The 45,924-nt window shown below is 45.3% G+C and carries 43 protein-coding genes and 1 tRNA gene; 22 read left to right on the top strand and 22 right to left on the bottom strand.

Annotated features, from left to right (window positions below):
- A partial coding sequence (locus tag ENN47_04740) for a PEGA domain-containing protein (GenBank protein ID HDP77490.1) occupies positions 1 to 838 on the top strand: 838 nt, incomplete at its 5' end.
- Positions 839 to 871: 33 nt separating this feature from the next.
- On the opposite strand, the gene ENN47_04735 is transcribed toward ENN47_04740, so the two are convergent.
- Positions 872 to 1,567, bottom strand: coding sequence for an rRNA pseudouridine synthase (locus tag ENN47_04735; GenBank protein ID HDP77489.1), 696 nt, complete (start codon positions 1,565 to 1,567; stop codon positions 872 to 874).
- A 108-nt stretch (positions 1,568 to 1,675) separates the two neighbouring features.
- Here ENN47_04735 and recJ point away from each other — a divergent pair, with 108 nt between their 5' ends.
- The 5 genes from recJ to ENN47_04710 all read left to right on the top strand — a co-directional run bounded on the left by recJ (position 1,676) and on the right by ENN47_04710 (position 6,864).
- Positions 1,676 to 4,819, top strand: a complete 3,144-nt coding sequence (recJ, locus tag ENN47_04730) for a single-stranded-DNA-specific exonuclease RecJ (GenBank protein ID HDP77488.1) — start codon at positions 1,676 to 1,678, stop codon at positions 4,817 to 4,819.
- A complete protein-coding gene (locus tag ENN47_04725; GenBank protein HDP77487.1) occupies positions 4,812 to 5,072 on the top strand; it encodes a DUF3343 domain-containing protein in 261 nt (86 codons plus the stop codon). Before recJ ends, ENN47_04725 begins: the two co-directional genes overlap by 8 nt.
- Complete coding sequence (ruvX, locus tag ENN47_04720) at positions 5,065 to 5,775, top strand: Holliday junction resolvase RuvX (protein HDP77486.1); 711 nt, start codon at positions 5,065 to 5,067, stop codon at positions 5,773 to 5,775. Before ENN47_04725 ends, ruvX begins: the two co-directional genes overlap by 8 nt.
- Positions 5,754 to 5,829: transfer RNA gene (locus ENN47_04715), tRNA-Arg, on the top strand. Before ruvX ends, ENN47_04715 begins: the two co-directional genes overlap by 22 nt.
- A 24-nt stretch (positions 5,830 to 5,853) precedes the next feature.
- A complete protein-coding gene (locus ENN47_04710; protein HDP77485.1) occupies positions 5,854 to 6,864 on the top strand; it encodes a rod shape-determining protein in 1,011 nt (336 codons plus the stop codon).
- On the opposite strand, the gene ENN47_04705 is transcribed toward ENN47_04710, so the two are convergent.
- Positions 6,865 to 7,683 (bottom strand): DUF368 domain-containing protein, encoded by an 819-nt coding sequence (locus tag ENN47_04705; protein ID HDP77484.1) that lies wholly within the window; start codon positions 7,681 to 7,683, stop codon positions 6,865 to 6,867.
- Positions 7,684 to 7,820: 137 nt separating this feature from the next.
- Here ENN47_04705 and sufC point away from each other — a divergent pair, with 137 nt between their 5' ends.
- Genes sufC through ENN47_04680 form a run of 5 tightly spaced genes read left to right on the top strand, consistent with a single transcriptional unit; the run spans position 7,821 to position 12,796 of the window.
- Complete coding sequence (gene sufC / locus ENN47_04700) at positions 7,821 to 8,573, top strand: Fe-S cluster assembly ATPase SufC (GenBank protein HDP77483.1); 753 nt, start codon at positions 7,821 to 7,823, stop codon at positions 8,571 to 8,573.
- Positions 8,574 to 8,575: 2 nt separating this feature from the next.
- The gene (sufB, locus tag ENN47_04695; GenBank protein ID HDP77482.1) at positions 8,576 to 9,970 is read left to right on the top strand and encodes a Fe-S cluster assembly protein SufB; all 1,395 of its coding nucleotides are present in this window, start codon (positions 8,576 to 8,578) and stop codon (positions 9,968 to 9,970) included.
- 10 nt (positions 9,971 to 9,980) lie between these two features.
- Entirely contained in the window at positions 9,981 to 11,150 is a 1,170-nt protein-coding gene (locus ENN47_04690; GenBank protein HDP77481.1) for a SufD family Fe-S cluster assembly protein, read from the top strand.
- Positions 11,151 to 11,153: 3 nt separating this feature from the next.
- Positions 11,154 to 12,380, top strand: a complete 1,227-nt coding sequence (locus tag ENN47_04685) for an aminotransferase class V-fold PLP-dependent enzyme (GenBank protein ID HDP77480.1) — start codon at positions 11,154 to 11,156, stop codon at positions 12,378 to 12,380.
- On the top strand, positions 12,377 to 12,796 hold the full coding sequence (locus ENN47_04680; GenBank protein HDP77479.1) for an SUF system NifU family Fe-S cluster assembly protein: 420 nt from the start codon (positions 12,377 to 12,379) through the stop codon (positions 12,794 to 12,796). The genes ENN47_04685 and ENN47_04680 overlap by 4 nt, the downstream gene beginning before the upstream one ends.
- Positions 12,797 to 12,869: 73 nt before the next feature.
- On the opposite strand, the gene ENN47_04675 is transcribed toward ENN47_04680, so the two are convergent.
- Together ENN47_04675 and ENN47_04670 are read right to left on the bottom strand one after the other, a co-directional pair.
- On the bottom strand, positions 12,870 to 13,139 hold the full coding sequence (locus tag ENN47_04675) for a chromosome segregation protein SMC (protein ID HDP77478.1): 270 nt from the start codon (positions 13,137 to 13,139) through the stop codon (positions 12,870 to 12,872).
- Positions 13,139 to 14,839: a hypothetical protein gene (locus ENN47_04670; protein ID HDP77477.1), complete on the bottom strand. Its 1,701-nt coding sequence runs from the start codon at positions 14,837 to 14,839 to the stop codon at positions 13,139 to 13,141. The genes ENN47_04675 and ENN47_04670 overlap by 1 nt, the downstream gene beginning before the upstream one ends.
- Positions 14,840 to 14,935: 96 nt before the next feature.
- On the opposite strand from ENN47_04670, the gene secG reads away from it, so the two are divergent.
- The 5 genes from secG to ENN47_04645 all read left to right on the top strand — a co-directional run bounded on the left by secG (position 14,936) and on the right by ENN47_04645 (position 20,018).
- A complete protein-coding gene (secG, locus tag ENN47_04665; GenBank protein HDP77476.1) occupies positions 14,936 to 15,187 on the top strand; it encodes a preprotein translocase subunit SecG in 252 nt (83 codons plus the stop codon).
- A gap of 13 nt (positions 15,188 to 15,200) precedes the next feature.
- The gene (locus ENN47_04660) at positions 15,201 to 16,394 is read left to right on the top strand and encodes a tyrosine--tRNA ligase (GenBank protein HDP77475.1); all 1,194 of its coding nucleotides are present in this window, start codon (positions 15,201 to 15,203) and stop codon (positions 16,392 to 16,394) included.
- 88 nt (positions 16,395 to 16,482) lie between these two features.
- Positions 16,483 to 18,171, top strand: coding sequence for an S-layer protein (locus ENN47_04655; GenBank protein ID HDP77474.1), 1,689 nt, complete (start codon positions 16,483 to 16,485; stop codon positions 18,169 to 18,171).
- Positions 18,172 to 18,287: 116 nt separating this feature from the next.
- The gene (locus ENN47_04650) at positions 18,288 to 19,535 is read left to right on the top strand and encodes a hypothetical protein (protein HDP77473.1); all 1,248 of its coding nucleotides are present in this window, start codon (positions 18,288 to 18,290) and stop codon (positions 19,533 to 19,535) included.
- 54 nt (positions 19,536 to 19,589) lie between these two features.
- Positions 19,590 to 20,018 carry a hypothetical protein gene (locus tag ENN47_04645; protein ID HDP77472.1) on the top strand — a complete coding sequence of 143 codons (429 nt, stop codon included), beginning with the start codon at positions 19,590 to 19,592 and terminating at the stop codon, positions 20,016 to 20,018.
- Positions 20,019 to 20,729: 711 nt separating this feature from the next.
- On the opposite strand, the gene ENN47_04640 is transcribed toward ENN47_04645, so the two are convergent.
- The 5 genes from ENN47_04640 to ENN47_04620 all read right to left on the bottom strand — a co-directional run bounded on the left by ENN47_04640 (position 20,730) and on the right by ENN47_04620 (position 27,382).
- Positions 20,730 to 22,391 carry an ABC transporter permease gene (locus ENN47_04640; protein HDP77471.1) on the bottom strand — a complete coding sequence of 554 codons (1,662 nt, stop codon included), beginning with the start codon at positions 22,389 to 22,391 and terminating at the stop codon, positions 20,730 to 20,732.
- A 10-nt stretch (positions 22,392 to 22,401) separates the two neighbouring features.
- On the bottom strand, positions 22,402 to 23,373 hold the full coding sequence (locus tag ENN47_04635; GenBank protein ID HDP77470.1) for an ABC transporter permease: 972 nt from the start codon (positions 23,371 to 23,373) through the stop codon (positions 22,402 to 22,404).
- A gap of 81 nt (positions 23,374 to 23,454) precedes the next feature.
- Positions 23,455 to 25,179 carry an ABC transporter substrate-binding protein gene (locus tag ENN47_04630; protein ID HDP77469.1) on the bottom strand — a complete coding sequence of 575 codons (1,725 nt, stop codon included), beginning with the start codon at positions 25,177 to 25,179 and terminating at the stop codon, positions 23,455 to 23,457.
- The gene (locus ENN47_04625) at positions 25,176 to 26,348 is read right to left on the bottom strand and encodes an ATP-binding cassette domain-containing protein (GenBank protein HDP77468.1); all 1,173 of its coding nucleotides are present in this window, start codon (positions 26,346 to 26,348) and stop codon (positions 25,176 to 25,178) included. Before ENN47_04625 ends, ENN47_04630 begins: the two co-directional genes overlap by 4 nt.
- Positions 26,345 to 27,382 (bottom strand): ABC transporter ATP-binding protein, encoded by a 1,038-nt coding sequence (locus ENN47_04620; GenBank protein HDP77467.1) that lies wholly within the window; start codon positions 27,380 to 27,382, stop codon positions 26,345 to 26,347. Before ENN47_04620 ends, ENN47_04625 begins: the two co-directional genes overlap by 4 nt.
- Positions 27,383 to 27,495: 113 nt before the next feature.
- Between ENN47_04620 and ENN47_04615 the strand changes: the two genes are divergently transcribed.
- The 5 genes from ENN47_04615 to ENN47_04595 all read left to right on the top strand — a co-directional run bounded on the left by ENN47_04615 (position 27,496) and on the right by ENN47_04595 (position 31,815).
- Positions 27,496 to 28,617 (top strand): alanyl-tRNA editing protein, encoded by a 1,122-nt coding sequence (locus ENN47_04615; GenBank protein ID HDP77466.1) that lies wholly within the window; start codon positions 27,496 to 27,498, stop codon positions 28,615 to 28,617.
- Positions 28,618 to 28,627: 10 nt separating this feature from the next.
- Entirely contained in the window at positions 28,628 to 29,980 is a 1,353-nt protein-coding gene (gene dnaB / locus ENN47_04610; protein ID HDP77465.1) for a replicative DNA helicase, read from the top strand.
- Positions 29,977 to 30,738 (top strand): ABC transporter ATP-binding protein, encoded by a 762-nt coding sequence (locus ENN47_04605; GenBank protein ID HDP77464.1) that lies wholly within the window; start codon positions 29,977 to 29,979, stop codon positions 30,736 to 30,738. The genes dnaB and ENN47_04605 overlap by 4 nt, the downstream gene beginning before the upstream one ends.
- Positions 30,735 to 31,298 (top strand): multidrug transporter, encoded by a 564-nt coding sequence (locus ENN47_04600; protein ID HDP77463.1) that lies wholly within the window; start codon positions 30,735 to 30,737, stop codon positions 31,296 to 31,298. The genes ENN47_04605 and ENN47_04600 overlap by 4 nt, the downstream gene beginning before the upstream one ends.
- 91 nt (positions 31,299 to 31,389) lie before the next feature.
- Positions 31,390 to 31,815 (top strand): hypothetical protein, encoded by a 426-nt coding sequence (locus tag ENN47_04595; protein ID HDP77462.1) that lies wholly within the window; start codon positions 31,390 to 31,392, stop codon positions 31,813 to 31,815.
- Between the two features lie 29 nt (positions 31,816 to 31,844).
- On the opposite strand, the gene ENN47_04590 is transcribed toward ENN47_04595, so the two are convergent.
- The 10 genes from ENN47_04590 to ENN47_04545 form a co-directional block, all read right to left on the bottom strand.
- The gene (locus ENN47_04590) at positions 31,845 to 32,873 is read right to left on the bottom strand and encodes a M42 family peptidase (protein HDP77461.1); all 1,029 of its coding nucleotides are present in this window, start codon (positions 32,871 to 32,873) and stop codon (positions 31,845 to 31,847) included.
- Positions 32,874 to 32,889: 16 nt separating this feature from the next.
- Positions 32,890 to 33,846 (bottom strand): SufD family Fe-S cluster assembly protein, encoded by a 957-nt coding sequence (locus tag ENN47_04585; protein ID HDP77460.1) that lies wholly within the window; start codon positions 33,844 to 33,846, stop codon positions 32,890 to 32,892.
- Positions 33,839 to 34,576 carry an ATP-binding cassette domain-containing protein gene (locus ENN47_04580; GenBank protein HDP77459.1) on the bottom strand — a complete coding sequence of 246 codons (738 nt, stop codon included), beginning with the start codon at positions 34,574 to 34,576 and terminating at the stop codon, positions 33,839 to 33,841. Before ENN47_04580 ends, ENN47_04585 begins: the two co-directional genes overlap by 8 nt.
- 100 nt (positions 34,577 to 34,676) lie before the next feature.
- Positions 34,677 to 37,427 carry an O-antigen ligase family protein gene (locus tag ENN47_04575; GenBank protein HDP77458.1) on the bottom strand — a complete coding sequence of 917 codons (2,751 nt, stop codon included), beginning with the start codon at positions 37,425 to 37,427 and terminating at the stop codon, positions 34,677 to 34,679.
- Between the two features lie 53 nt (positions 37,428 to 37,480).
- Positions 37,481 to 37,882 (bottom strand): YjbQ family protein, encoded by a 402-nt coding sequence (locus ENN47_04570; GenBank protein ID HDP77457.1) that lies wholly within the window; start codon positions 37,880 to 37,882, stop codon positions 37,481 to 37,483.
- A 6-nt stretch (positions 37,883 to 37,888) separates the two neighbouring features.
- Positions 37,889 to 38,164 (bottom strand): cell division topological specificity factor MinE, encoded by a 276-nt coding sequence (locus ENN47_04565; protein ID HDP77456.1) that lies wholly within the window; start codon positions 38,162 to 38,164, stop codon positions 37,889 to 37,891.
- 16 nt (positions 38,165 to 38,180) lie between these two features.
- Positions 38,181 to 38,993: a septum site-determining protein MinD gene (gene minD / locus ENN47_04560; GenBank protein HDP77455.1), complete on the bottom strand. Its 813-nt coding sequence runs from the start codon at positions 38,991 to 38,993 to the stop codon at positions 38,181 to 38,183.
- Between the two features lie 77 nt (positions 38,994 to 39,070).
- Entirely contained in the window at positions 39,071 to 40,249 is a 1,179-nt protein-coding gene (locus ENN47_04555) for a class I SAM-dependent rRNA methyltransferase (protein HDP77454.1), read from the bottom strand.
- Positions 40,246 to 41,346 carry an iron-containing alcohol dehydrogenase gene (locus ENN47_04550; protein ID HDP77453.1) on the bottom strand — a complete coding sequence of 367 codons (1,101 nt, stop codon included), beginning with the start codon at positions 41,344 to 41,346 and terminating at the stop codon, positions 40,246 to 40,248. Before ENN47_04550 ends, ENN47_04555 begins: the two co-directional genes overlap by 4 nt.
- A 4-nt stretch (positions 41,347 to 41,350) precedes the next feature.
- Positions 41,351 to 42,418 carry a polysaccharide pyruvyl transferase gene (locus tag ENN47_04545; GenBank protein ID HDP77452.1) on the bottom strand — a complete coding sequence of 356 codons (1,068 nt, stop codon included), beginning with the start codon at positions 42,416 to 42,418 and terminating at the stop codon, positions 41,351 to 41,353.
- Positions 42,419 to 42,516: 98 nt separating this feature from the next.
- Between ENN47_04545 and ENN47_04540 the strand changes: the two genes are divergently transcribed.
- Positions 42,517 to 43,878, top strand: a complete 1,362-nt coding sequence (locus tag ENN47_04540; protein ID HDP77451.1) for a ComEC/Rec2 family competence protein — start codon at positions 42,517 to 42,519, stop codon at positions 43,876 to 43,878.
- Here ENN47_04540 and ENN47_04535 read toward each other — a convergent pair.
- The 3 genes from ENN47_04535 to ENN47_04525 are packed head-to-tail and all read right to left on the bottom strand — an operon-like array spanning position 43,809 to position 45,828.
- Positions 43,809 to 44,276 (bottom strand): transcriptional repressor, encoded by a 468-nt coding sequence (locus ENN47_04535; GenBank protein ID HDP77450.1) that lies wholly within the window; start codon positions 44,274 to 44,276, stop codon positions 43,809 to 43,811. The two genes, ENN47_04540 and ENN47_04535, sit on opposite strands and share 70 nt — an antisense overlap.
- A gap of 28 nt (positions 44,277 to 44,304) precedes the next feature.
- Positions 44,305 to 45,333, bottom strand: a complete 1,029-nt coding sequence (nusA, locus tag ENN47_04530; protein ID HDP77449.1) for a transcription termination factor NusA — start codon at positions 45,331 to 45,333, stop codon at positions 44,305 to 44,307.
- A 21-nt stretch (positions 45,334 to 45,354) separates the two neighbouring features.
- Positions 45,355 to 45,828, bottom strand: coding sequence for a ribosome maturation factor RimP (locus tag ENN47_04525; GenBank protein ID HDP77448.1), 474 nt, complete (start codon positions 45,826 to 45,828; stop codon positions 45,355 to 45,357).
- Positions 45,829 to 45,924: the final 96 nt, after the last annotated feature.

Raw genomic sequence — 45,924 nt, 5'->3', positions numbered from 1 at the left:
TGTACAGAACTATCAGTTATCAGTAATCACAAGTCCTTCCGGGGCCGATGTATATGTTAATAATGCCTACGTGGGCAGAAGCCCATTGAACGTTACTCTGGAGGGTGGAACGAAGAATCTTAGGATAGAGAGATCGGGTTATGAAACCTACTCGGAGACTTTCGTGCTTGACCGCTCGATTTCGAAGTCGATTACGTTGAGTCCTCAGGTGAGAGACTACAAATTAAATGTCACGAGTTCCCCTTCAAACGCTCTTGTCTATATCAACGGGACCTATCAGGGGAGAACACCATTGAATCTCACGCTTAGAGAGGGATCCTATACCGTAAGAGTAACAGCAGATGGTTATGAGGACTTTTCTACAAGTGTCTCGCTCGACAGAGACAGACAGGTTAGCGCCACACTCTATGCCAAGAAGGCTAGACTGACGGTTGAAACGGAGCCGACAAATGCCTCGGTTTTTGTAGACAATGTCTATGTCGGGAGATCTCCGCTTTCTATAGATATCGATGCAGGAAGACACACGATCAGAGTTGAAAAATCCGGTTATATAACAGACAGTAAGGATGTCAACCTTGCGGCAGGAACAAGCTCTTCTACAAAAATAACTCTGATAGAAGAAAGGCCGATTGCAAGGATTACGATTTCTTCAGATCCGAAAAATGCGAGAATTTTCATCAACGGTAGAGATTACGGTAGATCCAACACAGTTGTCGAGCTTGATCCCGGATACTACGAAGTTGTGCTCGTACTGGACGGATATCGTGTATCGGTAACATACCGCTATTTTGGAAAGGGAGATCATAATCTCTCGTTCAATCTCTCCAAAATCGACTAATAACTGCTTCGTTTGAGAGTAAATAGCCGGGACTCAGGTCCCGGTTATTCTTTTCTTTTCGGCATCCGATAAGTAATCCCATTCTCCCGGCTCGAGTCTGCTGGAAAGAACGTAAGAGCCGATTCTAGTCCTGTGCAGGCGTCTCACATTGTTTCCGGCTGCTGAAACAAGTCTCTTCACTTCGTGATACCGGCCTTCCGTGAGAACGATTTTGAGGTGAGAAGAATCTATTACTTCAATAAAGACGGGCTTTGAGAATTCGTTTTTGCCGATAAAGACTCCGATGGAGAGAGTCGAGACCTGTTCTACGGTAATCTCATCGGTAGTCTCTACCAGGTACTCTTTTTCCACAAGATTACGAGGCGATATAACTTCGTGAATGAACTTGCCGTCGTTGGAGAGCAATACGAGACCAGTTGTGTCTTTATCAAGTCTTCCTGCGACCGAGAGTTCCGCCGAGACGTTGGTTTCAACAAGATCAAAGACGCTCTTTCCTTCGGCTTTCTCTCTTGAACAAACATAATCAGCAGGTTTGTTCAGAGCGATGTATATCATGCCGAAAGCCTCCACGGTCATTCCGTTGACAACCACCATGTCTCCTTCATCGACAGCCGCCGAAGAATCATTAGCTACTTCGCCATTTAAAGTTACTGCTCTGTCCTTGATCAATTTTCTGCTCTGACTTCTACTGAAGCCGGCGAATTTTGACAAAAAAGCATCGAGTCTCATGGAAAGATTGTACAATACCTTTTCTTGTGGTACTAGCGGGTGTCTCATCCAAGCTATTGTGCAGAATGGTATAATCTTTTCAAAAGAAAAAAGAGAGGGTGGATCTAAATGAGAAAGGAGTGGCTTCTCCTAAAGCCCGATGATGAGGCCGTCAATAGACTGGTCGAATTCATGGGTATTGATCAATTTCTAGCAAGGTTATTGGTAACACGTGGAGTCGATAATGAGGTTGAGGCAATGAAGTTTCTTAATCCTGACAAAACTATTCTTCACGATTCCTTCCTTCTAAAAGATATGCCGCTGGCTGTCCGGACAATCATTGAAACCAGAGAAAGAAACGAGAGTATTGTAATCTTTGGTGATTACGACGTTGATGGAGTTACAAGCACCGCGCTCCTTTATCTTGCAATGAAGAGAATGGGCTTCGATGTGAGCTACTACATCCCCTTAAGGTTGGAAGAAGGATACGGTCTGAGCAAGGACGCAATTAAGGATCTGAGAGACCAGGGACACAGCCTGCTAATAACCGTAGATTGCGGAGTTACCTCATTTGATGAGATTACATACGCAAAGGAGATAGGTTTCAATGTAGTTGTCACGGATCATCATGAAGTGAAAGATGTTCTCCCGCCCGCCGATGCCATAATCAATCCAAAGAGACCGGACGATGATTATCCCTTCAAGGGACTTGCCGGGGTAGGAGTGGCTTTCAAACTGCTGGTGGCATTGAATGAGACCCTTCACTGTCCTATTGATCCTGAGGATTATCTGGACATAGTCGCGCTAGGAACAATTGCCGATATAGTTCCGCTAAGGGATGAGAACCGCTACATTGTCAGGGAAGGTACTGCGAAGATCCAGAGCAGCCCACTGCTTGGTTTGAAGGCCCTTCTATCATATCTTAGAATTCCGGCTGAGAATCTTACAGCGCAAGATATCGCTTTCAAGATAGCTCCGAAGCTTAATGCTGCCGGAAGAATGGCTTCCGCAATAGTTGCGTTGGAGCTTCTCATTAGCGAGGATATGGATTCGGCAATGAATACCGCCAGCCGTCTTCTGAAACACAATCAGAACCGACAGACCATAGAGGCAAAGATTTTTGATCAAACTGAAAAGGATCTCGCAAACACTGCGAGTTTCGAGGATGATTTTGCTCTAGTAATCGATGGAGATAACTGGCACTTAGGAGTACTGGGAATAGTGGCTTCAAGACTTGTTTCAATTCATAATAAACCCGTTTTTCTAATTGCCACTAATGGTTCAGACGGTAAAGGTTCGGCCAGAAGTCCGGCAGGAGTAAGCATAATAAGTCTGCTGAATGAAGTTTCACACTTGCTGAGAGAGTTTGGCGGGCATGAAATGGCAGCTGGATTCAGCATTGACAAAGAAAACATATCAAAATTCAGAACCGCGATAAACGATGCTTATATAAGGCTGTACGGAAAGAAGCAACCGGTCTTCAAGATCGATGTGGACGATGTTCTGTCTCTTGATTCCATTACGTCGGGCATTCTTGATAAGCTCGAACTTCTGAGACCCTTTGGCCACTCGAATCCCGAGCCGAGATTTCTGATCAAAGGTCTTAACATAGAAAAGGCAAAGATGTTCGGCAGCAGTAGTGATCATGTGAAACTAATCCTTCGCTGCGGTGATAGAAAGACTCTTGCGATCGGGTATAACATGGGCACCATGTTCGATGACTTCAAGTACGTTAAGCCGAATCTTCTGAAGGTAGATGCGATAGCCTCGGTAAAGAGCGATAATCTTTACGGACTTCAGAGTGTCAAGCTTTCACTCTCTGACGCGAAATTATACATTGATCCGGTATTTGAAGAGGAAGTTAGAGACAAGAATTTCGTCTTTGAGTTTATTAGAGACTGGAAGAATCAGCAGCCTGGTTCACAGGGCAAGACAGATGTATCATCACTGATAGGCGAACTGGAGAAGAAACTATCTCATAAGTGTCCGGAATTCCTGGATATCAGCACCAGAAATCCGTGGGGAGTGTTCGGCAACATCAGAATAAAGAATCCCTTTTTGGCTCTCAAGATATTGAAGAACTATCAGCAGGGCAAGAAAACCTTTATAGTATCGGCTATCAACGGTACTTTGGCACACACTTATTATTCGCTGCAGCATTATTTGGATTCGATAAAGCCGGTCTTTGCGAACTCTCTTTACCGAGGCAGGCTGGATGAACCTGTTGTGTTTATAACTCTGCCGTTCTTCGTCGAGAGATTCAAGGAAATTTCCGAGATCGCCGGCGAGATAATCTTCGACGAACCGACTTATATTCTCTCTGGTATCTACAAGGATCACCCTGATCTTGAAGCGTTTCTCAAGAACGTCGACAAGGTACTCGGTATTTCCGGTTTCGCAGGAAGCGTCTTCTATGACGATCTGAAGGATTTTCTCTCGGACAGGAGGATATCCAATATATACAAACCCAGTCCCATAAAGAGAGTCGGGATAATCGACAACCGCGGCTCCAGAAAAAAGGTTGAGCAAGTTATGTCAATAGTTGGTCACGGTGAGAACGTGGCTGTGATCGTTGATTCTCCGCATAAAACGGTTAGCCTCGCGAAATCTATGGGTTCGAGGCTCTCACATGCTCTTCAGAACGGCGAGCTGATTTTTTACAATTATCTTCTTAAGGATTTTCAGAGATCTGTTATCTATTCTTTGGTTGAAAGACAGAAGATAAGAGTTTTGATAATGACTCCTTCAAGCGACGGCCTCGGTGTCACGTTGGGCAACTCGAATATCGTTTTCTACAGCGCACCGAGGAACTTTCTGGAGGTTATTGATTCCGTATCAACAAGACCCGGCGAGGATTCTGAGTTGTTTCTGAATTTGTCTTTCAATAAGGCAGATCTTATTTCCAATACGAATGAAATGGACAGGTTGTTTCCCACAGTCGAAGAACTGGAAGCTGTATACCAGGATTTGAAGGATGTTCTGCCGGCTTCAGAAAGAGATATAAGAAAGGCGCTCAGCTTTGAAGATGGGATTTCGAAAGTCTTTTTGTCAATGCTGGAGGAGATGAATCTGCTAAGCGTAGAAAGCGGCGTATGGCATAGCAGCTCAGGATCGGATCTTGATACTTCTCAGGTCAAGAAGACCCTGAGATACAGAGAGGGTGTTGCTGAGAAGAGAATGACGAGATGGTTTGCAACCAAACTCTCAACCATGACCACAAGAGGTTTGCTAAGGAGTCTTACGAATGCGGAAGAGGTGCTGAAAGTTGGTTGATACTCGGCAACTGGATGCTTTAGTCGTTGTTTCGCAAAAAGACATCCTTGAAGCCATCTCACTCCTTAGAAGTGCTGGCTTGCAGGCGAAGGTTTTTCCAACACCACCGAGTCTATTCACTGGATGCTCTCTTTCGATTGCAGTCGCCTCCAGAGACCTTGACGTAAGTTCGGAACTCCTGTTGCTGGCAAAAATTGAGGTCCTGCTCACAAGTTACTTCGTTGATAATCCGGTAAGATCCTTCTATGATTAAACTTGGAATTGACTTCGGTACATCGAAAATAGGACTCGCCTTACAGATAGAGGGAGTGGAGATCCCTCTATATTCGATAGATCACGCCGGCTACCGAAAGTCACTCCCGGAAATCTTGAAGGAGAAAGAAATAGAGACTGTGGTTATCGGTCTACCAATTTCAATGTCGGGCAGATACAGTGAATCTACTATGAGAGCAGTCTCATTTGCGGAGAAAGTGAAGAAAATGTTTCCTGGCAATGTAGTGCTTGTCGATGAGACCCTTACAACTGAAAGTGCGAGAAGAATGTCTGTTGAGATTGGGATAGAATTCGCGAAAGTAAGGGATGTTTTCAGCGCAATGAAAATTCTCAGGAATGAGTCCTCCGGAAAGTCTGTGATATGGGAAGTCCACAGCAATAGAAGTAAATGCCTGAATTTGCCCGAACTTCCGTCTGGCAGCAGAGTGTTGTTTTTCAAGCCGAAATCTGGGCTAATTAAGGGAATAGACTCACTGGAGAAAACGCCCGGGGTGTTTGTTGAAGACCCACAGGTCTTCCTTTCATTCTTCAGGAAAGGATTGAAGCCGGTAAACCTCGTTGACGACATAGACTTTTCAACTTACGATATAATAGTAATCGCTTGTGGTGAAGCGCTCGATGGGATGGCTCATCTGAATTCAAGAGGACTGCAGGTTATTGAGTGCTCGTGGCTCAACGGATAGAGCGCTGGACTCCGGATCCAGAGACTGTGGGTTCAAATCCCACCGAGCACGCCATTTATGTCACACGGGAGGTAATTTATGAAAAAGGGCGATCTTGGCATCGATTTGGGAACTGCTTCACTTTTGGTCTTCCAGAAAGGTAAAGATATTGTCATAGATGAACCTTCGGTCATTGCCGTTGAAGTGAAGACTGGGAAGATAATCGCAATTGGATCTGAAGCCAAGGAGATGATCGGGAAGACCCCAAAGGACATCAAGGCTGTCAGACCTATTCGAGACGGGGTTATAGCCGATTATCAGATAATCGAACAGGCTTTGAAAGAGCTGGTCAAGAGAACTCGCACAAAATTCTCACTCTCCCGACCTGCAGTTGTCGTAGGGGTTCCGGCTAAGGTTACCAGCGTCGAGAGGAGAGCAGTCATTGAGGCTACCACGGCTGCGGGAGCCAGTAGAGTATATCTGGTACTTGAACCAGTTGTGGCTGCTGTTGGAGCAGGACTTCATATTTTCGATTCCGTGGGAAATATGGTTGTAGATATCGGAGGAGGGACCTCCGATATAGCTGTAATAAGCCTTGGAGGGATTGTCGTTTCTCGTTCTCTAAGAATTGCGGGAGATGCGATGGACGAGGCAATAATCAAATTTGTGAAGCGCAAATACAAGTTCCTGATTGGAAGCTCCACCGCCGAAGATGTGAAAATCAAGATTGGAAAGGCTTTCCCGACACTGGAGAGCTATGAGCTTGAGGTTCGGGGGAGGGACGCACTGAACGGCCTTCCCGGAAATATTAGAATTACCTCTGACGATGTGCATGAGGCAATTTCTCAGATTCTTCAGGACATTGTACTCAATCTTCGTCAGATTTTAGAGGACACACCTCCGGAGATCGCTGCAGACATTATGGACACGGGCATTGTCCTTACCGGAGGAGGCTCGCTGATAAGAGGTCTGCCGGACCTAATTATTCAAGAGACCGGCATAAAAACGATAGTGTCTGAGGACCCAAGGACATGCGTTGTCAAAGGAATCGGCGAGTTGCTCGACAATGATAAACGTCTTCAGAGGGTTGCAATCAATCATAGTAAATAACTAGACTTGAGTCTTGTTTCTTTTTTCAAGTAAGGTGAGAAGATAAGAAACAACGACTCCCAAAATCACTCCTGTAACAATCAATACAAGATCAGTATTCTTTCCCGGTCTGGTGATTAGATCGGGTATCGAACCTATCATTAGGCCCAGAAGGAAGGCAAAAGTCTCACTGCGAAACTCCTTCATCAAGTATTTGAGAAGTCTGCTTACGAATAACACCCCCAGGATCACACCTGCCCCAATAAAAGCAATTATGACTAGATCGAAGCTTTTGATTGCGGAAATGGCTCTGGTGTATTCGCCCATAACCAGAAGAATAAATGCTCCGCTAAGCCCAGGAAGTACCATGGCTGAAGCTCCAAAGAAGCCTGCTACAATATCGTAGGCCAAAGTGATCGGACCGTGGTCGGTGAGCGCAACGCCTCCAGCCCCGGGACTCAGAAGGGATATGAGAATAACAATCGAGGCTCCTGCCGCCAGGGAAAGCAGTGCGCTGATGCCCAGTTTCTCAATTCGTTTGAAGACTACTGGAATACCCCCTATCACAAGCCCTGAGAATATCCCGTACATAAGTGAAGGGACGGTCGAAAGAGAAAGGTCAATAAGAGCAGAGAACCCAAAGATTCCTATAACGATGCCGACAACAAGTTCTATCAAGAAGAGTATCTCTTCTCTGCGAATCTTGAGAGCCGTCAGCATAGATATTGAACCCACAAACCGTTCATATAGTCCCCCCAGCAGAGCAATAGTGCCACCGCTTACGCCTGGAATGAGATTGGCAAGACCCATGAGGACACCTATAAAGACTACATAGAGCACGAAGCACCTCCATACCATAATTTCTCCAATTATATATCCTTGAAACGGAATCCTGCTTATTGGCGATGATTAGCGGTAATAATTGTCGGGATTATGTTATAATTCGGATAATAAGTACCGGGTTTGGAGGGATTTAAATGACTCTTCTCGAAGTAAAGAACTTGCGTGTAGTATTGGCGGAAGATAACGTAGAAATATTGAAAGGTTTGAACCTCACAATAGGAAACGGAGAGCTACACGTTATCATGGGACCTAACGGCAGTGGAAAATCCACGCTTGCTAACGTATTGATGGGAAACCCCAAATACAAAATCACTAGTGGTACTGTGAAATTCATGAATAAGAATTTATCTAGATTAACTGTAGATGAGAGAGCCAGAATGGGAATGTTTATGACCTTTCAGCATCCTCAGGAAATTCCGGGTATCAGATTCAGGAGCTTTCTTTTATCAGTCTCTCAAAGCACGGGCAGCCGAGAGCCACTGCTGAAGATGAGCAAGGAAATTGACAGACTATCTGTTGAACTTGGTCTAGAAAGTGAACTGATAGACAGATATCTGAACGTTGGCTTTTCCGGAGGAGAGAAGAAGAAGGCCGAGATTGTTCAGATGAATTTCATGAAACCAAAGTTTGCGATTCTTGACGAAATAGACTCCGGACTGGATGTTGACGCTATGAAAAGCATAGCGTTGTCAATAAACGGGTTCAGAAATTCAGAAAACTCGGTATTGCTGATCACACACTATCAGAGGCTTCTAGAGTATGTTGAGCCCGACCATGTGCACGTCTTGATCGATGGATCGATTCCAGTGAGCGGAGGGAAGGAGCTTGCCGGAGAAGTCGAAGAGAATGGTTATGAAGGGATCTTTGGCTCACTAAAGGGGGCCTGATCATGCGAGAAGAGGTTTTCCTTGACAGTTCAAAGTTTGACTTTCTTTCAGATACTAAGTACCGTTTCATGAGTGAAAGGGGATTCGGGGAGAGCCAGATAATCGAAATGTCGAAAAGGAAGAGTGAACCCGAATGGATGCTTCAGAAGCGGTTTGAGTCTTTCAAGGCTTTCAATCTCTCAAATAAACCTGGGTTCGGAGTAAGCACAGAGAGTCTCGATCTGAGCAGAATAATATCTTATCTGGATCCGGATTCTGAAAGGCAGAGGTCCTGGGACGATGTTCCACAGGAGATTAGAGAGACTTTTGATAGGCTTGGCATTCCCGAGGCGGAGAGGAAATCTCTTGCTGGAGTCGGCGCTCAATTTGATTCGGAAATTGTGTATCAAAACATAAGGAAAGAGCTCGAAGAGCTAGGTATTGTCTTCCTCGATATGGAGACGGCTGTCAAAAAATACCCTGAACTGGTAAAAAGATTCTTCATGAAGGCTGTTCCTCCGACCGATCATAGATTTGCGGCACTGCATGGAGCCGTCTGGAGTGGCGGTTCATTCGTTTATGTACCCAAAGGAGTCAAAGTCCCGCTTCCTCTTCAGGCATATTTTAGAATGAACGTGGAAAGCAGCGGTCAATTTGAGCACACGTTGATCATTGCAGATGAAGGTTCCGATCTTCAGTTCATAGAAGGCTGTTCTGCTCCGAGATTCAACGATCTCAATCTTCATGTCGGGATGGTAGAAATCTTTGTTCTGAAGGATGCCAAGGTCAGGTACTCTACGATTCAGAACTGGTCTAAGAACACATACAACTTGAATACCAAGAGGGCAGTTGTCGAGGAAGGTGGAACGATAGAATGGATATCTGGTTCTCTGGGAAGCATGAAGACCATGCTCTATCCCGCATCTGTTCTAAGAGGCAGAAGAGCCAGAGCTGAGCACCTCGGAATTACGTATGCCGGCCCCGGTCAGCATATGGATACAGGATCAAAGGTGCTTCACCTGGCCCCGGACACAAGTTCACTGGTGGATGTCAGAAGCATCAGCGCTGGTGGAGGCTGGGCCTTTTATCGAGGTCTTTTGGACATCTCTCCAAGAGCAATGAACTCAAGGTCATCGGTTCAGTGTACGGCTCTAATGATCGATAATGAGTCAAGGGCTGATACTGTTCCGATAATCCAAGTGATGAATGACGCAGCCGAAGTAGGGCATGAGGCTAGAATTGGAAGACTTGGAGAAGACGAGATCTTCTATCTCATGAGCCGCGGTTTAAGCGAAGCGGAAGCCAAAACGATGATAGTAAGAGGGTTCATGGAACCTGTTTCTCGTCTGCTGCCAGTTGAATATGCAGTTGAGCTGAATAGACTGATAGATATGGAAATGGAGAGCAGCATAGGATGAGGTGGAAATAATGGAAATGACAACGGACTTCGTTCACGAAAACTACGAGATGGTTAAACCACCTAGAAGAGAGGAACTGTCAATTAAGGACTACGACAACCGGGATTTTCTGATTTCGTCTGAGGCAGCTTCTCCTGCAATGTCGGCTTTCATGAGTAACAGGTATTCAGAGTATAGAACACTGGCCTTCCCCTCATGGAAGAGATTGAAGCTAGCCGGAATGAAATTGCCGGAAATCTCTCCCAGGCGTAGCTTGTCTTGCTCAGATCCTTATGTCAGGTCGCTGATTTCGATGAACAGCGATGATGTAGAGCTGCTCGATAGGCTGGATTTCGAAGGTCTTGACAGAAAGATTCTTCTTCAAGGAGATATATTCTTTAGCGAAGGATCAATGATTTCTATACCTCCGAACAAATCACTGGACAACCCTTACTCGGTCGCATTTAACCGTGATTCAAGAATTTTGAACAATATGTTTGTCTTGGGAGAGAATTCGAGTTTGAAAGTAGTAGTCGATAGCAAACGTCTGGGAAACTGGCTTCTTCAGAACAACAGGTTCCTAATAAAAGAAGGCGCGTCTTTGGAGCTTTTGATATTGAACAGGATGATTGAAAGAGGACATGGGTTCATCAACAACCTGTATCTTCTAGAGAAAAACGCTAGGCTCAGGGTATTTGAGATAAATTGCGGCAACACATCAACTGCGTCTTTTCACATGGCTCTTCTGGAAGGAGAGAAAGCTCTTGCGTCTCTCGAGCCTCTTTTCGTTGCGCGAGGCGATACGGTCCTTGATATGCAATATGTTGTCAGACACAGGGCAATTGAATCGGATGGAAGAATCTCGGGATCTGGTGTGCTCCTTGACAACGGCAGGAGCGTCTTCAGAGGGACGATCGACATTAAGAGAGGAGCGAAAGGAGCGAAGGGAAGCGAGCACAGCAACGTCCTGATGCTCTCCGAGTCAGCAAGGGCTGACACAATACCTTCACTTCTTGTTGGAGAGAATCAAGTCGACGCTTCCCATGCAGCAACCGTGGGATCCGTTGACGGGCAGAAGCTCTTCTATCTTATGTCTAGAGGACTTACTAGAGACCAGTCGATGAGCATTATCGTTCGAGGCGCTTTTGAGCCGACCTTAAGAGAAATCGATGAGATCTTCCGGACCACTCGGAGGTGGTGAGAGATGAGTTTGAAAGAGACATGCGATTTTAGCATTAAGGAAGTAAGAAAGGACTTCCCGGTCTTTAGACATCATCCCTCACTAGCCTATCTGGATAATGCAGCGACCTCTCAAAAGCCTCAAAGTGTTATTGATGCGGTCAATAGGTTTTATGAGCGTGAAAACGCGAATGTGCATAGAGCCGTTTATCCACTTGCGGAGAAGTCGACAGCTCTTTATGAATCAAGTCGATGCGAGGTTGCCAGGTTCATCGGAGCAGCAAGAGATGAATTAGTTTTCACAAAGGGCTCCACGGAGAGTCTGAACATTGTTGCAAATGCATTGGCTACTTCCGGTCTGTACAAGACTTTTGTGGTCCCAACGTTCGAACACCACAGTAACTTCCTTCCGTGGCAATATCACAGTCTGAAGAATGGAATCAAGTTCGTTGCTTTGCCAATAATGGGAGCGGAGTTGACCATGAGAGAAGTTGCAGAGAGCCTAACTGGGATAGAGTCGCCGTTTGTCTTTTCTTTGGGGGGACTGATCAATGCCACAGGCTACAGAACTCCTTTTGAAGCCTTGAATGAGCTTGTCCACTCTCTTGGCGGTTTGACAGTGATTGACGGAGCTCAACTGGTTCCGCATGAGAGCTTTGATTTCAAGAAGGTCAACGCGGATTTTCTGATCTTCTCCGGGCACAAAATGCTTGCAGAAACTGGAATTGGCTGCCTTGTTGGCAGGTCAGAGCTCCTCGATGATCTCACGCCACTTGCATTCGGAGGCGGTATGGTAGACAGGGTAAGTGTTGAGACTTCAAGCTACGCAAAGGAGGGAGTTTCGAGATTGGAAGGCGGAACACAGAACATTTCCGGAGCCGTTTCACTTGCAGCGGCCTGCAGATACCTCAACAAGATCGGTATGTCCGCGATACATGATTACGTTTCACATCTTACAGAAACCGCTAGAGAGATGTTAAAGAAGATCTCCGATGTTACTGTTTACAGTCCTACAGGTAGTCATGCGATCTTGCTGTTTTCTCACAAGAAAATACACTCTCATGATCTGGCCGAATTCCTGGGAAGAACTCAGGGAGTCGCGATCAGGAGCGGTCATCATTGTGCCCAACTTCAGATGGAGGCATTTGGCATTAATTCGGCTTGTCGAGCGTCGTTCTACTTTTATAATACGGTTGAAGATGTGGAAAGACTTATAGAAGGGATTAGAAAGGCAGAGAGTTGGTTCTTATGAACTTCGAGCAACTATATTCCGACTTCATAATGTATCACTTCAAGAACAATACCCATCGAGGACGTCTGGAGGGCTCCACTCACACTGTCGAGGGGTCGAACACTTCTTGTGGAGATTCGATTACTCTTTATCTTATTATTGTAAGAGGAGTTGTCACTGCTATGGCATTTGAGGGTGAAGGCTGCGCGATAAGTCAGGCATCTGCGTCAGTCATGACAGAGATTCTTGAAGGCAAGTCTCTTGAAGAAGCCGCAGCGACAATTGAGAACTTTGAGAAAATGATACGTGGTGAGGAGTATGATGGATCAAAAATTGGCGATGCTGCCTTTTTTGAGGGATTGAAGGAACATCCGATGAGAGCGAAGTGCGCAATCCTTCCGTGGAAAACAGTTGCGAAGGCTCTGGTTTCGAATTAGCAAAAAAAGACCGGTGCATAACACCGGCTATACTCTGCGCTGAAGTAACCCTACAGGTTGATTATACACCTATTTAGTCTGTAGAATCAACTTTTCTGTCCTTTTCCTCCAGATATTTGTCGAGTTTCTCTTGTTCATTACTGAAGAAGTAGTCTTTCGGATTCTCTGCCATTTTCGTAACCTCTCCGAATAAGGAATCAAGTACGGTAATCAGCGTTTCTCTCTCTGAACCGTCAAACTCTTTATGAAGTATTTGGGCGATCGCCTCTTCATCGATTCCATCGTCAGTATGCTGTTCAAGTGCACTGAAGAACCTCTTCAGCAATTCGTCAATATTGTCCATTATTTTCCTCCTATTCCAGAAAGTCTGATTATGTACTTGTCAAGCGATTCGTCTCGGGTCTTCAACTCACTGATCGTTCCCTTATCCAGCGCATTTATGATTGCCAGCGTGACGTCTTCGGGATCAGCACGAATCTCCTCTTGAAGTGTATCAATGTCGGTCCCACCGTACTCAATCAGTTTTGCGATTTTCAATGCGAAATCGAAATCAAGATCCTTCAGTTCCTCGAGATATTCGTCGACAAACAACTCTATCCTGAAAGGAAATCCTGAGAGGGACCATCTCAGAAGATAAATCAGTGTTCTGAATATTGCTGTGGCCCTTCCGTTACCTGAAACTATGAAAGCCATGAGGTAAGAAAGGTAATCTTGCTGAGAAGGGAAGAGAACTAGCTGAGAAACCATCTCGGCAAAGAGACCTACCTGGGACAACGTAATTTCCTTTGTTTCTCGTGGAATCATTCCTTCATAGAAGCCGGAGACTCTTCGGATAGTGTTTTCATCATGCGCATCCGAGAGAAGATCCATTAGATTCTCAACATCGATTACCCCCGATTCAAGGAAATCGGGTTCAAGTAACTGCAAATCCGGATATTTCTCCATCAGATAATTGTAGAAAGACTCATTGATCGCATCCTGAAAGCTGAGATTGCTTACAACCTTACCCTCTGTCAGAGACTTGTGCAGCAGAATCGTGTTTCTTAGCTCGAGCAATGTATCATCAAGAGTCTCTATAGCAGCGTCGTACTCGCCCAACATGTCAAGAATTCTGGCCCTCAATACGAGAGCCTTCTCGTCCTTTGTATCGCTGTAATAGCTTTCGCAGTGAGAAAGGGAATCTTCAAGCATTCCCATGTTCTTCTCTGCGATCGCCATTTCGTATAGAATTTCCGTATTCCTACTTAGGTCATAAGCAGTTCTCAAGTCTTCAAGTGCTGCGTACAACTTTCCCTGCCTTGCCCTCGAATAGGCGCGATTATAGAAGCTTTTCCAGTCATTCTCGAGCCCTATGCAATCGGTGAAGGCTTCTTCTGCAAGAGAGTACTTCTGGAGTTCATTGAGTATAACACCCTTTCTCAGGAGCACATCAGTGAGAAGAGGAAATCCCTTCTTCACTCTTTCAATGATCTCCAGAGCCGTTCCATACTCACCCTTGGAAATGAAGCAGTCAATCGCGGCGACTAGAGGAAGTGGAAACTGACCTCCAGACTTCTCAATAGACTTCATGTATGAGGAAACTGCATCGTCGTAATCCTCCTGAATCTGTAGAAGTCTTCCAAGTTCGTAGTACCCAATGTAGAACTCTTCGTTCATCTCAACCGATTTCTTAAGCTCAATCTCCGACAGCTCGACTTTCTCTTCCTCTCTCAATAACAGCCCCAGATAGAAGTGATATCTGTAATCCTTCCGAACTCTGGCTGCCTTCTCGAGAAACTGTCGCGCTTCTTCATGATTGCCTGAGTTTAATGCTCTCTTAAAGGCTTCGAAGTAATAGTAAAGAAGGTACGATTCGTAGTAGTCATTTCGCTCGATTCTGCTCTGGGCTTCGAGGCCCCTAATGATTACATCGAGATCTATCCTGTCCCTGTCTGTTATGTACTTCATGTCTTCAACCAGTACAGGCAGCTTCACTGGAAGATTATTAGCCTTCGCCATTTCCGGTTTCAATGGAAGATAAACCAGGACCGTCTTGTCTTTCAAAGAATCACCAACTACCTTCTGCTTCTCATTTGCTACAAACCCGCACATATTGTATAATACCAGAAGAGCGATAGAAGATACAGGAGGTATTTTTTGATGGTTGTTCTTGCTTACGTACTTATTTCTCTGCACATTGCAATAAGTGTAGGGCTTGGAATTGCTGTAATGCTCCAGATGTCGAAATCAGCCGAGCTTGGTGGAGCTTTTGGAGGCGGTGCTTCTCATACCATGTTTGGACGAAAGAAAGGGCTGGATACCATGGGAAAGATCACGTTAGGTCTTGCTATTGGATTCATGGTGAACAGCATTCTTATTGCATTTGTGATTTCCAGAGCATTTGGCGCTTAAGGTGGTAGATTTGGTGGGGCCTGAGGAACAGCTAAAGGAGCTTTCAAAGAATCATGTTTCGCTGATCTCAGAGGAAGAGCTTCTTGAGAAACTCAAGAAAAAACGCTCGTTAAGGGTTAAGCTTGGTGTGGATCCGTCCAGACCTGATCTTCATTTGGGTCATGCCGTTGTATTGAGGAAACTCCGACTCTTCCAAGAGTTTGGTCATCAAGTCGTACTGATTATCGGTGATTTCACTGCCAGAATTGGTGATCCGTCAGGGAGATCAAAGACTAGACCTATGCTTTCCAGGGAGGAGGCCAAAGCAAATGCCGAGTCCTATAGTAATCAGGCTTTCAAAATTTTAAACAGAGATCTCACTGAAATCCGTTTTAATTCCGAATGGCTGGATGCTATGAGTTTTGAAGATGTAATACGGCTCTCTTCAAAGTACACTGTCGCAAGAATGCTGGAGAGACATGACTTCGCAAGGAGATACTCAGAAAACGAGCCGATAGGGGTATCTGAGTTTCTTTACCCTCTCGCTCAGGCTTACGATTCCGTAGTGGTTAAGGCAGATGTGGAAATTGGCGGCGACGATCAGTTCTTCAATCTCGTCGTCGGTAGAAAGATTCAAGAGGAATACGGACTCGAGGCTCAGGCGATTCTCACCGTTCCTCTCATTGAAGGCACTGACGGTAGACTCAAAATGTCGAAGAGTTACGACAACTACATAGCTTTTGAGGACTCTCCGAGGGATATGTTTGGAAAGGTCATGTCCATTCCCGATTCTTTGATGATGAAGTATTTCAGACTGCTTACCGATAAGAGCGATGCCGAACTTGCGGAATATGACAAAGAACTTCTGAATAAGGCAGTGAATCCGCGAGATATAAAATTGGCACTTGGAATTGAGATCACATCGCAGTTCTATGGGAGAGAGACGGCGCTGAATGCTGAAAGAGAATTTGTAAACATATTCCGAAATAAAGAGCTTCCAGAAGAGATGCCGGAAATAAAACTTTCCGCAGAGAGTATTTCAATTGTCGATCTTCTCGTTTCTCATGCTAATATTTCATCAAGAAGTGAAGCAAGAAGATTGATAGATCAGGGCGGAGTGAGAGTAAACGACGAAGTTCTCGACGATATTCATTCCGTTGTAGATGTTTCCGATGGAGATGTTCTGAGAATCGGAAAAAAGCGTTTCTATCGCCTTGTTAAGTGCTGAATACTCTTGAATATAGACGTATTTTTACTGTATAATAAACTCGTAGTCTGCGAAGAAAATGACAACATTTTGAAAGGGGGTAGGATCCATGAAGAAGCTTTCTATACTGGCGCTAGTCGTTGTTACCTTCGCGAGCCTGACGTTGGGTGTCGAGTACAGCGATTTGTCAGAGTATCACTGGGCCTACGATAGCGTTATTAAGACGACAGCCGGTGGATTGTTCATTGGTTTCCCCGATGGCACATTCAGAGGTAGTGAAGATGTTACTCGTTACCAGCTGGCTATGACTCTTGCCAGGTTTATGGATTATTCTGATGCCGGGGATGCTAAGCTCCAAGAAGTAGTCTTTTCACTCACTAAGAAAGTCGCAGGACTTTCCTTGGAGATCTCTGACAACAAGAAGAATTTGGTTGATTTAACGGCGGAACTGAGGGCTCTTGAAGCAACGGTCGCATCTCTGAAGCAAAGTGGAATGACCGGGGACTATGTGTCGTTGAAAACCTTCGATGACGCAATCGCATTCCTTTACGATGAGATCGACAGACTCTCCGCGGAAGCGGTAAGCGCAAATGACGGAATTGTGCTCATTAACGAGAAGTTAAGCTCGCTGAGTGGAGTTCCCTCGGACATCGAATCTCTAAAGAACAGGGCAACCGATCTTGAAGTAACTGTGAAACTTCTTGGACAGGCCATTGCCAACCTCAAGAAAGATGAGAACGAACAGAATGATGTGGTTGCAGCGCTTGGTTCGAGACTCGATGTTACTGAGAATGTTATAAACAGCTTGACTGCTGATCTTTTCACACTTAGGAGAGGAATGGTCACTAAGGCTGATCTAGCCGATCTTGAGTCCAAACTGTCTGGTGAAATGCCTGATCTTGAGCCTTATGTGACCAATGAGGAGTTAAACGACAAGCTTTCTCTTATGTACACCAGGATCCTCATGATTCAGGACAGCATTGCCAAGATGCCCGAAGTCAAGTATTACGACACTGAAATTGAAGAGATTGAAGTAGCGCTGTTTGGTATCGACGAGACCATGGAAGTTCTCTTTGATCAAGTTGACCTGAATATTGCGAGACTTGATTCTCTGGACAACCAGCTTTCTGAATTGAAGACTGAGCTTTCAACAAAGGCTTCGACCGGTGACGTAGATACTCTGAAAGGCAGAGTCACTGATCTTGAAGTACTATCCAAGATGTTGAGCAACGCTTTAATTGCTGCTAATCAGAGAATCTCCGAGCTGAATTATGTGACTCCCGATCAGCTTGCTGCCAAAATGAATTTCCTTTACAAGAAGCTTGGGCTGACAGAAGAGAAGTTGAAAGCAGAGATCAATATTCTGGCTGACGAAGTTAGCCTGGTGAAGGATGAAGTAGCTGGCAATTACGAAATGCTGGAAGTTGCATTCGATCAGATCGATGCAAACATCGCAGTTCTTGATGATCATGCCGATCTGATTGCCTCCCTCGAAGGTAGAACGGGCACTCTTGAGGGTAAGGTTGGAGTTCTCGAGGAAGAAGTCGACAGCCTGAAGAGCATTACCAACACAATGGCCATTCAGATGTTCAAGCTCGACAGAAACAAGGCTGACAAAACTGCTCTTGCAGCTGCAGAAACGAGGATCTCTGCGCTTGAAGAGAACGACGTGGCCTTGGAAAGCAAGATATCGGCTCTGGAAGAGACACAGAAGCAAAACGTTATCAATACAAATGCAGCGATTATTCTTTCTTTTGTGGCACTTGCATTTGGAGCGGTAGGGTTAATCCTGAAATGATCTCTCTATGCAACTTAGCAACGCATGTGTTTGCTTTTGTTACATGAAATGTGGTATATTTACGTTATGCGCATCACCAAAAACCAAAAACACTCTTATAAAGGGGGTAAGTGTGCATGAAGAAGCTTGTTGGAATCTTAGTGGTACTTCTGGCCATCTCGGTTGCTTTCTCTGCTACAGTAACTCTGAATCCCTACTTGACAGGAACACTGTGGGGGCATGTAGAACTCGATAAGGACGGTCTGGACACAGATCTGGGCTTCACTCTTGAGGGAATCGGTTTCGGAGCGTCTGCAGATGTCGATGGTCTGACCTTTAGTTTAGACATCGACCTTGCTGGAGGAGCAGTAACTCTCAACTCTTTCACGGTCGAGAACGACAAGGCCGCCGCCAGCTGGTACGAGGCAAAGTCTTTTGCGGATGACCTCGGTTACGGTCTTAACTGGTTCTCTTATTATGGCATGACAAAGGGAACCACTTTCGTTCTGAATCTAAAGGAACTTGGTCTTCAGGTTGCCACTCAGGAACTTGACCTGTTGGGTGCAAGCGATAGGATAGCTCTTAGAGGAGCATGGGATATTTTCTCCTTCTCTGCGCAGACCGGCCTAAATGCACTTAAGTGGAGCGGCGATATAATCCTTGAGGCAGCTCTGGTACCTTTCAGTGGCCTAACGATTAAGGGCGGCGTCAGTGCAAGCGACCTTACGGGAACTCCAGTCTTCAATTACGTAGTCGATGTCGATTACGTTCTTGATGTCGGTCTTCTGACTCTGAACCCATATGCTAGATACTCCGATACTCTTGGTCAGTGGGTCGGTCTAAACGTTGGATATGCAATAGGTGTTCTAGCTATTGATGCAAACGTGGAATACGACATCGCTGCAAATGCTCTTGGTGCATGGATACAGCCCGTCATTTCCAAAGATGGAATCGGCTATGCGGGAGTCAAGTTTGTGTATAACTACGACTTCGCAACGCCGGCACAGACAATGGAGCTGGGCTTCCTGGTTAAGTCTCTCGGTTGGGCAGCAGGTCCTGTCAGTCTCGACGTCTTCGTCGGTTCAGGCGATTTCAGAACAAAGGATGATGTATACCAGTCAGGTTTTGGATATGAAATTCTCACTGATGTTCTTGCCGACTGGACAAACATATCTGCTTATGCAGAAGCTGGTTTGTCACTCGAGATGGGCGGATTCAAGCCGACAATCGGCGCCAGTGGCGGATACTACATCAAGGACTCAGCATCTGCGCTCAACGTGAACCTGAGCTTCCCAGTTCTTGATCTCATTACTTTCACGGCAAACGTTGATATTCTCCCCGCAGTTGACTGGTCAGTTGGACTTTACTTCTCCAAGACATTCTGATTCAGTTAGTATATGAGCCGGCCCACTTGGGCCGGTTTTTTTTGAGGTGAGAGAATGAGGGGAATATATATATTTCTGGGTAATCTCTTAATGATCATTGCGGTGGTAATAGCACTTCTGTTTGGCGGGGGAGAGGTTGTAAACTCCTTGCTTGAAGGAAAGAGTATCGATATGGAGATTATGGACTTTCTATTCCCCATTGCGTTGTTCATAACCGGATTCTTCCTTCAATATTGTGCACTGGCAAAGAGGATTGCTCTTCCAATATTTGAAGAACTATTGCTTGCCGGTACTCTAGTTCTCTATATTCGAGAAAGTCTTGCAGGCGGTTTCACCTGGTGGCTAATTCCTTTGAGAGACTATATACCATCTTCGATGATGTTTACGATCATCGGGTATTTGCTGCCGGGGATAATTGTCTTCGTCATGGCCGCTCTGATTGTGCTTATGATAATGGTGTCAGGAGACAAAGAAAAAGATTAGACCGGGCACTCCCTGTAACTTGATTTACTATTCAATAGGGCTCACCATGACAGAGCGTATGCACATAGGCCATTGCTGAAGCCTCTCCTGTAATCTATATTAAAGAATGTTGCTGCGGCCCTGTCTTGCAGGGAGGTATTGGAAGTTCTCGGACCGTTGTTCGTGATAATCGCATTTGAGAAACATCTGAGAGTAGCCTTAGTCGTGATGAACCAGTAGATCCGGCATCGTTCATTGAAGAGAGATGGCCCCTTAAGCGGGGGAAGTATAGCTGCATACTAGTATGAGTTGTTCGACAGCAGCATTTGGAGTGTTTTGTCACTTGCAGTTTCGATCCTGTCAATTGCTCTGCCTACTCCCTTTGCCTTTAATGCTGCCCCGCAAGTCATCTTTTTTTCTTGACAATACAGGAGGACTTGAGACGGTAGTGAATATGTTCGGCTACAAGCCTGCAAGTTAGTGAAGGTTCCTTCACCCCGGACTTCTCTGCAGTCTTTCCGGCGTTCAGCTGCAAGGTTGCAAGATGGTGTAGGGACAACCAAAAACCAGAAGTCAGAACAGATACGATAACTCTTGAACTTATCTTTCGGCGCCAGGATCTTCCTGTCATTTTCTCTTCTGGGTAGAAAATACTAGCAAGATAATGCTCACTTAATATAGAAGCGGGTCAGATGACCCGCTCAATAGGTTCAATCTACTAGCTTCTTAGGTTTAGTAGCCTAGAGATCTGGGATCGAGAGCATCTCTCAGTGCGTCGCCAAGAAGGTTAAATCCCATTACTACAATGAATATGAAGATACCCGGTATAAGAAGCCATGGGGCTTCAGTCATTGCCTTAATACTCTGTGCCTGCGACAGCATAAGCCCCCAACTTGCCGAGGGCTCAGTTATCCCGAGACCCAGAAAACTCAACCCTGCTTCGCCGAGAATGTATCCGGGGATTGAAAGCGTTGCTGCAACGATAATATACGTTGCAGTGTTCGGAATTATATGCCTTAGAATCACACGGGTGGACGGATAACCCATTGCCACTGCTGCCTGCACAAACTCTGTCTCTTTGAGACCCAGGACCATTCCACGGATAACCCTCGACATTCCCGGCCATCCTATAAAACTTAGAATGACAACTATCAAGAGATAAGTCATATGCGAGGGAATACTCGTCGGCAGAACGGCTCTAAGCGAGATTAACAGGTAAAAACTCGGTATTGACATCAGAACCTCGGTTACCCTCATAAGAATTTCATCAGTTATACCTCCAAAGTATCCTGCAGCACCTCCAATTGAAAGACCTAGAGAGAAGGTGATCATGATAGCAAGTAGTCCGATACTCATGGAGATTCTAGAGCCGGCCAGAATTCTCGAAAAGACGTCTCTTCCATATCTGTCGGCGCCGAACAAAAGAAGCTTGGATGGCTGATCCGTACCAAATAGATGTATGTTAGTAGGGAACAACCACAAAAGCTTGTACTCCCAGGACTTCGCAAAGAACTTCACTGGATACTTGACAGTTTCATATTCTCTTATTTCCGGCTCTATAATGACACCAAGCAAATTTGGTGAGATTTCGAGTTCTCCAAGGAACTCAGTTGCAAGTTCAACATCCCCGCCATCGGCGTCGATCACTTCATTATATATGCTGATCGCTTCCAGAACAATATCCTTGATTTCATCTTCCTTCTGCGCAAAAACCCTGTGGAGGGATCGCTCAGTTACAACTTTGACCGGTGGCCCGATCTTCTGAAGTTCCCTGAACCTGCTCGGACTCAGGGAGTCTATTGTGGTTCTATTTGTAGTCTCACTAACTAATTGCCTCTCGAAAAGCTCAAGTTCATTCAATTTGATATTCTGGATGATCGAGTAATCTGGTTGACCGAGATTGGCCCTGTTGCCTTCCGCGTCAAGAGCGTATCTGACGGTTTTTATCGTCAGAAATATTTCGATAACTCCATCTTCGCCCTTTCTGAAAAGCATTTCCTCTCCTGTCGATCTGTCTAGGGCGGAAATTGAGCCTATAGAGACGCCTTCAACAAATGTCGTTCTGTATGTCTCTGGATCTCTCTCCATAACCCAGGCGTAAATGTAGGGTGCTGTAAGCTTCCCCTCTTCGTCAGTCCAATGTACTCTCGAAGGTGGAGCGTAAGAAAGCCCCTGTGTCTGTTCATAAGGACTGTTGGGTGAAAGAAAATCCGCCAGCAGCGCGATTATGTACATGATTATCAGAATCCAGAGAGAAACCATTCCGAGCTTATGCTTTCTAAGTGCCCTCCAGACAAGCTGCCATCGGCTCATGTACTTGACTTCGAAGAGATCTTCTTTGTTGACTTCTGCACTCTGCAATGTATTTTTATCTATAATTGTTTTCTTCTTCATGTCACACCCCTCAGCTCAGTCTATACCGAATTCTGGGATCGACCCAGGCGAGCAGAAGATCAGCCAGAAGATTGCCTATTACCAGGAGGACAGCAGAGAGGAGCAATGTGGCCATGACAAGGAAGAGGTCCTGAGCATTCAAGGCTTCAATGACAAGTCTTCCCATTCCAGGCCAGCCAAAAACCGTCTCTGTAAGAACAGCGCCTCCGAGCAAGCCGGAAAGGGCATATCCAAACATCGTTACAATAGGATTGATCGCATTTCGAACGGCGTGTTTATAAATCACATTTTTCTCTGGCATCCCCTTTGCCCTGGCGAAGAGAACATAGTCCTGTCTCAACTGGTCAAGCAGTTGGCCTCTCATCTGTCTCATAAGCCCAGCCAGTCCAGAAGTTCCCAGTGTGACCATAGGTCCGACCACATGCCAGAGATAATCACCGATCTTTCCTATGACGTTCATATCGTTGAAGTTTTGAGAGATTATCCCCCCAATTGGGAACCACCCCGTTTTCGCGGCCATGAAGAGCCAGAGCAGAGCAAAAAAGAAATTAGGAATAGAAATTCCAATGAACGCAAGGAAGGAAAAAGCCTGATCACTTGGCGAGTATTGATGAAGGGCCGAGTAAATTCCGAGAGGAATGCCGATTCCCCAGGTGAAAATCAATGTGCTTATACTTAGTAACAATGTTGCTCCAAGTCTTCTCCAAACGAGTTCAAAAACCGGAATCCTGTAACTAAAAGAGTATCCGAAGTTGCCTGTAAGAACATTGCCCAACCACTTGAAATACTGCACGAAGACATTTCGATCAAGCCCAAATTGACTTTCAAGAACCGTTATCTGATCCTTTGAAATTGAAGGGTTCAATCTATAAGCATCCAAAAAATCGCCAGGGGCAGCGGATATAATCATGAAGGCCAGTATGGAGACTCCGAGCAGAACTGGAATTGCCAGAATCAGCCTCCTAACTATATATTTCAGCACCTTATTCCCTCCTCAAAACTCTCTAAGACTCTTATTATACAAAAGCGGGAGGGAAGCCCTCCCGCGTCGAAAATCAAGATGTTACTCTTTCCACCAGCCTTCCAGCTGGAAGAGCAGGCCAGTTGCAGGTGTTAGTTTTTCGACTGGCATTTTGATGTTGTTCTTGTAGACATAAAGGAAGTTCTGTGCCATTGTGAAGACTACCGGCTGATACTCGGCAAACAGCATCTGGAATTCCGCAAACAAGTCATATCTGTCCTGATCAACAACGGCAGACGTCTGGAGTCTGTAGATCTCGTCTACTCTCTTTTCCCAATCGGGAAGAATGTAGATGTCTTCCGTTATGTGGTCATCAGGATTGTAGTCCGGAGGATAGTTCCAGAAATGCAGACCGCCGTCAAGCCTGTACACGTTCCAGCCAGTTCCGGGGTCAACACTGCCTGTAAGGCCAATAACAACAGCTTCGTAAGTAGCGTCTAGAAGCTTTCCTACTACAGTATTGAAATCGATAGGTCTGAAATTTACCTTTATTCCAAGTTTGGCAGCCCCATCGACGATTATGTTGCTTATAGCCTCTCTGACTACGTTTCCGGCATTGGTTATGAGTTCGAACTCAACCGGGTTTCCACTTGCATCGACACAGGTTCCATCAGGAAGCCAATCGAAGCCGCCTCTCCTGAGCTCAAGTCTTGCTCTGGTAATTGAGTACTTGTAGGCAAACTGCTCGATTTCAGGGTTGTAGAAACCGCTCGATGGAGATACCGGCCCATACAGAGGAGAACCAAGTCCATTGTAGAGGGACTCTATGATGGCGTCTCTATCCATAGCATAGACAAAAGCCCTTCTGAATCCATCGTTTCTGAACCATTCATTTTTGATCGGATCTGTCGTGTTGAAGTTGAACGTCACGAACTGAGAACCGAGAGCCGGTCCACCTACCCCAGTTATCCAGCCCTTCTCCGCTGCCATTTCTGCAAGTCTTGGGAACTGCTCTGCGGTAGGTCCGTAAAGATCGATTTCGCCAGCCTCAAATCTGAGAAGAGATGTGTTCTGGTCTGCGAGGAGTTCATAGTTCAGCTTATCAAAATAGGGCAGCTGCACGCCGTTTCCATCGACCTTCCAGTAATATGGATTTCTCTCGAAAACGATTCTGACGCCTTCGACGTAATCGGTAATAACAAAAGGTCCCATTCCGACTAGCTTATCGAAGTCTGCGATTGTCCAAAACTCCGGATAAGTGCCGTTGGCAACGACTTCTTCTAGAATGTGCTTCGGCATTATCGGACGGAAGCCAATCTGTCTTAGAGCAGTGACCTGAGGCACTGTCCAGGTGAAGGAGATCGTTGTGTCATCGACGATCTCGACCACTGGAAGCTGATCGTTTGAATCGAGATAGGATCCGTTTCCGTTCGCCGTGTTCTCGGGAATGAATGACACATCGACAAACGTCCAGTAGACGTCATCGATAGTGAATGGAGCTCCGTCTGACCATTGAATACCTTCTCTTATTTGCACGAAGAAGGTCAGTCCATCGTCAGAGAACCACCAGTCTTTTGCCAGACCAGGGAGCGTTGGCATACCGCCCTCGTCGGCTTCGATGAGAGTTGCAAGCGTGAATCCGAGAGGATCGGTTGAACTGGTTTCCTGTGCCCAGTCATAGTTAAATGTCTTTGGATCTCCCAAGCCCCAGTAATAGAAAGTACCTCCGGGCTCGCCGTTCCATGTCTCTTCTACGTGATACTCTGGGGCTGCAAAGAGTAATCCTGCAGCTATGAGTACTACGAGAAGCACTAAGAGTTTCTTCATTTACTTTCCCCTCCTTGTTCATGAGATGTGGAATAAAGATGGCACGCAACATAATGATTCTCATCCGCCTTGAACATGGGCGGATATTCCTTGGTACAAATATCCATCCTGTACTTGCATCTTGGATTGAAGAAACAGCCCGCCGGTCTGTTTATCGGACTTGGTACCTGGCCGCCGACAAGATCTTTGCGATTCCGCTTCTTCTTCGGATCGGGTATTGGAGCCGCAGCAAGAAGCGCTTTAGTGTAAGGGTGCAATGGATCTTTGAAAATCGACTCGCTGTTGCCCTGTTCTACGATCCTGCCAAGGTACATTACAGAGACGTCTTGCGATATAAATCTTACTAGAGAAAGGTTATGAGAGATGAAAACATAACCTGCATTGAGCTGCTCCTGCAGTTTTTCAAAGAGATTGACTATCTGAGCTTGAACGGAAACGTCTAAGGCAGAAGTCGGCTCATCGAGAACGATGAGATCGGGGTTTACACTGATAGCCCTTGCAACGGCTATTCTCTGCCTCTGACCACCGCTGAACTGGTGCGGATATCTATCCACGTGATATGGCTTAAGACCGACTTGTACAAGCAGTTCCTTCACCATTTCAACTGCTTCGTCAAGGTCTTTGGCAAGTTTGTGAAAAAGAAGCGGTTCAGTTAACATCTGCCCAACTGTCATCCTTGGATTCAGAGAGGACATTGGGTCCTGAAATACTATCTGTGCCTTTTTCCTGAGAAGCTTCTTCTTGTGATCTGACTTATCAAATAGAACATCGATTGCCTTGGAAGAGTCCTTATTGACCCTATTGTAGATCTCGTACATCTTCTTTTCGAAAGGTTCAAAATCAACTCCGCCACCGTTATTAAATTTATCCGTATCGAAATACTTCTCTTTCAAATACTGTTTTGCCCTTCGCTTCTTCATGAAGTAGAAAGTGGTATCTTCTTCATCAATGAGCATCTCTCCATCAGTCACTTCATGTAGACGAATAATCGATTTGCCGATTGTTGTCTTTCCACATCCCGACTCTCCGACGATTCCTATGGTCTTGCCCCTGTCAACTGAGAAGGATACATCGTCAACGGCTTTGACAAAACCCACGACTCTCTCTATAAGGAAGCCTTGCTTGATCGGGAAGTACTTCTTCAGATTTCTAATTTCAAGAAGCTTCATTCTTGAGCCTCCTTGACCAGCAGTACTTTGTTAGTGATTGGATTCCAGCATCTGACGAAATGATTATCCTTCATTTGCTCAAGCTGTGGCATCTCTTTGTAGCATTTGTCTGTTGCTCTTGAGCACCTTGGAAGGAATGGGCATAGCACGGGTGGATTCAACATTACTGGCGGCTGGCCAGGAATAGGAAGGAGTTGATCTTGTTTTATATCGAGTCTTGGTATGCATTCGAGTAGCGCAAATGTGTATGGATTCATCGGACTGTCAAAGATTTCGAGAGAGTCGGCCATCTCCATTTGATAACTTCCATACATAACACTGATTTTCGTAGCTATTTCGGCAATAACAGCCAGATCGTGCGTGATGAAAATCATGCTGCTGTTGAATTGTTCCTGAAGATCCTTCATCAGTTCTAAAATCTGAGCTTGAACTGTCACGTCTAGAGCTGTTGAAGGCTCATCGGCAACCAGGATTTCAGGATCGCACGACAGCGCTATCGCTATTACTACCCTCTGGCGCTGTCCCCCGGACAGTTGAAAGGGATAATCATCGATACGTTCGGAAGGCTTAGGAATTCCCACCTGTTCGAGAAGCTTTATTGATCGTTCTCTTGCTTCCTCTTCGGTAACTTTCTTGTGATGGACAATGGTCTCTATCATCTGATTACCAACCGTGTACATCGGGTCAAGCGAAGTCATTGGGTCCTGAAAGATCATTCCTATGTGTTTTCCCCTGACTCTGGAGAAACTATCTTTCGGAAGTTTTGCCAAGTCAATATAATCCTTTTCACCGCCCTTACTGAATTCGTCGGTTAAAAAGAGAATCTCGCCACCAGCAATGAAGCCTGGGTTATCAACCATCCCGGCAACTGTTTTCACAGTTACACTCTTACCAGAACCGGTCTCTCCAACTATTCCCAAGACCTCATCTCGATAAAGATCGAAAGAGACATCTTGAACGGCCTTAACAACTCCCTCGGCCATATTGAAGTGAGTAGAGAGGTTTTTTACCGAAAGGATTGGCCTTTCCTGCAACCAAATCACCTCATATTCATTTTTTCGAATTATCACCCACGGAGTTAAGTAAACGCTTACTGTATAATTATTACATATATTTGCACATAATATCAAGTGGCCGGGGGCGATGTATGTTAGAAGCAGTAAGGGAAATATGGTTTGGAGAAGGTACTACCTACATCAAGATATGTTACGGTAATGTGTATGTTGATGGAGAAGCAGGACAAATTGGAGATCGTGGAAAAGTTGACGGACTGGATATCTTGTCAGTAAGTGAGTCGAATAATGAGATTCTTATCAAAGTAGATGGAATAATAGATAAGGATAGAGGTGAATCGGTGGAAATCAAGATCGATGAGACGAGGAGACGGGACATCTCGCAGCAGCACACTGCGCAGCACCTGTTATCGGCAGTATTTCTTCGAGAACTGGATGCCGAAACCGTTGGGTTTCAGATGGGGGAAGAACACACTACAATCGATCTTTCTCTTGGAATCCTCAAGGATGATATGATCGATAATGTCGAGAGGACCTGCAATGAACTTATCAGTGATAATCTTCAGGTAAGAAGATTCATCGCGAAGAAACCTGAGCTTGAGAGATTGGACCTTAGAAAAGAAGTCAAACGCGAGATCGCGGAGAGTGGGAGAGAGATAACACTTGTCGAAATAGATGGAGTAGATTTGAATGCTTGTTCAGGTCTTCATGTTGAAAGCACCGGGCGAATAAGGCTGCTGAAGATCTTGAAACGTGAGAAGGTAAAGGGGGAGTTGACCAGAATCTATTTCGTGGCAGGTGATAGAGCCGTAAGAGACTATATTGCGAAGCATGATCTAATCACTGAGTCGGCCCTCTCCTTGACATGTAGCTACTCGGATTTGCCGAATCGAGTGGAATCGCTTCTCTATGAAGCTAAAAAGGGCAATTCGGCAGTCAAGAATCTTTCCGAAAGATTAGCAATTTATATTGCCAAAGAGATAGATGAATCTAAGTCTAAAGTGACGTTTCTTGAGGATGAAGAGAGCGTCCTGGCAGCTGTTCCAAGATTTGTTGCGTTAGAAAGGTATCTCATTGTTGGTAAGGCAAGAGACAAAATCCTTCTATATGGTAAAGGAACGGACTGCAAAGAAGTTCTAAACAGAGTAAAAGAAGAGTTTGATGTAAAAGGCGGCTCTGGAAGAGAAAGGGGACAGTTTGTTTTCGAAGGTGATTATTCGGTAATAAAGGAACTGATTCTGAAGAGCTTTGGATAATTCAGAGAAGTTGGTGAGCATTTTGAAGGCAAGAGTACCTCCCAATAGTATTGAATCGGAAGAAGCAGTAATAGGGAGCATCCTTATAGATCCAGATGTTGTTCCCGACGTAATGGAGCTTCTCACTAGTAGAGACTTCTACTCCCGAAAGAACCAGCTTGTGTTTTCCGTTATGGAGAAGCTTTTTGATGAAGGAAGTCCAGTAGACATAGTTTCGATTACTGAAAGGCTGAGAACCGGTGGAGCCCTTGAAGAAGTCGGAGGCGAGGTAGAACTTGCAAAACTTGCCGATGTCGTTCCCACTTCAGCCAACTTCTTCTACTATGGTAAGACTGTGAAGGAAAAGTCACTTCTGCGCTCCCTCATTTCGGCAGCTAGCTCTATTGTCGAAAACGCTTACGAAGGTGAAGAGACCGACGACATTTTAGATAGTGCTGAGAAAGCGATATTCCAGATCACGGAGGCGCAGATTTCGAAGACTTACCAGCATATTGGAAAAATAATGCACGAGCTTTTCCATAATCTGGAAAGACTGAAGGAAAACGCCGTTACTGGAAGGATTACCGGTATTGCCAGTGGTTACAGACGGCTTGACGAAGTTACTACTGGGTTTCGACCCTCCGATCTTGTCATTGTTGCCGCTCGACCGTCTATGGGAAAGACTGCTTTTGCGTTAAGTATGGCAAGCAACATGGCTTTGAAATTCCAGTTGCCTGTGGCAGTCTTCTGTCTGGAAATGTCTAAAGAACAGCTTGCTCAACGACTTTTGTGCAATGTGACAAACTTCGAGCTATCGCGGCTCAGGGCGGGAGATATCGGTAATGAAGAGTGGAAACGCTTGACAAATGGAGCCAGCACCCTGCAAACGGCCCCTATCATAATCGACGATGAACCTTCGCTGGACCCTAGATCACTTAGAGCCAAGGCAAGAAGGATAAAGATGGAGCACAATGTTCAGGTTCTCTTTGTAGATTATTTACAGCTGATGCATACAAAGGGCAGATCTGATAATCGGCAGCAGGAGATTTCGGAGATTTCTAGATCTATGAAACTGCTTGCTAGAGAGTTGAATATTACTGTAGTAGCTCTTTCTCAGCTTTCGAGGGCTGTGGAGCAAAGAGAGGACAAGATGCCCCGCTTGAGCGATCTCAGAGAATCCGGCGCCATAGAACAGGATGCTGACACCGTGATGTTTCTTTATAGAGAAGACTACTACAAAGATAAAAGCGAGGTAAGTGATTCGCCGCAAGTTACGAAGGTAATAATTGGAAAACAGAGAAATGGTCCCGTCGGGACTATCGAGCTGATGTTTCACCCGAAGACGGCCACATTCTATGATAAAGCGTTCGAGGCAAATCGATGATCGAAGCTCTGAATTTGACCAGGAGTTTCGGAAACCTCCGCGCTGTTGACCGGCTTAATCTAAACATTCCCTCCGGTGAGATCTACGGTTTTCTAGGACCTAATGGAGCTGGAAAGACAACGACCATTAAGATGCTCACCGGGGTAATTGCTCCGAGTTCAGGAAAGATCAAAATAGCCGGATTGGATATTGAGAGAAACAAAATGGAAATAAAGAGGTTGATCTCTGTTGTTCCTGATGAACCTAAGATGTATGACAACTTGAAAGGCGTCGAGTTTGTCAAATTCATAATTGACATTTACCGTCTTCCTCCAAAAGAGACTATGTCGAAGCTTATGGACATTGCCGATGCCTTCAAGATCGACTACCTCGGAAAATACATAGGCGATTATTCGCACGGAATGAAACAGAAGCTGATGGTTGCCATTGCCCTTATGAGAGAGCCAGCCGTTATCTTTCTCGATGAACCCACTGTGGGTCTTGATGCGTCAAGTGCGGGCAAATTAAAGGCCTGGTTGAGAAACATGGCCGATAGGGGAACGACCGTTTTCGTGACAACTCACGTGCTTGAGGTTGCCGAGAAGATGTGTGACAGGATAGGAATCATTGATAGAGGAAGGCTCATTGCCGAGGGGACACTTTCAGCCCTGAGAGAGGATTTTGGAAGTGTTGAATCCACTCTTGAAGAGCTTTTTCTTGATATTACGGGCGACAGCAGCATAGAGGCTTTGGTTAAGAGCTTACAGGAGGGAACGTGAAGAGAGTGATGATCCTCCTTCAGGAGGTTCTCATTGGCTTTCTGGCGGTTTCCGTCTTGTTTTTCTGGGGTCCCTCTCTATCAAAGGGCTTGCTGCTCTTCACAATCTTGCTGGGAGTCATAGTATATAGACCGCAGTTCGAAAGAAAGATCGAATCTACGTACGCTTTGTCCAGAATCGTTAGAGGAATTTTGAAGAAGCCGTGTACTCTGATTTTGGCAACTGTGATTCTGGCCGATCAGAACAGGAACTTGCAGTCAGCGCTTGGAATTATCTCCTCCTATGCTCTTATTGCTTCAATTGCTTCGATTTCTTTCCTGGTATTTAGGAAAATAAGAGAGCTCCGGGAGAGACTAATTGCTGTCTCACTTGCTGGCGCTATGCTTCTTTCGGGCTGGCTGTTCCCGACGGCCTTCACTCTTCCATTTTTTGCAAACATTTACCTTCCTTCTTTCTGGCTGTTCGAAATTGCATCGGGCGATTTGTTTGCCTTTCTGCTTGTCGGTGTTCTTTCTTTGTGGCTGTTTAGACTCAGGCATCGATTCGACAGAAAGGATTAGTATTACGATCAAAAACATAGCCTTAACTATAGTTGATCTTTTCGGTAGTAAAATCATTATGAGAGAAAATGTTGAAGGGAGCTGAAAAGAGATGCAGATTTCACTTGATCAATTCTTAGGAGCGATAATGTCGAGAGTAGATAATCTAGAGGCGACTATAGATGATCTAAGGCTTAGAACTAACATAGCTATGCGTTTGGTGAAGGCAACGTTGCCAGAGCTTACAAGGGAAGATGTCGAGAAGGCAGTGAGTGAAGAGCTCGAGGTCACGAAGAACGCTGGAATGATGGAAGAAAGCGATGAGATTGAGGAGATTTCCTCGAAGCTAACCGAAAGCATTTTTGGTTGGTTAGAAGGAGATGTAACCGAGCTCAAGGAAAAAATGGATGCCTACAAGAAGAGGCTTCAAGAGGCTATGGAAGCTGAGAAAAGCAAAGTCATCGATGTTGCGCCCGCAGGCTTTGTAAACCAGCTTGGTCAGGAAAAGGGACAGAAGAAAGGCAAGATAGTATTCTAGTTTTTAGATGGCTGGGGCACTGCGGCGCCTCAGCTTTCAATATATCCCATCAGAAGCTTCAAGGTATTTTCCAAAGCTCTGCAATGAGTCCTTTCATAACCATGGGATGCTTCAACTCCCGGGCCAACAAGTCCAAATTTGACGTCGTACCCAGCTCTAAGAGATGCTTCCACATCAGATCCGTAGAAAGGATATATATCGACTGAATAATCGGCGCCGACTCTTTTTGCTGTTTCGATCAAATTCCTTACAACGGAACTATCGTAAGGACCGCCTGAATCCTTAGCGCATATAGAAACTACGAATTCGTCAGTCTTCAAAGTATCACCTATCGCGCCCATATCGACCGAAATGATCTCTTCACAGTCCTCAGGCATTGCTGCGGAGGCTCCGTGACCTACCTCTTCATAGTTTGAGAAGAAGAGATATGTCTTTCTTACAAGAGTCAGCTCGCCGGAGGAGGCCCTTCTTGCCAGATCAAGTAAAACGGCCACGCTCGCTTTGTCATCCAGATGCCTTGATTTCACAAAACCATTTTCGGTCACAGTCACTCTGGGATCGAATGAGATAAAATCGCCTGCTTCTATTCCCAGTTTTCGAAGTGCTTTGTCGTCTTTAACTTCTTCATCGACACGAATCTCCATATTAGAGATCTTCCGCTCAAGTGTTCGAGCATTTTCGAAGACGTGAACTGAAGGTGAAATCGACTGAATGGTACCTGTAAAGGATTTGCCGAATTTTGTGTGAACGATGCAGTTCTCGTTTTCTATGCTGTTCATAGTGAAACCACCGATATTCGTGATCTCAAGCCGCCCGTTTGGCTTCAAAGACTTCACCATTGCTCCAAGAGTGTCTACGTGAGCTGCCAACACTATCGGTCTTTTCTGCCCGCCTATCTCGACGACAAGAGCACCTTTTCTTGTTCTTCGTGGATTGAGTCCCATTCCTCGCAGTTCAGAATCCAGATAAGTAATTATCGCATCGGTGAAACCGGAAGGACTAGGTATCTTGGCTAGATGCACTAGTTTTTCTACAAGAAACTGCTCCGAGTAATTCAAAGAACTCCCCCCATTTCTATCTGAGCATTCCTCTGACAATCATGTCAGTTGCCTCTTCTTCACTCAAACCCTTGGACATCAATGTCTCCATCTGCTTTACGTTTACTCTTCCGATCGAAGCTTCGTGAGTAAGCTCGGCCTTCTCATTTGTGACGTACAACTCGGGAACCGTTCCGACTTCTACGGAGTCACCTTTGATGATCTCGTTGCATTCTATGTGTCCTCTTGAGAAAGGTGCATTTCCATAGGCTTTGTTGATAATCTTGGCCCTGCTTCTGTCGGTAGCAAATACAGTGGTCTTTGCTATTCCAGAAGAGCCCTCGCCATTCAGATAGAGTTCTTCATCTATTTCGAGATAGTCATCTTCACGCTCATAAACCTTGGATTCTATATGAGCCGATGCATATTTCTCAAGAGAAACATTCATCTTCACGAAAAGCTTTCCGACCCTGGTCTTTGTCAGATAAAAAAGGTTCTGAAAGGTACCACCCTCTCTGACGACTGTATTATATGTCGCCTTGACGGTTACACCGCCATCCTTGCTGTGCATGTGCGTGTCTTCGTACAACATTTCGGAGTGTTTTCCAACATCTGTATCGGCGACCATGGAGTGAGTAAAGTTCACGCCGCTTGGAAAGACGCAGTGAGAAATGAATTTCGCCTTAGCTCTGTCTCCCAAATGATTATGAATGAGAATCTCCTGAGTTCCTTCTGGCTTCAAGTAACCAGTGCAGAGATGTATTGGATTATCTATAACTGTGCCATCATCGATGTCAATCCAAATCTCTACTCCGTTGTCCAGTTCTTCTGCCCTCACATGCACACCATCCACCGTGTTTCTGCCAATCACTTTATTACCGCTAACAATGATTGATACAATATCCTTCCTCAAGAAATCAGAGACATTACCGCCTGATTTCTCATACTCATTGGCAATTGCTTTGAATTCTCTTTCGTAGTTCGATTCAATCATTTGGAAGACCGCCTTCCTTAACCGGCTCATTAATGTGCTGACAGCTGTCACAGAGTTTTCTGTAAAAACTCACTATTTCTTCCGGTTCACCGGAAGCAAGTATTCTGCCTCCACAAAGTAGGTAGGCTTCGTCCGCCATCCTGGCGATTTCCTCCCGGTGGGTGATGATTATGACTATGGAGCCTTTATCGCTAAGTCTTTCGAGCACATGCTCAATCATTTCCATTGACATTATGTCTATTCCGGAATCAGGTTCATCGAGAATAGTGACTCGGGGATTCACCAGTATTATTGAAGCCAGTTCAACTCTCTTCCTCTCACCGCCGCTCAGCGATTCATCAACAAGCCTATCAAGGTACTCTCTGTTGAGACCCACTGTGGAAAGCGTCTCATTCAGCTCTTCAGCGGAAAGCTTCAGTTTGCCGCCAAGAGTTAGATACTCCCTAACGGTGAGTCCCTCAAATCTTACCGGTTCCTGCCAACCAAGAGAGATGCCTTTCTTTGCTCTCTCCGATACTGACAAGAGATCTATCTCTTCCCCATCAAAGTATATATTTCCCTCGTAGTCTTTATGCGACTCAAGACCCATAAGAACATATGATAATGTTGATTTTCCAACGCCGTTGTTTCCGAGAATCGCGTAAACTCGACCCTTTTCAAAGGAAGCCGTGAGATTGTTCAGAATCTTGCGTTCTTCCCGGACTAACTTGATTTCCTTGACCTCCAGCATAAACATACCTCCATTTACATCAACACAATCATAAGTCCGATTAATAACGTCCACATTACCCGGCATATTACCTGTGTAACGCCCCGGTGACTTTTGATTCTTACCACAACAAATGAAGCTGCAGGAACTTCTCGCTATTGTCGAGGGCCGTCTTCGCTTTACTCAAAGCTTCTTCAGAGAGCTCTCCTTCCTCAATCTCCATTGAGATCTCTATTGAAGTGTCTTTGCACCAGGAATGCACTTCTCCATACAGATCGTCAAACCAAGTCTTTGAAACATGCTCTTTGAGAGGAGTCAGTTCTCCTATCGAGCCTGAAGGAACAACTCTATCGGTGGCTTTCATCACACTCCATGCGAACACTTCTTTTTCTGCTATTTCAAGCACTTTATCCAATGCCTCCAAACCGTAAAGCAGCAGCAGGTTTCTCGAATATTCGCCGTAAATGTTATCGTTCCCTTTTAGCCATCCTCCGGGATTGTAATCAATCGCGATATCATAGAGAGTCGTAAGGTCTTCTCTTTCTGATTCTGGAATTCTTTTGATCGTTTCTACAAGACTATTCAAGTCGTTACTGCTAATTACGTAAGGGTCGAAATTCTCAAGTTCGTTGGCAATCATTTCGGAAGAAGCGATTACTCGAAAGAGAAGGTTGGCCGCATTCCTCACCACCTGAAGATCAGGAGATATTTTTAGGGATCGCAGTAGGGCATCTATTGCATCGAGAGTCACCTGATAATCTATCAGCAGGTTTACATCTATATTCTCAAGGAGTTCTGATACGGCCGTCGCTTCAAGGTCTGGCTTAAGAAGATCTGCCAAGCCGCTCAAATAGGCGTGATCAATTTGGAGTTCACGCAGCATTGCTCCGGGTGAAGTATCTTCGCTAAGCCAGTCTGAGAAAATATCAGCTCTTGAGAAAATCTCTCTGAAAGCGTTTCCGATATCCCTTCCTGCCATGTTTAATTTCAGACGAAAGTCTTCCTTTCTTTGTGCCGTCAAATACATATACCCAAGGTAAGCCTCCGACAGATATTGACCTCCCGAAATTTCCCGTGAAGTTGATAGATTTCGCATTGCGGAGTAGAAACTCTCAGTCGAATCCTGTCTTGCATTTAGAAGGGCCGAAGAAGCAGCTCTGAGCTTAGAGTTCAGTCCCGTCAAAGTCGATTCAAAGGCCTTTTCACGTTCTTCAGAAGCCATTGATTGAAGTAGTTCGACTGGCGCGTTCGGATATCTCTCAGCCAGTGCGTCGAACCGTTCGGATACATAGATTTCGCTTTGCAGATATGAGTACTTTCCCTCCAGACTTTCTGCGGCCTCGACTTCCTTTCTGATGTTGCCGATTGAATTCACAAGCTCTGGAATCTGAGGATTTATGCTTTCAAGTCTTCTATACTCTATGTAGCCTCTGGTAAAGAGACCTTCAGCGACAAAAGTTCGGCTCATCAAAACGGATGTGGTTAGAGCAAACACAACCATCAATAGAGGAAGAGCTTTGCTCACGTGAAAACCGGCTCTCCTCTCACCACTTAGATCAGGGCTCATAATGAAGCCAAAGAGGAAGGCGGCGAACAAAGCGTTGGGCATCAAGTGTCCGGGAAAAGAAAGAATCGAGTGAACAAAAATTACCAGCAATCCTGCGGTTAGAAAAAGATACTGTATGATTCTATCTACCGAGGAAGATTTTCTCACCACTTTGATCGTGTTTAGCAGCATGGAAATTACGAAGCCTGCAATCAACAGGACTCCGACTACTCCCGTTTCTCCCATTTGCTGAAGATACTCGTTATGAGTGCGTATGCTGTTAAGTCCGGCGACATACATGTATTTCGGTTGTTCAACGATCACTTCTCCCATGTTTTCTGTCGAGAGGTACTTGTATGATCCAAATCCAGTACCAAGCACAGCTGATTTTTCCCACTGCTTGACCGCTGCTTTCCACTGAAGAATCCTGACGTCAACAGAGATACTGTCTTCTGTAGTATAAGAGATCCTTTCTGAAAAGCTGAACCTTCCACTGGTGAGCACATTGTCGCCCGAGTAGATGATCATTATTCCCGCGGCCGAAACAATTAGCAGAACTATGAACAGCTTATCCAACGCTGAAGCGAAGGATCTCAATTTGAATCTCAAAAGAGGGAAGATCGAGAAAGCCGCGATAAAGATTATGGACCCTATTACAGAATAATATACAGCTCTGGTCTGACCAATCATAATCACAATCAGGAACAGCGAAAAAAGTGCCAGATAAAAAGCTCGTCGGATCTTATCGAATTTCCAGATCTTCCTGTTTGAAACTGTTAGAAAAGCAGCCGGGAAGAGTAACATGGCCATCAAATCGGTGGTGAAATTGACATTGCCGATTACTGAAGATAGATTCCCCCTTGAAAAGGGATTGTTGTCTGTTCCCCACAACAAACCGTGACCAGAATAAAATGAAAAAACCGCATCGAAGGCAATTACGAGACCAGCGAACATAAAGAGCTGAAGAATTGTCAATAGAACATCGGACCTCTCTGCAGATAGCAGAACTGAGAAAAGCACAAAGAGAAGCAGATTCATCGCAAAGCCAAGCGAAGTAAGAAAGACCTGAGGCAGGGCGCCAAGCAGTTGAAGGGTTGTGAGGCACGCGTAAGCGCCAAACAACAGAGCGAAGATCTGCGGGACAGAAACGCCCAAGCGATACGGCTTTCTCACTGCTTTCAGAGAACTGAAGACAACAAAAACTGCAATCGAAACCGAAGAGAAGTAGAACTTAGGGATTCCCATGTCCCACGTGAAACCCCTGATTGCAAAAAGCGAAGATCCAAAAACCAGAAGAGCAAAAAATGCTAATCTTCCTTTGTGCATATCGCCCCCTATGTCTTCTCTCGATCCTCAACAAGTATGCAAGGTGAGACCCATCAGAGAATTGCTTTTTCTATTATCGTAACGATAACTTCCCTGCTTCTGGGACCATCAAACTCACAGAAATAGACGCACTGCCAGGTTCCCAAAAGGAGTGAATCATCTCTGAATGGAATGGAAATCGAAGATCCCACAAGAGTTGCCTTTATGTGAGCGTCTGAGTTTCCTTCCAGGTGTTTGAATTCATTGCTCTTCGGAATCGCATCACCCATCCAATGCAAGATATCGTGAACAACATCGGGATCGGAGTTTTCATTAATTGTAATTGCGGCCGTGGTATGTGGTACAAAGACATTGACAAGACCACAAGAAGCTTCCGACTTTCTGACACACTGGATTACGAGATCTGTAATGTCTATTAGCTGGTTTCTAAATTTCGTGTTTACGGAGTATCTCATGACAAATCAGTGGAAAACTACGTTTGTGATGATAACCACATATCCGTTATGTTCTTCAAGCTGAACCTTGACATTCTCTTCCTTAACCTTGTATTTATCAGCGACATAGGTCTTTATCTGATGTACCATATCCTTGCCGCTGTTTTGAAGAATGTCTTGTGGTATTACCTCTCTCACCGGTACCGAGTATCTCCGGCCACCTGTTATGGAATCAAGTCTATCCTTTGCTTCTTTTCTGCTTCCCTCAGTTTTTTTCTTCTTCCTGAAAAGTCCAAAGAACATACACTTCAACTCCCTCTTAATTTCTTCTGAAAATGCGCTTCAGGAATTCAAGGAATCCTTTCGATCCATGCTCAAGGATATCCTGCTCGACCGGGATAGGTTCCCCGTTCATCCTCAAAGCAATGTTCTCGAAGACCTTTCCGATTCCTTCGCCGTTTCCGTTCAGGATAACCGGTACGCCTTTGTTTGTCGCCACGATTACTTCATCGCTGTCGGGGATGATTCCAATCAGATCTATTGCGAGGTTCCCCTGAATATCCTCTCTAGTAAGCATATCACCGCGTTTGACCATCTGAACTTTGAATCGGTTTATGACTAGCCTGATATTTGATTCCTGCATACCAGAGTTTTCGAGAAGTCCGATGACGCGATCCGCGTCAGTAATTGCGGGCAGTTCAGGAGTGGTTATTATCAAGGCCTTTTCGGCCGCGGCTATTGCATTTCTAAATCCTCTCTCAATTCCTGCGGGAGAATCTACAATGATGTAATCAAATTTCGGATAAAGTTCTGCGATCATCTTCTTCATGTCTTCTGGGGAAAGCATCTCTTTCGTTGCTATTTGAGAGGCTGCAAGTAGATATAGCCCTTTGATCTGCTTGTGCCTCACTAGCGCTTCGGAAGCCGTCACCTTACCGTTTGCAACATCTAGAATTGTATGAACAACTCTGTTTTCAAGGCCCAGAGCGATATCTAGATTCTTAAGACCTATGTCTGCATCGATAAGACAGACCTTAGCCCCCTTGTTGGCAAGAGCACAACCAATATTGGCCGTGATTGTCGTCTTGCCGACTCCCCCTTTTCCGGAAGTCACAACGTATACTTTGGCCATATATATCTACCTCCAGCCGTTAGACTTTTCTGAATTATAGCATTACATTGATACTTCGACAGTATTTGATCCGCCGATCAGTAATCTGCCAGTTCGAAAATTCGATACAGACAGAATTTCAAATATCTAGTTTCGAAGATCGAGCTAACCTCGGGATGATCTACGGGCTGACCTCCTCTGAATACAATCACACCAACTTTCTTGCTGTCGTGAAAAGCGTCATTAATAGTCCGAGACCAATCTTCTTCCGAAACGATCTGAGTGCACGAAGAGGATGCAAGAAGTGCTTCATTCTTCAGAATCTTCGTTGCCCGCAAGTTGAGTTCCTTATACCCTCTCAGAGCGCTCCTCTTCGAAGAAGGGGTCTTTGCCATTGCCGGAGGATCAATTATGACAAGATCGGTCCTTGGGAGATCACTCGCTCTCAGATAATCGAAGGCGTTTGCTCTCACAAATTGACAACTGTCCGTAAATCGATTCGCTTCCGCCGTTTCTCTGGCTACTGAAAGAGCCCTCTCCGAAGCGTCTACCAGAGTTGCGCTTCGCGCTCCCTTCTTTATGCAGTGGAAAGAAAAATTGCCCGTGTAAGAAAAAACATCCAGGATTTCTCGGTCAGTCGCATACTGGGACAATCTTATTGCATTTTCTCTTTGATCGAGGAAGAACCCGGTCTTCTGTCCCTTAGTATCTGCGAAAAAAATGATTCCATCTGAAGAAAAAGGGAGAAGTTCCGGTCCGCTTCCGTAAATCCAATCCTCTCTCGCTTCCAAACCTTCTTTGATGAGGGAGATCCCCTCGCTCTTTTCGAATATCCCCTTCGGTTTAAAGACTGATATCAAGGCCTCAACGATCACATCTTTCAAACGCGCTATGCCGAGTGTGTTGAATTGAACAACGAGCCACTCTGAAAACCTGTCTACTATAAGTCCAGGAAGTCCGTCCGCTTCACCGAAAACGATTCTCATGGCATCACTGGTTCTGAGCAGCGAAGACTTCAAGAGGGCAGACCTTTCTATCTTCTTTGAGAAGAAACCGACGTCAAATCTGCAATTTCTCCTTGTTAAAAGTCTCACTCTGATTGTGGAACCCGAATTATAATAACCCCTGCCCAAAAACTGACCGGAATGCGTTAGGACATCGACTATGGAGCCGTCTTCAAGATCGTCGCTCCTGTCTATTTCGTTGTCATAAACCCACGGATGGCCGAATGCAATCCGTCTCTTTATTGATCTTTTGAGAATCACTCTGGAGCTCAATGGTTCTTTATCTCCCTGTACAACTGGGCAAAGAACTGTTTGTCGAAATCGCCGGGTGTCTTTTTCAAGTGGGGTGCTTTTGCCGTCTTTTCTGACCAATTCTCAATTTCCTCATCTGAGATTCTTAGGTCGATCCTTTCCACGCCAAATTTCTTCAAGAAAGCCTTAAGCTCATCAAGATTTTCAAAGGGTTCGATTGCACTGGCTATTCTCTCTGGATCGGCATTAGCAATCCTCCTGAATATTTTGATCAACATAAGTGCATTGGCCATACCGTGTTTCACCCCTTTGAAGGATGAAAGGGGATAACCGGCTGCATGAACAGCCGTCGTTCCTGTATGAGCAATCACTATTCCCGCAATTGTGGCAGCGTACTGTATCTCCCCCCTCAAAGAGACGTTGTCTTCGTTCATCAAGACCTTTCCAAGCAATTCCTTGATTATTCCAGTTGCCTTTCTGGAAAGCATCTTAACGAGTGGATTCCTCCCATTGTTAACTGCCTCTCCCTCTACTGAATGAGATAGGGCATCTAGTGCAGTCGCAACAGTCACGTCAGTGGGCATAGTGACAGTGTACCTTGGATCGAGATAGGAAATGTAGGGAAAGGTAGAGGGCATTCCGAAGCCTTTCTTGGTTCCTTCACCGTCAGTTAGAATGGAGTACGGTGTAACTTCACTGCCTGTGCCGGATGTCGTAGGAACTGTAATTATTGGAAAGGCAGGAAGATGTTGTCCTTTGTACAGATCTCTGCAATTGGATCCGCTGTTCCTTCCAATTACCGAGATCGCTTTAGCGGCGTCAAGGGGACTCCCCCCACCGATTGCGATCACAAAATCACATCCGCTGGCCGAAAGCCTTCTTCCACCCTTTTCGATCGTTGCAAACGAGGGATTTTCTTCAACTTCATCAAATACTTCGTTCTGGATATCTAGACCTTTTAGCACGCTCTGCACTTCATCCAGCGCACCGCATTTCTTGGCGGACGATTTTCCGGTAACTAAGAACGCGCTTGTTCCAACCTCCCCCAATAACCCGGCGTTCTGAACTATTATCTCGACTCCGGCGAAAATCTTTGTCGGCAGGAAATACTTCCACATCTAATCACCTTCTTAACGACAGTTTCTTAAGCAGCTCTTTGGACTCGCTGATCGTTGTATTCATTTGTGACCAGTAATACTCTTTAAGATTCCTCGGATTCTTCAATGAACTGTTAATAGCCAGGCTCAAGCTCTCACAACTTCCTTCAAAAGAGAGATTACAGTCCCTGTCAAGAGATTTAACGAATCTATCGAGTTTGCTGTTCTTCTTCCAAACAAAAGGGACTCCAAGGGAGATAGCCAGAATTGCTCCGTGAAGACGCTCAGTAATTATTAGTTCCGCATTGTTGAAGATCTCTATCATTCCTTCAAGGTCTTCTGGAGGTTTCCTGACTTTGAATCCATTTGATCTGGCCTTTGATTCAAGTTCACTTCTCTTTTCTTCATCGTGGTGGTTATGGAAGCCCACGGCACAGACTTCGGTGAGATTGTTGAGTCTCAAAGAACTTAGAACATCGTCAACGTTGGTCCCATTCTTCAATACTATAACCGCAAGGCCATCCTCCATCGTTCGATTCTCAGGAATTATCCCCTCTTTCTGCAGGTAATAGGGACCATAGTCCGTCCCCAAGACCGCGCGCCTGGAAATAGATGCGAAATGTTTATAACTTACTTCATCTCTCATCACGCCGTAAGTCAAGGGATTCTTCAACAAACGGTTTAGAGCATTTCTGTTCACTGATTTGCCCACTGGGCCGAACCCCTGTGAGAGAAATAGAAGGGGTTTGCGGTTTCTAAGCGTATGTTTTGCAATCTCATAATAGTATAAGAAACTTCTCCAGCTTGTTTGATCCTGAAGAAGGTTACCTCCTCCAAATACGGTTGCTGTCGAGTGCTTAATTGAATTTGTGAGATCGCTTACGCCGAATCTCTTGATCAGTCTGATATCGAGTCTTGAAGGGAATCTCTGAGCTATGTTGTCTATGTGAGAGGCAGCCGGCAAATAGACCGGCCCTTCAAAACCTATCTCTTGGATGAGAGATAGTGATGAAAGCAATAGAAGATCGTCGCCAAGGTTATTGTATCCATAGTAACCCACCAGCGTCAGCCCGCCAAAAGAAAATTGTCTCACCTCAAAACCTCCAGGAACATTCGACGATAATATTCTATCACATGTGAATCATCGAACACGTTGTTCACAAAGCGTTGCGAGGGATGTAGAATAAATATATGCTAGACGGACTTCTCAAAAGAAAGACGGCTTTCCCATTTCTTTACTGTCTCATGGCAGTGTTGCTGGGAGAAGTGTTTGTTTTTGCACTGATTTGGAAAGAGAATGGCTGGTTGCCTCTAGTCTTGCTGGCGACTGCTGTACTCCTAATTACCTCGAAGCAGATCGGTCCACTGACATGGATGGTCTTTTTCGGAATTGGTTGCCTTGCCCAAACCACAACGCTTAGACTTCCTGACACTGGCAAGGTTGAATACGTTGGTTGCGTTAGCAAAGGAGGATCTGGAAATATCGAGGCAAGCATGGGCAAGATACTCATTGATGGTGAGTGGATGAATCTTCCCCCGGCCGTGAATATTAGGCTTTCGGATAGAGATACGATTGCCTTTCCAGGCCAGATAATCTGGACTGCCGGCACGTTGGAGAGACAGGAGTCTTATCCGCTATTCAGAATTGACTCAAGCGTCGAAGGATGCATCGATAGAATTGAATTTGTCTCTTTTCCAGGAAAATTCGTTGATGGACTGCTTTCAAAGTACAAACTTAGGGATACAATTGCCGCGGCGATCTTCGCAGGTAACAGAAGGCATATCGATTATGAAACAAGAGAGAGAATCTCCGATCTCGGAGTGGCCCATCTCTTTGCCGTTTCAGGTCTGCACATTGGCTTGATGTACCTGCTGGTTCATTCTATGCTCTCGTTTCTTATGCTGGGCAGAAACACAAGAATCTTGATCTCAATTGCGATACTCTTCTTATACACCCTGTCTACCGGCCCGGCAATCTCAGCACTCAGAACTTTCCTAATGCTGTTCTGTTATTCTGTATTCAAACTAATTGATTACCGCCAGCACCCGCTCAATATTCTTGGAATCTCGGGAATGATTCTCGTTATTGCACAACCTTCAATCGTCGTATCCGTCTCTTTTCAACTAAGTTTTTTTGCCACGGCTGCCCTGCTCATCTTCTTGCCAGAAATCGAGAGTAGGAATCTGATTGGCCAGGCTTTTCTAGTTGGTGTGATAGCCCAGGCAGCAGTTATTCCACTATCTCTAAGCACATTTGGAACGTTATCGGTTGTCGGAATACCGCTTACTATAATCCTGGTTCCTATATTTGTTGTTCCTGCGTACGTGGGAATGATAGTCATCCTGTTGACAGATATCCTGGGACTGAGTTTTATAAGCGATTTTGTTTCGGGAAGTCTGAGAGCCATGTCGATCTTACTCGAAGAGACTACGAACAGGATTGGGGAAGCTATTCCAGCTATACGCCTTGAACCGTTTCCGGCTTATCTGACGTCATTGCTGTTGCTGCTTGCTTTTCTCATTGCATTCTGGCACTTTGGACACAAACCGTAGAACTTCAGTTGATGATCATCTATTGTGTAGCCAGTCCTTGATTTTACGAGCTCTTCAAGATCTTCAAGGTTGTCCAGGTGAAACTCGACAACTGCCCCGCAATTAGTGCAGATTATGTGATGATGGTGATGCTCTCCCTTCTTCACCGGTTCATATCTGATTATTCCGTCTCTGAAGGTAATTTTCCTTAGGAGTCCAATCTCCACAAGCAACTCGATCGTCCTGTAGACTGTTGCCTTACTTATCCTGAATTTTCTTCCCTGAACCTTCTGATATACTTCGTCAGCACTCAGGTGATCCGTTTCGGCCTCTAGAAAGAACCTAAGCACGTATTCTCGCTGAGCAGTCATCCTCTGATTTCTCTTCTTCAGTTCTGCCCTAAGCAGGTCTTTCTTCATAATCAGCCTCCGTTCAAGTCAGACTGAGCTACATTATGGGTTTTATGTCTATCTTCCAGCCAGTTAGTTTTGCTGCAAGTCTCGCGTTTTGGCCTCCCTTTCCGATTGCAAGAGACAGCTGGGTTGGCGAGACATATACTACTGCCTCATGGTTTTCAGGATTCGCGATTTTCACTTCAAGCGCCGAGGCGGGCGCAATCGAATTTCCAACGAATTCTGCGGGATCGTCACTCCACCTCAAAATGTCGACTTTCTCGGGTTTGATTTCTCTCAAGACTTCGGCGATTCTAGTACCGCTTTCACCAATGCAAGCTCCGACCGGATCAACCTTAGTATTCTGGCTGAACACAGCAACTTTCGACCTGATACCTTCCTCCCTGGCAATTGCTTTGACTGTGACATCTCCTCCGGCAATTTCCGGAACCTGAAGTTTCAGCAGTTCAACTACAAACTCAGGTGTCCGCCTCGTGACAAGCAAACGAGGCCCTCGTGCAGACCTCGTCACGTCCACAACAAAGACCTTCATAAGAGAATTCAGTCTGGGCTGTTCTCCAGGAATGAGTTCCTTAGTGGGAATTCTGGTTTCCAGTTTGCCGATTCGAAGATCAATCCATTCGGCGGTGACTCTCAATATCTCGGAAGTCGTTGCGGTTCCCTTCATGTCGACGTACTTGTCGAACAGGTTTTCCTTTTCTCTTTCGCGGATTTTCTGAATTAGAACCTGTCTGGCAGTCTGAGCGGCAATTCTTTTGAATTTCTTTATGTTGAGTTTCTTCTCGATTATTGAACCAACTTCAACTGAAGAATCTATTTTAAGAGCTTCCTCCAGCGTCACTTCAACCGAAGGGTTTTCTACCGATTGGACTACAGCAAGCCTTTCGAAGACCTCTATGTCTCCTGTAAGCCTGTCTATTCTAACGTCAACATCACTTTCGGAAGTAAAGTTCTTCTTATAGGCACTCTGCAATGCTTTCTCAAGTATATCTAAGACTTCTTCTTTTTCAATGTTCTTTTCGTCCTGCAACTGATCCAGGGCTTCCAAGAGATTGAGATTCATATGAACACCTCACCGTTAAAATCATAATTTTAGATTGGCTCGTCTTACGTCTGAAAAGTTGAATGCTATCTCTTTTCCGTTTTCTGAATTCTCAACAGTGATAACGTCGCCTTCGCACGAGATAATCTTCCCAATCACGACTGAAACCCCATCAACGGGTTCCTGGAGAATTACTTTCGCCTTCTCGCCTACGAATCTAGCATAATCTTTGAGGCTTCTAAGAGCGCGTTCCAGCCCGGGTGACTCTACAACCAGATCATATGAAAATGGCACGAGGTCCGCTGAATCAAGCGCCTTACCAAACTCGGCTGAAAACAGTTCGCAGTCGCTAATAGATACGTACCCATCTAGCTTATCGATCGTGATTTTCACCAGTCTTTTCTTTCCCCTTCTCGAAAGTCCGAGATCATAGATCGAATAGCCAAGGTTACTTGCGACTTCGTTTGCCAGTTCAAGCAACTCTCTCTTCAGGTCCTCCACAAACAACACCACCATAATAAAAAATAGAGGGCAAGAAAGCCCTCTCCCTTTGGGAGTTTTAAACTAACACAATTATAACTCTTTTGACCACGTCAGTCAATATCGCGATAT

Source organism: Mesotoga infera (assembly GCA_011045915.1).
Lineage (GTDB): Bacteria > Thermotogota > Thermotogae > Petrotogales > Kosmotogaceae > Mesotoga > Mesotoga infera_D.
The sequence above is the reverse complement of the archived record's forward strand: the minus strand, read 5'-3'. Positions and strand labels throughout refer to the sequence as shown.

Coding starts and splice junctions, on each gene's coding strand:
- ENN47_04735 (HDP77489.1), bottom strand. CDS start 1,567: ATGAGACTCGATGCTTTTTTGTCAAAATTCGCCGGCTTCAGTAGAAGT.
- recJ (HDP77488.1), top strand. CDS start 1,676: ATGAGAAAGGAGTGGCTTCTCCTAAAGCCCGATGATGAGGCCGTCAAT.
- ruvX (HDP77486.1), top strand. CDS start 5,065: ATGATTAAACTTGGAATTGACTTCGGTACATCGAAAATAGGACTCGCC.
- ENN47_04710 (HDP77485.1), top strand. CDS start 5,854: ATGAAAAAGGGCGATCTTGGCATCGATTTGGGAACTGCTTCACTTTTG.
- sufC (HDP77483.1), top strand. CDS start 7,821: ATGACTCTTCTCGAAGTAAAGAACTTGCGTGTAGTATTGGCGGAAGAT.
- sufB (HDP77482.1), top strand. CDS start 8,576: ATGCGAGAAGAGGTTTTCCTTGACAGTTCAAAGTTTGACTTTCTTTCA.
- ENN47_04690 (HDP77481.1), top strand. CDS start 9,981: ATGGAAATGACAACGGACTTCGTTCACGAAAACTACGAGATGGTTAAA.
- ENN47_04685 (HDP77480.1), top strand. CDS start 11,154: ATGAGTTTGAAAGAGACATGCGATTTTAGCATTAAGGAAGTAAGAAAG.
- ENN47_04680 (HDP77479.1), top strand. CDS start 12,377: ATGAACTTCGAGCAACTATATTCCGACTTCATAATGTATCACTTCAAG.
- ENN47_04675 (HDP77478.1), bottom strand. CDS start 13,139: ATGGACAATATTGACGAATTGCTGAAGAGGTTCTTCAGTGCACTTGAA.
- secG (HDP77476.1), top strand. CDS start 14,936: ATGGTTGTTCTTGCTTACGTACTTATTTCTCTGCACATTGCAATAAGT.
- ENN47_04655 (HDP77474.1), top strand. CDS start 16,483: ATGAAGAAGCTTTCTATACTGGCGCTAGTCGTTGTTACCTTCGCGAGC.
- ENN47_04650 (HDP77473.1), top strand. CDS start 18,288: ATGAAGAAGCTTGTTGGAATCTTAGTGGTACTTCTGGCCATCTCGGTT.
- ENN47_04645 (HDP77472.1), top strand. CDS start 19,590: ATGAGGGGAATATATATATTTCTGGGTAATCTCTTAATGATCATTGCG.
- ENN47_04640 (HDP77471.1), bottom strand. CDS start 22,391: ATGAAGAAGAAAACAATTATAGATAAAAATACATTGCAGAGTGCAGAA.
- ENN47_04630 (HDP77469.1), bottom strand. CDS start 25,179: ATGAAGAAACTCTTAGTGCTTCTCGTAGTACTCATAGCTGCAGGATTA.
- ENN47_04625 (HDP77468.1), bottom strand. CDS start 26,348: ATGAAGCTTCTTGAAATTAGAAATCTGAAGAAGTACTTCCCGATCAAG.
- ENN47_04615 (HDP77466.1), top strand. CDS start 27,496: ATGTTAGAAGCAGTAAGGGAAATATGGTTTGGAGAAGGTACTACCTAC.
- ENN47_04605 (HDP77464.1), top strand. CDS start 29,977: ATGATCGAAGCTCTGAATTTGACCAGGAGTTTCGGAAACCTCCGCGCT.
- ENN47_04595 (HDP77462.1), top strand. CDS start 31,390: ATGCAGATTTCACTTGATCAATTCTTAGGAGCGATAATGTCGAGAGTA.
- ENN47_04585 (HDP77460.1), bottom strand. CDS start 33,846: ATGATTGAATCGAACTACGAAAGAGAATTCAAAGCAATTGCCAATGAG.
- ENN47_04580 (HDP77459.1), bottom strand. CDS start 34,576: ATGCTGGAGGTCAAGGAAATCAAGTTAGTCCGGGAAGAACGCAAGATT.
- ENN47_04575 (HDP77458.1), bottom strand. CDS start 37,427: ATGCACAAAGGAAGATTAGCATTTTTTGCTCTTCTGGTTTTTGGATCT.
- ENN47_04570 (HDP77457.1), bottom strand. CDS start 37,882: ATGAGATACTCCGTAAACACGAAATTTAGAAACCAGCTAATAGACATT.
- ENN47_04565 (HDP77456.1), bottom strand. CDS start 38,164: ATGTTCTTTGGACTTTTCAGGAAGAAGAAAAAAACTGAGGGAAGCAGA.
- minD (HDP77455.1), bottom strand. CDS start 38,993: ATGGCCAAAGTATACGTTGTGACTTCCGGAAAAGGGGGAGTCGGCAAG.
- ENN47_04550 (HDP77453.1), bottom strand. CDS start 41,346: ATGTGGAAGTATTTCCTGCCGACAAAGATTTTCGCCGGAGTCGAGATA.
- ENN47_04540 (HDP77451.1), top strand. CDS start 42,517: ATGCTAGACGGACTTCTCAAAAGAAAGACGGCTTTCCCATTTCTTTAC.
- ENN47_04535 (HDP77450.1), bottom strand. CDS start 44,276: ATGAAGAAAGACCTGCTTAGGGCAGAACTGAAGAAGAGAAATCAGAGG.
- nusA (HDP77449.1), bottom strand. CDS start 45,333: ATGAATCTCAATCTCTTGGAAGCCCTGGATCAGTTGCAGGACGAAAAG.
- ENN47_04525 (HDP77448.1), bottom strand. CDS start 45,828: ATGGTGGTGTTGTTTGTGGAGGACCTGAAGAGAGAGTTGCTTGAACTG.